Below are 44,816 nucleotides of genomic sequence, written 5' to 3'. Positions count from 1 at the left end.
GCCTGCAGGTCGGGGGCGAACACCTTGTCGGTGCCGAGCAGCCCCTCCACACTCATCGCCGCTGTCACGTCGGCCAACCGCAGGAGCCCGTGCAGGTCCTCGCAGGCCAGCAGCAGCATGCCGAGCATGCCGTCGGTGCCGTTGATGAGGGCGAGTCCCTCCTTTTCCTCGAGCACGACGGGTTCGATGCCGGCGGCGGACAGCGCCGTCCCGGCCGGCATCAGTGCGCCCTCGGCGTCGCGGACCGTGCCCTCGCCGATGACGGCGAGCGCGACGTGCGCCAGCGGCGCGAGATCACCGGAACACCCGAGGCTGCCGTATTCGTGCACCACCGGCGTGATCCCCGACGACAGCAACGAGGCATAGACCTGCGCCACCTCCGGGCGCGCGCCGGTGCGCCCGGTGGCCAGGGTCGACAACCGCAGCAGCATCAGGGCGCGCACCACCTCTTGCTCGACCTCGGGGCCGTTGCCGGCCGCGTGCGAGCGGACCAGACTGCGCTGCAGCTGTGTCCGCCGTGCGAAGGGGATGTGCCGGGTGGCGAGTGCCCCGAATCCCGTCGAGATCCCGTACACGGGCTTCGGGTCCTCGGCCAGTGCTTCGATGCGCTTGCGGGACTCCGCCATGGCCGAGATCGCGTCCCCCGCAATCCGCACCGGGGCACCGAGACGCGCCACCCGGATCACGTCCTCTGCGGAGACCGCTCCGGTTCCGACGACGACACACTCTTCGGTTCCCACATCACCCAGTCTCCCCCGAGGCCGGAGGGAGGGTGACGAGATTGCGGGAGCGACAACGGCGCCTACCGACGGCCGCGGAGGGCTTCCTCGATTTCGCGTGGCGTCATGAGACGTTCGAGTTTTTCACTCGGCCACGAGGACGGGCGTCCTTGCAATCGGGCTGATTCGAGTAGAGGGAGAGGGCTGCGGTCCCACCGCAGGATCGAATGAACATTCACGACCGATCACTTCCGAACACCGACTCGACAACTTTCCATTGCGCCATTGCACCCGCGACTTTTCGTCGCGCTATTGACTCATCGCCCATCGTGCCCCTTTGGTTACAGGGTTTCGATGAGGCGCGCGGAAGCGCTGGAAAACCGCGGTCGGACGAAGATTCAGTGACCTACCGCACACCGCCCTGTCCTGAACGCCTACGATGACACAAAAGTAATTGTTACCGTTCGTATCACCTTCCCTGACTGGAGACAGCCGATGGCAAACACCCTCGAAGCAAGCATCGACATCGCCGCGACCCCGCAAGACGTGTGGGCCGTCGTGTCGGATCTGAAGCGGATGGGCGAATGGAGCCCCCAGTGCCGCACGATGCGCATCCTCGGTGGCGTCGTCGAAGAGGGCACCAAGACCGTCAACATCAACCGCAAGGGCTTCCTCGTGTGGCCGACCACGTCGAAGGTCGTGAAGTTCCAGCCCAACAAGGCCCTCGCGTTCCGCATCCTCGAGAACCGCACCATCTGGTCGTACGAACTCGAGCCCACGGCGGGCGGAACCAAGGTCACCGAACGTCGCGAGGCGCCGACCGGAACGTCCAAGGTGTCGCAGTTCCTGGTCAAGACCGTCCTCGGCGGCAACGAGGACTTCGAGGTCGACCTCGTGAATGGGATGAACACCACGCTCGCCCGCATCAAGTCGGAGGCCGAGCGCAAGGCTTGACCCTCGACCTGGTCGAGGCCTCAGCGTTGCCGGTATGGACACACCGGACGCCGTCATGGCGAGGATCGCGCAGGGGCAGGAACTAACAATGGCAGGTGACCGGGAGGGCGCCCGGCACATCTTCGAGGAGGTGTGGGACGCCCTCCCGTCCGGCGTCGACCGTGACCCCTTGCACGTCGTCACGCTCGCCCACTACCTGGCGGACGTGCAGACGGACCCCGCGGAGGAACTGCGCTGGGATCTGCTCGCCCTCGACGCCGCCGACTCGCTGACCGACGATCGCGCCCGGGAGCACCACTCCTCACTGCGGGTGGCGGGCTTCTACCCGTCGCTGCACCTCAACGTGGCGGCGGCTCATCACGCACTCGGCCATTCGGCGGAGGCACGGCACCATCTCGACCGGGCGGCGGAGAACTGCGGGTCCCTCGCCGAGGACGGGTACGGCCGGCTGATCCGCGGGGCCATCTCGCGACTCCGCGCAGACCTCGATGCGTGCGAGTGTCGGACGACCCGGGCAGAGTGAGCGGCGTGCTCAGCATCGGCGAACTCGCGCAGGCGTCCGGTCTGTCGGTCAGCGCCCTGCGGTTCTACGACAAGGCGGGCGTCCTCACCCCGCACGTGGTGGACCCCCGCACGGGTTACCGCTGGTACACCGACCGGCACGTGGAGGCGGCCGTCCTCGTCGCCGCGATGCGCCGGGTGGGAATGCCCGTCAAGGAGATGTCGGCCGTGCTGAACGGCGCGGACGCCCACGGACTGCTCGACCGGCATCTCGGCCGGCTCGAGAAAGGGCTCGACGACGCCCGACGCGAACTCACGAGAATTCACCACCTGCTCGACGCTCGACCGAAGACGGAGAGCGCGTTCGTCCTCGGCACCACCGACCTGCTCGCCGCGTTCGGTTCGGTGCGGTTCGCCGCCGACCCCGAGTCGGAGTACCCGGTGCTGCGCGGGTGCCTGTTCGAGACGGACCACGACGTGCTGCGGCTCGTCACCACCGACCGCTACCGGCTGGCGGTCGGCACGGCGGCCGTACTCGCGCCGCCGGACGCGCCGGTCTCCGCCGTCGTGCCGTGCACCTTCCTCGACGACGCCGCCGGGCTCCTGCGCCGCCACGCGGAAGTGTCCGTACTCGTCGACTCCGATGCCGTCACCCTCCGCTGCGGCACCGAAGAGCTCACCACCCGCCTCGTCGACGGTGCGTTCCCCGACCATCGCAGCCTGTCGCCCACACACCCCGGGATCGAGCACACCTTGTCCTCGGCAGAGCTGCGGACACTCCTGGCCGAAGCCGGCGACCGCGTGGATCTCGGCGTCCTGGAGTCCGGCGAGATCGTCGTCGGCAGCCTCGGCGCGGGGCAGGGCCTGCGCTTCCACGTGCAGGTGAACGCGGGTTTTCTCCTCGAGGCCGTCGACGCACTGCCGGGCGAGCAGCTGACGTTCGACGTGTCCGGTCCCCTCACTCCCCTCGCCATCCGGCCACGATCCGTTCACACATCGGAGCCCGCGAGTGCGTACTCTCTCCTGATGCCGTTGCAGCCGGTAGCGCTCACGTAATCTGTGAGTGCGCCGCGATGGCGCGCGCAGCACGTCCGTCCGACACAGTTAGAGGAGCCCGTGGCACGCAAGCCCACACCCCCCGGAACCCCGCAACCCACGAGCGTCGGGCACATCGTCGACCTCGTCCGCGGAGCAGTTCCGCCCCTCCACCCGGCCGGGCTGCCCTTCGTCCTTGCACCCCTCGGTGTGGCGCTCGTCGGGCGCAAGCGCAAGTGGGTCCGGCGTGGGGCGCTGACCTCGGCCGCGGCCTGCGCCGCGTTCTTCCGGCACCCGCACCGCGTGCCGCCGAACCGCGTCGGTGTCGCCGTGGCGCCCGCCGACGGTGAGGTCGCGCTCGTCGACTCCGCGGTCCCGCCGTCCGAGCTGGACATGGGCAGCGAGCCACTCCCCCGGGTCAGCATCTTCCTGTCCGTGCTCGACGTGCACGTCCAGCGCAGCCCCGTCGGCGGAGAGGTGAAGAAGGTCGTCCACCGCGCCGGCCGGTTCCTCTCCGCCGATCTCGCCGACGCCAGCGAGGTCAACGAGCGCAACAGCATGCTGCTGCACACCGCCGACGGACACGACGTCGCCGTCGTGCAGATCGCCGGTCTGCTCGCCCGCAGGATCGTCTGCGACGCCAAGGTCGGCGACACCCTCCCGATCGGCGACACGTACGGTCTGATCCGGTTCGGCTCCCGCGTCGACACCTACTTCCCGGCGGGCACCACGTTGCTCGCCGAGCGAGGCCAGCGGACGATCGGCGCCGAGACCGTCATCGCTCAACTGCCGTGATCGCGAACGCGAAGCAACAGCGGCGGGGACGACCACAGCAGGCGGTTCGGCTGCTGCCGAGTGTGGTCACGATCCTCGCCCTGTGCGCGGGACTGTCCGCCGTCAAGTTCGCGCTCGACGGCGACCTGGGAACGTCGCTGGCGATGATCGGCGCCGCCGCGGTGCTCGATTCGCTCGACGGGCGCATCGCGCGCCTTCTCGACGCCACCAGCAAGATGGGCGCCGAACTGGATTCGCTGGCCGATTCCATCTCCTTCGGCGTCGCCCCGGCCCTCGTCCTCTACGTGACACTGCTGGACGGGCAGAGCTTCGGCTGGATCATCGCGCTGATCTACGCGGTGAGCATCGTGCTGCGGCTGGCGCGGTTCAACACGCTCCTCGACGAAGACGACGCGCCGGGCTACACCAACGAGTACTTCACCGGGGTGCCTGCGCCGGCCGGCGCGCTGGTCGCGCTGGCCCCGCTGGCGGCCGCGGCGCAGTGGGGCGACGGCTGGTGGTCGTCGTATCCCGTCGTAGTGGCGTGGACCGTGATCTCCGCCGCGCTGATCGTCAGCCGCATCCCCACGCTCGCGCTGAAGACGGTGTCCGTGCCCCCGCACATGGCGGCCGGTCTCCTCGTCCTGGTGGCGCTCGCGGCGGCGGCCCTGGTCACCTACCCGTACATCCTGCTGCTCGTCCTCGTGGCGGTGTACCTCGCGCACATTCCGTTCGCGGTCCACTCGAAGCGGTGGGTGGCGGCGCGGCCCGAGACGTGGGACATCAAGCCCGCCGAGCGGCGTGCCATCCGGCGTCAGCCCGACGCCCGCGGCAGGCGATCGGCGGCACGGCTCGGACTGCGCCGTCCCCGGGCCCGGTAGGACGCTCCCGCACGTAGGCTCGACGGCGTGACCTCACCGGAACTCGCGCTCACAGTCCGACTGAACACCTCGGCCGCCGACGCCCGGCGCGGCGTGGTGCGGCTGCATCCGGAAGCCCTCGCCGCGCTCGGCCTCCGCGAATGGGACGCCATCGCCCTGGTCGGCGCCCGCCGCACCGCCGCGGTGGCCGGCCGTGCTCCGGCCGGAACCCCCACCGGGACTGCACTCCTCGACGACGTGACACTGTCCAATGCCGGGCTGTCCGAGAACAGCACCGTCGTCGTGACACCCGTGACGGTGTACGGCGGGAAGACGGTGACGGTCAGCGGATCCGCTCTGGCCGTCAACTCCATCTCCGACGTCACCCTCCGTCACGCCCTGCTCGGCAAGGTCCTCACCGTCGGCGACACCGTGTCGCTCCTCCCCCGCGACCTGGGCCCCGGCACCAGCACCGCACCGGCGACGCAGGCGCTGTCCCGGACGTTCGGCGTCGCCTGGACGTCCGAGTTGCTCACCGTGACCGGGGTCGACCCCGCCGGTGGTCCGGTGAGCGTGCAGCCCAACACCGCGGTCGGGTGGGGCGAGGGGGTGCGCCCGTCGGTGTCTGTGGCGCCCTCCCGGCTGTCCGCGCCCCCCGTCCCGGCCGCCGCGGACGATCCCCCGGTTCCGGTCGAGGACCTCGTCGGCGCGCAGACTCAGGCCGCCAAGCTCACCGAGTGGCTGGGGCTGGCACTCGACGAACCCGAACTGCTCCGGAAACTCGGCGCCTCACCCCATCTGGGGGTTCTGGTGACCGGGCCCGCCGGCGTCGGGAAGGCGACGCTCGCCCGTTCGGTCCTCGCGTCCCGGCGGGTCGTCGAACTCGACGGTCCGAGTGCCGGAGCGCTGGAAGCCGATTCGCGGTTGAAACGGGTCACGGCCGCGGTGGAAGGGATCCGCGGCGGTGGCGTCCTGCTGATCACCGACATCGACGCCCTGCTGCCGGCCACCCCCGAACCGGTGTCGGCGCTGATCGTCGAACAACTCCGCCGCGCGGTGGAGACCGTCGGGGTCGCGTTCGTCGCGACGTCGGCGCACCCGGAATCGATCGACAGCCGGCTCCGCGGGCAGGACCTCTGCGACCGCGAACTCGCGCTGACACTGCCCGACGGCTCCACCCGCAGAGCGCTCCTGGAACTGCTCCTGCGGAAGGTCCCCACCGACGGCGTCACCCTCGACGCGATCGCGGCGCGCACACCCGGGTTCGTCGTCGCCGACCTCGCCGCACTGTGCCGGGAAGCCGCCCTCCGCGCCGCGTCGCGCGCCACCCGGAAGCCGATCGACCCGGCGCTCACCCAGGACGATCTGCTCGGCGCCCTCGACGTCATCCGTCCGCTGTCGAGGTCGGGCAGCGAGGAACTCGCGATCGGCAGCCTCACCCTCGACGACGTCGGCGACATGGTGGAGACCAAGCAGGCGCTGACGGAGGCGGTCCTGTGGCCGCTGCAGCATCCGGATTCGTTCGCCCGTCTGGGTGTCGACCCACCACGCGGCGTGCTGCTCTACGGCCCGCCCGGCTGCGGCAAGACCTATCTCGTTCGGGCGCTGGCCAGTTCGGGACATCTGAGCGTGCACGCCGTGAAGGGCGCCGAGCTGATGGACAAGTGGGTGGGCGCGTCGGAAAAGGCCGTCCGCGAGTTGTTCCAGCGTGCGCGCGATTCGGCGCCGTCGCTGATCTTCCTCGACGAGGTGGACGCGCTGGCTCCGCGACGCGGTCAGAGTTCCGATTCCGGGGTGTCCGATCGGGTGGTGGCATCGCTGCTCACCGAACTCGACGGCGTCGAACCGCTCCGCGACGTCGTGGTCGTCGCCGCCACCAACCGCCCCGACCTCATAGACCCGGCGTTGCTGCGACCCGGCCGCCTGGAGCGACTTGTGTTCGTGCCGCCACCGGACGGCGACGCCCGCCGCGCCATCCTCCGGACGTCCGGCAAGGCGGTCCCCCTCGCGGGCGACGTCGACCTCGACGCCCTGGCCCACGACCTCGACGGCTACTCGGCCGCCGACTGCTCGGCACTGCTGCGGGAGGCCGCGCTGGCCGCCATGCGGCGGAACATCGACGCCGCCGACGTCACGGCGGCCGACGTGGCCGAGGCACGCGAAAAGGTGCGCCCCTCACTCGATCCCGAGCAAGTGGCGCACCTGAAGGCCTATGCGCTGACGCGCCCGTGAGTACTTGTTAACCGCGGGCGGTTAACAAGTACTCACGGGTCAGGACCAGCGGCCGAGCAGCGTAGCCGCGTGCGCTGAGAGGGCGGCCTGGAAGAACGGCCCGAAGCTCACGCGCGCGACCCCGAGCGGGCCGAAGCTCGCCGGGTCGTCCTGATCGGGCAGCCCGATGGCGTTGACGGGCAGCGGCAGCTCCGACGTGAGCCTCTTCTGGGTGGCGTCGTCGTGGCGGCCCACCGGGTACAGGACGTCCGCTCCGGCCTCGGCGGCGAGCTTCAGCCGCGCGATCGCACGGTCGACCCGGTCTGTCTCGTCGCCCACCTGCTTCACGAACAGGTCGGTGCGCGCGTTCACGACCACGTGGACCCCGGCGGCGTCGGCGGCCTGCCGCAATCCGCCGACGAAGTCGGCGTGCTCCTGCGGCTCGCGGAGACGCCCGCCCTCGCTGTGGACCGTGTCCTCGATGTTCAGGCCCACCGCTCCCGCACCGATCAGCCCCTCGATCAGTCGCGCGGGTTCGAGCCCGTATCCCGACTCGATGTCGACGGAGAGCGGCAGATCCACGGCCGCGGTAATCTGCGAGATGCGGTGCAGCAGCTCATCGAACGTGATCCCCTCGTTGTCCGGTTTGCCGATCGAGTCGGACACCGGGTGGCTTCCGACCGTCAGTGCCTGAAACCCGGCGGACACAGCCAGATTCGCAGACCAGGCATCCCACACTGTGGGCAGGATGACGGGGTTGCCGGGCTGGTGCAGCGCCAGCAGGGTGGTGGCCTTCTCGTTGATCGACGTCATAGTTGGGCTCCTCGCCTCGGGTGTATTCGATCGGAGTGGTTCTCGGGCACGCCTTCGGTGCCAACGCCGGGTTCGCCGGTTCCATTCCTACCCGCTCGAGTACCGTGAGCGAATGGACTTCCGCGAACCTCTGTCGGCCGCGGCTGCTCTCGCGTCCGGCGCACTGGCCGGTTTCGTCCTCACCAATCCCCGCAACCGGGCCTGGACGATCAACGCCTCCGATCGTGAGATCGACCGCTGGCTCAGCAGCCAGCCGACGGGTGTGGTGGTGGCCCTCGTCCTCGCCGTCGTCGCCGTGGCCGGTCTGCAACGCTCCGGCTCTCGGCGGCTGTCGTGGCTTCTGGCAGCAGTGTGCGCACTGGTCCTGATCGGTGCCCGGTGGGTGGTGCCCCACGCGGGCGGTGTCGACACGCTGATCGCCCTGCACTTCGCCAAGACCGCGACTGCCGGGTTCCTGCTGGGTGCGGCGGTCGCGGCGGTGTGGGGTCGCTGGGCTCCGCAACTGGCTCTGACACTCGGAGTCGCGGGTGCGTTCCTCCTCGCGAGTGTGCAGCGACTGCCGCGCGGCGACGCCGCCTATGTGGAACCCGCCAGCATGAGCACCTCCGCGATCGGTGAACCCCCGCAGTGGCTGCTCGTCGGGGTGCTCGTGCTCGCCGTCGCGTCGGCGGTCGTGGCGCGGTCGCAGTTCCGGGTACAACGACCCGACCGGAAGACGCTGCTGACGGCGCTGGTCGGCGCCCTGGCCCTCGCCCTGCTCAACCGGTTGCTCGGGGCGTGGATCGACGACCAGGAATTCGGTGAGCCGATGACGGTGTGGCTGATCGTCGCGTTCTCCCTCGCCGTGATCGTGGCGGGCACGGCCCTGATCGCACGCCGATTCCCCGGGCTCGACGGACGCTTTCTCCTCGCCGCCACCGGTGTCACCGCCGCGGCCGTGCTCGTCCTCGACGACCTCCGGACCCCGCGGGTGACGATTCCGGCGGCGGCCCTGCTCGCGGTCGGCGTGTTCACCCTGGCCGCGGGAATCGCGGTGGCGGTCAGGGTTCCGCCGAAGTGGCGCCGGCCCGGGTGGGGCCTGTGTCTCGCCGCCCTCGTTCCACTGGTCGCGACCGTCTGGCCCGACTTCGGCAACGACGGCGTCGCACTCCTGTTCCGGCTGGCCGTTCTGGGCGGCGGGACGGGTTTCGCGCTCGCCTCCGCGCTGCCGGGTTCGGCGCCCGTCGCGGTGCTCGGTCTGGCGCTGCCGTTCGCGTCGCTGGTGTTCGTTGCGGCGACCACCGTTCCCCGCAGCCGGGTGGTCTACTCGGATGCGACCACCAGCAACCGCCTGCCGTCGTCGCCGGCCTCGACGGCCGCGTCCGACCATCTCGCCGGTGTCGCGATGCTGCTCGTCGTCGCGTTCTGCGTCTACGCGGTACACGAGCGGCGCAATACCCCGGACGGCAGCTAGTCGAGGAGGCCGAGCGACTGCAGTCGGCGGAACACGAGCATCGAGCCGGGCGCGACCTCCGGCATCGCCGCGTACTCGTCGACGGTGAAGTACCGCAGTTCGGCGATCTCGCTCGTCGGCCGGGGTTCGGCGCCGAGTTCGGCGAGGAAGCAGGTCATGTGCAGATCCGTGCCCTCGGGATGTCCGTACGCGGGTGCCTCGAACACCCCCAGGTGCTCGAGTGTCCCGTCGACGATCCCGGCGTCGAGTTCTTCCCGGATCTCTCGGTGCAGAGCCTGTTCGGCGTTCTCGCCCGGATCGATCTTGCCGCCGGCCATGTAGAACGCGGTCTTCCCCACCGATCGGGTCTGGAGGAGTTTCCGGTCGCGGATGTGGGCGAGCGCGGCGGTTCGGATCTCGGCAGGCACACTCACAAGATAGATCAGTCCGGGAAGTCGCTCATAACACATTCCGCCCCTTTAGTCCGATTTGCCGCGATTGTGAGTCCGAATAACCGACCCAGTAGGATGTACGTGTAGCCCAACTCGCTAGCTAAGCGAACGGTCTACACGACTCGGTTCGTTTCGTTCCGACACCCCGCCGCCCGCTGACCCCCGACGGAGTGCCTTTTGCTTGCTGTTCTGCTCGCCCATGCCGTTGCCGCCGTTCTGGCTCCGCTAGTGGTGCGCAAGTTCGGCCGCAACGGTTTCTACCCCCTCTCCCTCGTCCCGCTGGCGTCGCTTGGATGGGTGATCGCGAACTGGGGCACAGTCCAGACGGTCTCCATCGAGTGGGTTCCGGGGCTGTCGATGGACCTCGACTTCTGGTTCGATCCGCTCGCCGCGATCATGTCGGTGCTGGTGCTGGGCATCGGCACGCTGATCCTGATCTATTGCGCGCGCTACTTCACCGACGACGAACCGCGCCTCGGCATCTTCGCCGCCGAGATGGTGGCGTTCGCCGGCGCCATGTTCGGCCTCGTCGCCAGCGACAACATGTTGCTGCTGTACATCTTCTGGGAACTGACGACCGTCCTGTCGTTCCTGCTGGTCGGTCACTACGCCGAACGCGCGTCGAGCCGCCGGGCCGCGACGCAGGCGCTGCTGGTCACCACCGCGGGTGGTCTGGCGATGCTGGTCGGCATCATTATCCTCGGCCAGGTCGGCGGCACCTACAACCTGTCCGAACTCATCGAGATCGCACCGCGAGGCTGGCTCGCCGGCGTCGCCGTCGTGTTGATCCTCATCGGCGCACTGTCGAAATCCGCGATCGTGCCCCTGCACTTCTGGCTGCCCGGCGCGATGGCCGCCCCGACCCCGGTCAGCGGTTATCTGCACGCCGCGGCCATGGTGAAGGCCGGCATCTATCTGGTGGCGCGGCTGTCGCCCGGCTTCGCGGACTCGGCGCCCTGGCGGTTCACGATCATCACGCTCGGCCTGCTGACGATGGTCCTCGCGGGATGGCGGGCGATGCGCGCCTTCGACCTCAAACTGGTGCTGGCGTTCGGCACCGTCAGTCAGCTCGGGTTCATGATGGTGCTCGTCGGCCTCGGCACCCGGGACGCCGCGCTCGCCGGGATGACCATGGTCGTCGCCCACGCGATGTTCAAGGCCGCCCTGTTCATGGTGGTCGGCATCATCGACCACTCGACGGGCACCCGGGACATCCGCAAACTCGCGCACCTCGGCGACCGTGCGCCGGCGCTCACCGTCTTCGCCGCGATGGCGGCGGCAAGCATGGCCGGACTTCCGCCGTTCCTCGGGTTCGTCGGCAAGGAAGCCGCATTCGACTCCCTGCTGAGCACGTCCGTCCTCGCCGACCCGGCACGGATCGTCACCGTCGGCGTGGTCGTGTTCGGGTCGATCCTGACGCTCGCCTACAGCGTGCGCTTCATGTGGGGTGCGTTCGGCCGCAAGCGTCTCGCGCGGCCGAGTCCGGCCGTGCAGAACATGCACGCCCCCGGACCCCTGTTCCTCGCCGCGCCCGCCGTTCTCTCGGTTCTGAGTCTGGCCGCGGGACTCGTGTCGCCGCAGCTGGAGAAGCTGCTGACGCCGTACTCGCGCACGCTGCCCGCCACGGCCGCCTCCGACTACCACCTCGCGCTGTGGCACGGCGTCAATACCGCGCTGTTGCTCACCCTGCTGGTGTTCGCGGTCGGTACCGCGCTCTTCGTGGCCCAGCGCTGGGTCAACCGGTTGCGGTTCGAGCATCCGCCGCTCGGCAACGCAGACCGGATCTACGACGCGACACTGCGCGGCATGGACGCCCTGTCGATGCGGCTGACGGGCGCGACCCAGCGCGGTTCGCTCCCGCTGACACAGGCCACCATCCTCGGCACCCTGGTGGTGGTGCCGCTGGTACTGCTCGTCGCCGGCACCAACACCCGCGCCGACGTCCGGCTGTGGGATTCGCCGGTGCAGTTCGTCATCGGGTTGATGATGGTCGCGGCCGCGCTCGCCGCGACCGTCATGCGGAACCGCCTGGCCAGCGTGATCCTCGTCGGTCTCAGCGGTTACGGCTGCGGTGTGCTGTTCGCCCTGCACGGCGCCCCCGACCTGGCGCTGACCCAGTTCCTGGTGGAGACGCTGACCCTCGTCATCTTCGTCCTCGTGTTCCGCAAGCTCCCCGCCGAGGTGGACGAGCGGCGGGCGATCGGGTTCAAGATTCCGCGGGCCCTTCTGGCCGTCGCGGTCGGTGCCACCATCACGACGATCGGCGCGTACGCCATCAACGCCCGCAACTCGGTGCCGATCTACGAACGGCTTCCCGACGCCGCGTACTACCTCGGCAACGGCAAGAACGTCGTCAACGTGCTGCTCGTCGACATCCGCGCCTGGGACACCCTCGGCGAGATCTCGGTGCTGCTCGTGGCCGCCACGGGTGTCGCGAGCCTGGTGTTCCGGAACCGTCGCTTCGGCAGCGCCCCCCGCGTGTCCGACGCACCGGCGGTCTCCGCCGAGTCGTCGGCCTCGCATTCGGAGACCACGTGGCTGCTCGGCGGCGACCTCATCGATCCGAAACACCGCTCGCTGGTGCTCGAGGTGACGACCCGGCTGATCTTCCCGACCATCATGGTGTTGTCGGTGTACTTCTTCTTCGCCGGACACAACGCACCCGGCGGCGGATTCGCCGGCGGCCTCACCGCCGGACTCGCGCTCGTCCTGCGGTACCTCGCGGGAGGACGCTACGAGCTCGGCGAGACCGTCCCGATCGACGCGGGCAAGATCCTCGGCCTCGGCCTCACGCTCGCCGCGGGCACCGCGCTGGCATCGCTGTTCCTCGGCGCACCCGCCCTGTCCTCCGCGGTCTTCGAGGTGACGCTGCCGGTGTTCGGCCACGTCAAGATGGTCACCGCCCTGTTCTTCGACCTGGGCGTGTATCTCATCGTGGTCGGTCTCGTACTCGACGTTCTCCGCAGTCTCGGAGCGCGTCTCGACGCACAGATCGAGGTGAACCAGCGATGAGCGCGAACATCGGATTTCTCGTCATCATCGGCGTCCTGGTGTCGGCCGGCGTCTACCTGCTCATCGAGCGCAGCATCACCCGCATGCTGCTCGGGTTGCTGCTGTTCGGCAACGGCATCAACCTGCTGATCCTCACGTCCGGCGGTACGGACGGCAATCCGCCCATCGTCGGCCGGGAGTCCATTCACGAGTCGATGGCGGACCCGCTCGCACAGGCGATGATCCTGACGGCGATCGTCATCACGATGGGCATCGCCGGCTTCGTGCTCGCCCTCGCGTACCGGTCGTTCAAGATCACCACCCAGGACGCCGTCGAGAACGACCCCGAGGACACCAAGGTCCTGCGGCGCCGGTCTCCCGCCGAGGCCCCCGACCGCGACCGCTCCGACGACCCGGTCACCGGCGAACCGAGCTTCAGCGGCGACGCATTCGACAAGGACGGAAACCCCATTCCTCTGGAAGAGCTGAAGAACCTCGAGGACCTCGAGTGCTACGAAGACCTGCACGAGGGTGACTTCGACGACGAGGGTGACTTCGACGACGACGAGGATTCGGACAAGGCGAGCATCGGAGAGAAGTCGTGATCATCTCTCCGCACATCATCACGGCACTCGCGCCGCTGCCCGTCCTCGTCCCGATGCTCGCCGCCGCCGCCACGCTGGTGCTGGGCCGGCGTCCGCGCGCCCAGCGGATCATCACGCTCGTCGCGCTGATCGCCGTCCTCGTCGTGTCGGGACTGCTGCTGTTCCTCGCCGACCGCGACGGGACCACGGCCATTCAGGTGGGTGGCTGGGATTCCCCGATCGGCATCACACTGGTGGTCGACCGGCTGTCCGCGATGATGCTGGTGGTCTCGTCGATCGTGCTGCTCGCCGTCATGGCGTACGCCGTCGGTCAGGGTATCCGCGACGGCAGTGAAGACCAGCCCGTCTCGATCTTCCTGCCGACGTATCTGGCGCTGACGGCGGGCATCTCCAACGCGTTCCTCGCGGGCGACCTGTTCAATCTGTACGTCGGCTTCGAGGTGCTCCTCGCCGCCAGCTTCGTGCTGCTGACGCTCGGGGCGAGCGCCGACCGCGTCCGCGCGGGTGTGTCGTACGTGATGGTGTCGATGGTGTCGTCGCTGATCTTCCTGGCGGGCATCGCGTTCGCGTACGCGGCGACCGGCACCCTCAACCTCGCCGACATGGCCACCCGCCTCGACGGCATCCCGTCCGGCACCCGCACCGCCATCTTCGGGGTGCTGCTCGTGGCGTTCGGCATCAAGGCCGCGGTGTTCCCGCTGTCGACGTGGCTGCCCGACTCCTACCCCACCGCACCGGCACCGGTCACCGCCGTGTTCGCCGGCCTGCTCACCAAGGTCGGTGTGTACGCGATCATCCGGGCGCACACGCTGCTCTTCCCGGAGGGCGAACTCGACAACGTGCTGATGGTGTGCGGCCTTCTGACGATGCTCGTCGGCATCCTCGGTGCGATCGCGCAGAGCGACATCAAACGTCTGCTGTCCTTCACCCTGGTCAGCCACATCGGGTACATGGTGTTCGGGGTCGCGCTGTCGACGCAGTCGGGACTGTCGGGTGCCATCTACTACGTGGCCCACCACATTCTGGTGCAGACCACACTGTTCCTGGTGGTCGGTCTGATCGAACGCCAGGCCGGGTCGTCGTCGCTGCGTCGCCTCGGCGGGCTCGCCGCCGCGAGCCCCGTCCTCGCCATCGTGTTCCTCGTCCCGGCCCTCAATCTCGGCGGCATTCCCCCGTTCTCCGGGTTCATCGGCAAGGTCGCGCTGTTGCAGGCCGGTTCGGCCGACGCGAGCGTGCTGGCGTGGATCCTCGTCGCCGGCGGAACCCTCACCAGCCTCCTCACGCTGTACGTCGTCGCACGTGTGTGGACCAAGGCGTTCTGGCGGGCCCGCGCCGACGCCCCCGAGGGTGACCTCGCGGACGTCAGCCCGTCGGCGCTGCTCGACGAGTCCGAGGCCGACATCGCGTTCGACGAACGCGCCGACGTGGGCCGCATCCCCGCGATGATGCTGATTCCGACGGTCGCGCTCGTCGCGGTGGGGCTGGCGATGACGGTGTTCGCCGGCCAGATCATCCAGATCAGTGATCGTGCGGCGAGCGATCTGCAGAACCGGTCGATCTACATCGACGCCGTCCTCGGCGGTCACCCCGGCAGCGAAGCGCAGGAGGCGCCGCGATGAAACGCGAGAGACTTCTCCAGTTCGGCGCGTTGCTGTGGCTGATGGCCGTATGGATCCTGTTGTGGGGCAACGTCAGCTGGGGCAACATCGTCGGCGGTCTCGCCGTAGGCGCCGTCATCATGGTCCTGATGCCGCTGCCGCGGGTGCCCGTCGAAGGTCGAGTGCACGTACTTCCGCTGCTCCGGTTGGCCGTGATGTTCGTGTACTACTCGCTCCAGTCGAGCCTGCAGATCGCGTGGCTCGCGCTCCGGCCCGGACCGCCGCCCGTCACCGGTGTCCTGCGCTATCAGCTGGGTATCAAGTCGGACCTGGTGCTGACCCTGTGCATCGACGTCCTGAACCTCATTCCGGGCACCATGGTCCTCGAGATCGACCAGGTGCGGCGGATCGTCTACGTCCACGTGCTGGACATGGGCTCGCAGAAGGCGGTCAGCCAGTTCTACCGCACGGTCGCGCAGTTGGAGCAGTTGTTCATCGCGGCGTTCGAGCGCGACTCCGACTGGAAACCGAGCCCCTGGCACAACCGCGACCAGCAGTACGACGACCCCGCTCAGGAGGGCAGCTCATGACAGTCGTATCGGTCATATCCGGGATCATCCTCGTCGTCGCCGGAGTACTGACGACGTTCCGGCTGCTCGACGGCCCCAACTCGCTGGACCGTCTCGTCGCCCTCGACACCCTGATCGCACTCGCGATGTGCGGACTCGCCGTGTGGGCCGCCTATACCGGCGACACGACGATCGTGCCTGCCATCGTCGCGTTGTCGTTGGTCGGTTTCATCGGTTCGGTGTCGGTGGCCCGATTCCGGGTGAGTGACAAGTCGTGAGCACCGTATTGAACGTCATCGGGGCCACCCTCATGCTCTGCGGTTCGCTGCTGGCACTGACGGCCGCCATCGCCATCGTCCGGTTCCCGGACACCCTGCGCCGCATGCACGCAGCCACCAAACCGCAGGTGGTCGGGCTGATCATGGTGCTCGCGGGCGCCGTCCTCGAACTGCGCGGCAACGTCGACATCTGGATGCTGATCCTCGTCGGCATCTTCACGCTGTTCACCGCGCCGGTCATCGCCCACAGCGTCGGCCGGGTGGCCTACCGCGAGCAGCGGGATCAGGACGGGCTGCTGATGATCAACGAGTTGGAGCCGCCAGAGCGTCCGTGACGACGGCCTTGCCGGTTCCCCAGCGGGCGAGTGCGCTGTCGGGTCGGGCGAAGAACGTCGCGTAGAACCCGACACTCATCGCGGCGAGCGCCCCGAGCACGAGCGGTCCGGACAGTTCGGGGAATCGGCCCATCGGAACGGCGAGATAGCGGTAACTGAGCAGCAGGCCGGCGAGAATGAGGGCGCCGCCGCCGACCAGCCGGACACGGAACCAGCCCCACCCCCGCTCGGGATCTCGCAGCGCCGATTCGATGGTCAGGCACAGGACGGCGCCGGCAACCAGGTCGACGCCGTAGTGATAGCCGAATCCGAGCGTCGCCGTCAGCGTGCACACCAGCCAGAAGGTGCCGCCGAGACGCAGCCACCAGGCGCCCTGCCGGGAGTGGATGAACAGTGCCAGGGCCCACGCCGTGTGCAGGCTCGGCATGCAGTTGCGCGGCGTCGTCGAATCGAACGCGATCGGTTCGGGCGCGAAGTCGGGTGTCGGGACGAAGTTGGGCCAGTAATCGCTGACCTGGAACCCCTGCCCCTCGGTGCCGAACGCGAAGATCGGACCGACCACCGGGAAGAGCACGTAGAACACCGGACCGATGAGCCCGATCAGCAGGAAGGTACGCACCAGATAGTGCGACGGCCAGCCGTTCCGCAGTTGGTACACCGCCACCGCGATGGCCGCGACCGGCAGTTCGATGTAGACCCAGTGGAGGATGCCGTAGCCGACCGGTCCGAGCGCGTCGACGAACTGGCCCATGTGCCACGACGGGCTTCCCAGCGCGTGATCCGCCAGTTGGGCGAATTCGTCGAGAACCATCGGCCCGGCCATGATGGTGACCTGCAGCCAGGCGTCGCCGAACTTCGTGGCCAGGATCAGCAGCGCGCCGAGACCGACGCCCTTGAGGGCACTGCGCCGCTGGTCACCGGTCCAGCGGACCGCCGCGTAGACACCCACCCCAGTGAGTACCCAGGTCGCGCCGTTTCCGACGGTCAGCGGGCCACCCGACAGGTAGCGAACAGCGGCGACCGCCACGTCGATGCCCGCCGCAGCGGACAGTGCGACGACGCGTTGCCGGTTCGTGAGCCCGACCATCGCGAGCGCGAGGCCCGCCCACGGAACGGACGCCGATTTGGGGGTCAGGACATAGTCGCGGGACAGGCTTTCGAGGGGGCCCTGGAATCCCTGCGCGTACGCGACGCACTGGACCACCAGCAGCAGGATCGCCACACCGAACGCCCCGCCCGCGACGAACATGCGAGAGCGATCGACGGACCCACCCGGCCGTGCAACGGCAACATCGTCGATCGACACCCGCCAAGTGTAAACAACACGTGAACGGGAAGTGGACGAGTGCCCTGTCCGAGACCGTGATTCAGGTCCCGAGTTCCTTCACCAGTGCATCGACCACGGCCACCAGATCACCCCCGGTCGCTTCCGCGACCTGACGTTGCCGCTGGTAGGAGGCGCCGCGACGGGGAATCTCGGCGACCGACGCCAACTCGTCCGCACACCCGAGACGCGCCGCGGTCGGCGCCAGCTTCTCGAGCAGGTCGTTCAGGTCGTCGGTGACGAGACGCTCGTTACTGTCCTCGTCGAGAATGATCTCGGCGTCGAGCCCGTACCGCGCGGCCCGCCACTTGTTCTCCTTCACGTGCCACGGCTGCAGGTTCGGCAGGTTCTCGCCCGCCTCGAAACGGCGGTCCAGGTCGACGATCAGGCAGTGCACGAGCGCGACGAGGGAACTGAGCTCGGCGCGGGTGGAGATGCCGTCGAAGACACGGACCTCGATGGTGCCCCAGCGCGGCGCGGGCCGGATGTCCCAGTGCATCCCGCCGATCTTGGTGATCACGCCGGTCTTCATCTGGTCGCTGATGAAATCCTCGTACTGTCCCCAGTTCGCGAACTGGTACGGCAGCCCCGCGGTGGGAAGCTGCTGGAACATCAGTGCGCGATTACTCGCATACCCGGTGTTGACGCCCGCCCACATCGGCGACGACGCGGACAGCGCGAGCAGGTGCGGGTACCGTTGCAGCAGCGCGTTGAGGATCGGGAACACCTTCTGCGGCGAGGACACCCCGACGTGGACGTGCACACCCCAGATCAGCATCTGCCGGCCCCACCACTGCGTGCGCTCGATCAACTCGTCGTAATCAGGTGTACGCGTGACCAATTGGGTGGACCACTGCGCAAACGGGTGCGTTCCGGCACAGATGAGATCGACCCCGAGCGGATTCGCCGCACGACGCAACAGGTCGAGCGACTCGTCGAGGTCGTCCATGGCCTCACCGACGGTGGAGTGGATACCCGTGACGAGTTCGACGGTGTTGCGAAGCAACTCCTTGGTGATGCGCGGATCCTCGGGGCCCGCGAGATTCGCGACCGCGTCGAACACCTCCGCGGCCGTATTGGAGAGATCCCGCGTGACCCTGTCGACCAGCGCGATCTCCCACTCGACACCCAGCGTCGGCCGCGGCGAACCGGGAAAGGGAACTACCACGGTTTCGATCCAACCACAGGCCACGGCGTGCGGCAGCGCGCCGACATCCCGGCCGCAGCCGGGATGTCACGCGGCTCAGCTGGCGCCGATGACACCACAGGCCACGCGGGAGCCTGCGTCCCCGGTGTTCAGGGTTTCCTGATCGGGAGCGGGTGCGTATCGGGTGGGGATGTTGGCGAAGTTGTCGGCGCCCGAGTGGATCATGACCGCCGTACCGGTGTCGCCGTTCTTCAGGTCCTCGACCGTGAAGGCGTCGGTGGTGGTGACCAATTCGGCGGTACCGTCTTCCAGCACCTGCAGCGAGGTGAGGTCACCGCTCGCGGGGTGTCCCGAGTGTCCCGCGGCCTGGAAGTGCCCGCCCGCGGACAGGAAGTTTCCGGGCGCACCCCCGGTCGGCGCAACGGAGTTGGTCTCACACTTGCCGACGGAATGCACGTGGAAACCGTGGAATCCGGGTGTCTGATCCTTGACGGAGACGGTGATCTCGACGTGGCTGCCGGCCTGCTTGAACGTGGCGGTTCCCACGTCTTGGCCCTCTGCGTTCTTCAGCGTCGCGCTGACCGCGCCACTCTCGGCAGACTCACCCGAGCCGCTCTCGGCGTCGCCGGGAACACCTGCCGCACTGGGATCGGCGGCACCGGTCCAGACGGGAGGAGTGGTGCCGGGAACGTCGGTCGGCCCCTCGTTGTTACTGCAGGCGGTCAGTCCGAGTGCTGCAATGGCCACCACCGGGGTGACAATGCGCCAGGACATCCGACGGGTAGAACTCGAGGCCATCAAACCGCTCCTTTGAGGTGGCGAAGAAGTGCATCTGATCATAACCGCGGTGACGCTGCACCGACCGTCCGGTCTACTGCGGGGAGGTGACGATGACGATGACACCGGCGGACGAATTCGCGATACCCGGGAACCGCGGCTGCGCGGACACCCCGAGCTGGGCGGCGATCTCCGTGGCCGCCTCCTTCTCGGCGGCGGAAGTCCCGTAGTACACGGTGGTTTCGGAGATGGTGCCGTCGCTGTAGTTACCGGTTTCCGACACCGTCCACCCCGAGGACATCAGCTCGGTGGCCGTCTGACTGGCGAGACCGGTGACGTTGCTGTTGTTCAGCACGCGAACCGGGACCGACGCCGCATCGGCGGACTTCGTGGTGCTCGATGCGCCGGACGGGGCGCTCGTCGCGGACGCCGACGTGGCTCCCGCCGCCCCGGCCGCCGGCGTCGAGCGTGCAGCGGCGGTGGTTGTGGCCGCCGCCGAGGTGGTGACGGTCGCTGCGGTCTCCTCCGAGTCCGAGCCCCCCAGGGAGGCGAACCCGAGACCCGCGAAGAGAATCGCGAGAGCGATCAGCACCATCGCGAGGGCACGTAACGGCGGGCCGGACGATTCGGGTTTCGGAGTACTCACGGTGTCGACCTTAGCCACCGGGTGCTACGTGACGTCGAACCCGAGGCGACGGGCGGCGCGGGCCTTCTGCCTGCTCGCACGCAGCCGTCGCAGCCGCTTCACGAGCATCGGGTCGGCGGCCAGCGCCTCCGGCCGGTCCACCAGCGCGTTGAGCACCTGGTAATACCTGGTGGCGGACATGTCGAACAGTTCTTTGATCGCTTCTTCCTTCGCGCCGGCGTACTTCCACCATTGACGCTCGAAGGACAGGATGTCGTGCTCCCGACGCGAGAGGCCGTCGCCTCCGACGTCGTTGACCCCTACGGAGCTGTCGCTGTCGGTGCGCTCGGACTGGTTCCGACTACGCGCTGTTGCGCCGTCCATCTCACTCCTCGACTACTAGCTCTCGCTCGACCTCAGCGAAACCACGTTCCCCCGGCCCCTCGATCGCGTGGCCGACCGAGCAACGAATTACACAGCTGTACTTCAGCGCCTATTCAACCACGCCGAAGGCTGTGGGCAGTGCGAACGGCCCGGGCGCGCCGCACTATCCTTGACGACCATGGCCATCCTCCCCATCCGGATCGTGGGCGACCCGGTACTGCACGAACCGACCGAGACGGTGTCCCAGTCACCTGCGGAACTCGCTGAACTCATAGCAGACATGTACGACACGATGGACGCCGCCAACGGTGTCGGACTCGCCGCCAACCAGGTCGGAATACCGCTGCGGTTGTTCGTCTACGACTGCCCGGACGTCGACGAGAACGGCAAGGCGCTGCGCCGCCGCGGATGCGTCGTCAACCCGGTCCTCGAGACGTCGGAACGACCGGAGACCATGCCGGACCCCGAGGACGACGTCGAGGGCTGCCTGTCGGTGCCGGGCGAGCAGTTCCCCACCGGACGGGCCGAGTGGGCGAAGGTCACGGGCACCGACGCCGACGGCAATGCCGTCGAGATCGAAGGGCACGACTTCTTCGCCCGCATGCTGCAGCACGAGGTCGGTCACCTCGACGGTTTCCTCTACGTCGACATGCTGGTCGGCCGCAACGCCCGCGCCGCCAAGAAGACCATCAAGCGCGCCGGCTGGGGAGTTCCCGGTCTCAGCTGGGTGCCGGGCACGGTCGAAGACCCGTTCGGGCATGACGACTGACATTCCGCTCGGAAGCCGGGTGGTGCTGCGGTATCGGCTGCCACCCGGTTCCACCCACCCGATGACCGACGTCATCGGGACCCTGGAGAGCGTCGAACCGCTCGTCGCCGTCCGCGCGGCGGACGACTCCCTCGTCGAGGTCGAACCGGACCGGGTGGTCGCGCTCAAGGCCGTTCCCGCACGACCGGTGCGTGCGAGCGAGATCCGGTCCCTCGAACTGGCGTCCGCCGACGGCTGGCCGGGGATCGAGCACGCGTGGATCGACGGGTGGCTCGCCCGGTACGGTCACGGCTTCACCGGACGCGCCAACTCCGCGGCACCGCTCGGCGACCGCGGAAGCGTCGGGAGCCTGGACGACTCCTCCCCCGGCGGCACCCTCGACCGGCTCCGCGAGTGGTACGCCGAGCGCGACCGTCCCCTGCGGCTGCTGATTCCCGACCGCCTCGGTGAGGTGCCGCTCGGCTGGAAGGTCAGCGACGAGGTGGTCGTGATGGCGGCCGACGTCGACAACCTGGCGCTGCCCGAAGGCCCGCGGACCACCACCGTCACCGATCACCCGGATCCCGACTGGCTCGCGCTCTACCGCTACCGCGGGTCCGCGCTGCCCGACTTCGCGGTGGACGTGCTGGACTCCGTCCGCGGCGGGACCCTCGGGTTCGGCCGGATCGGCGCCGCCGATTCGACACTGCTCGCCGTCGCACGGGGATCCGTCACGTCGGCGCCCGACGACCGCCGGTGGGTCGGGCTCACCGCGGTCGAGGTGGCGGAGGCCCACCGCCGCCACGGGATCGGCAGCCTCATCTGCGGCGACATGATCAACTGGGGGCGCGAACACGGCGCGACCCACGCGTGCCTGCAGGTCGCTGTCGAGAACGAGGGCGCGCAGGCGATGTACCGCAACCTCGGCTTCGTCGCGCACCACCGGTACCGCTACGCCACGGAACCCGGCGGCTGAGGACCTGTCGGACACTGCCGCTAGGGTGGCTGCCGTGCGTATCGCAACCTGGAACGTGAACTCTGTTCGTGCCCGTACCGACCGGATCCTGGACTGGCTCCAGCGGACCGACGTCGACGTGCTCGCGATGCAGGAAACCAAGTGCAAGGACGAGCAGTTCCCGTACGAACGTTTCCGCCAACTCGGGTACGAGGTGGCGCACGTGGGCCTCAGCCAGTGGAACGGTGTCGCCATCGCGTCCCGCGTCGGCCTCGATGACGTGCAGGTCGGTTTCGAGGATCAGCCCGGCTTCCACAAGGACCCGGAGGTCGCACCCGCGCAGGAAGCCCGCGCCATCGGCGCCACCTGCAACGGCGTCCGCATCTGGAGCCTGTACGTCCCCAACGGCCGCGAGCTGACCGATCCGCACTACACATACAAGCTCGACTGGCTGGCGAAGCTGCACACCGACTCGGTCGGCTGGCTGGAGCAGAACCCGGACGCTCAGATCGCCCTGGTCGGCGACTGGAATGTGGCCCCCACCGACGAGGACGTCTGGGATCCCGCCCTCTTCGAGGGCAAGACCCACACGTCCGCCCCCGAACGTGAGGCCTTCCAGGCGTTCGTCGAGTCGGGATTCGCCGACGTCGTCCGGCCCCACACCCCGGGTCCCGGTGTCTACACCTACTGGGATTACACCCAGCTGCGGTTCCCGAAGAAGCAGGGAATGCGCATCGACTTCGTGCTGGGGTCGCCCGCGCTCGCCGGCCGGGTCGACAAGGCGGAGATCGACCGGAACGAACGCAAGGGCAAGGGCGCGAGCGATCACGCACCGGTCGTCGTCGACCTCGGCGACTGAGACCGCAGCACACCGAGAGCCACGACCGCGCAACCGCTCCCGATGAGCACGCCGTGCGCGATTCGCAGCGGGGCGTCGACGTAGAACTGCGGGATGAACAACGCGAACCCCAGTGCCATCGGGATTCCCGCCCATCGGGCGAATAGCCCAGATCGGGTGATCGCCACGGCGGCCGCGCACGCGCCGGCGGCGAGGAGCAGCAGCCCCGCGGCGAAGAGGGTCGCCTGGGCCGCGCCCATCCGCACGCTCTCCGCGAGGGTCGTGACGGCGTCCTCGTCCAGTCCGCTGCCGCCGAGGGCGTGCAGCGCGAACGTCTCCGCCCCGTAGTACGGCAGCGTCAGTCCGATCCCGATCCACGACGTGGCTACCGCGACCACAGCCGCCCGCTCGCCGCCGGTCCCCCTCAGCCGGCCGCTGAGTGCGACCAGCGCAAGTCCGAACGCGATGAAACCGCCGACGGCGGACAGGTGAGCGACGAGCCACCACGGGGAGGCGAACTCGGCCCCTCCATCCGGGGCCCCGCCCGCCGCGTACGGACGCGCCACGGGGTAGACGACGAACAGGGCACCGGCGAGCGCGAACAACGCCGCGGCGGAGATGCGCGCGACCCCCGTGCGATTGTCGATCCGATCCGACACGGTCATGACGACTCCTTCGAGTGTGAGCACCGCTCTTTATATAGAGCAGTATTCACAGCGGAGCCGAAGATGGCAAGAGCAGTGCTCTCGAAGAGAGCTATTCCGCGACCAGAATGTCGAGATGCGCCGGATTCGACGCCACGTAGCGCCGGACGTATGTGCAGATGGGACGCACTTTCCAGCCACGCTCGCGCGCCGAACCCAACGCCTCGCCCACCAGGATCGCAGCGAGCCCTCGGCCACCGAAATCTTCCTTGACGACGGTGTGCATGAACGCGACCACCTCACCCGGCCCAGCCGTGAAGCCGGGGATGTCGTCCTCGTCGCGGTAGCCGAGAATGCCGACCAACTCGTCCCCCAGCCACAGATCGAATCGTTCGTGGGCAGGGTTGTCGAGCACGCGAGCGTCGGCGGCCGTGACGCTTCCCGGCGACTCGGAACCGTTCGGAATGTGATCCATGCCACTCATGGAATCAGTAAGACGACGTCCCCGCTAGCGGAATCGCCGCTGCCGGAACCGTTTCGTTGCAGACGGGTGGTCGATTCGTGCCCCTGTGCGCGGTCAGCCCTCCACTGGTACGACGAGGTCGCAGTACTCGGGATGCGCCGCGACGAAGCGCTGCACGTACGTGCAGACGGGCCGGACCTTCCACCCGTACCCGCGGGCGAGGTCGAGCGAGCGGCCCACCATGAGGGCGGCGAGCCCGCGGTGACCGAAGTCCTCCACGATCACCGTGTGCATGAACGAGACCACCGGCGCCGGCCGGCCCCGCGCCTTCGAACCCGGCGGCCGGGCGGCGACCACGCCCACACCCGCACCCGCTCCGGGCGGCGTCTCCGCGAGGTCGAAATACCCGAGGATCCCGACCAGATCACCGCTCAGCCGTAGTTCGAAGCGGTTCTGATCGGAATTGTCGATCACGTCCACTACCTGCGAGTCCGTCAGCATTGCGACCTCCTGGGGGCATGCGTCGTAATCGAAATGTGATGTTCATCACCCTTTATACCGACGGTCGGAAGCGATGTCCAAGTTTCACCCGAATGTTTACCCACAGAGATCTCGGTTACAGTTTGTGCGACAACTACACATCCACGGGGGCTCGCACCAGCGGGCTGAGAGGACGGCTAGGGCCGTCGACCGTCGAACCTGTCCGGGTAATGCCGGCGTAGGGAGCATCAACGATGAGCAAAACTGTATCTACAGCCACGTCCGTCACCACGGGGCCGATCGAGGGCAGCACCAAGCAGTACCTGACGTCGGGCGACGACGTCCGGGTGCCGGTCCGCCGGGTGCACCTCACCAACGGCGAGCACCTCGACGTATACGACACGTCGGGTCCGTACACGGACTCGGACGCCGTCATCGACCTGGAAGCGGGACTGCCGCACCTGCGCGCACCGTGGATCGCCGACCGGGAGGGCACCCAGCTCGACGCCGCTCGAGCCGGCCACCTCACCCCCGAGATGCGGTATTGCGCTGCACGCGAGGGTGTTTCACCGGAGACGGTGCGCGACGAGGTGGCCGCGGGTCGGGCCGTGATCCCGGCCAACCGCATGCACCCCGAACTCGAGCCGATGATCATCGGCAAGGCGTTCGCGGTCAAGATCAACGCGAACATCGGCAACAGCGCCGTCACGTCGTCGATCGCGGAGGAGGTCGAGAAGATGGTGTGGGCCACACGGTGGGGCGCCGACACCATCATGGACCTGTCCACCGGCAAGAACATTCACGAGACCCGGGAGTGGATCCTCCGCAACTCGCCGGTGCCGGTGGGGACGGTGCCGATCTATCAGGCGCTCGAGAAGGTGAGCGGAGACCCGACGGCACTCACGTGGGAGATCTACCGCGACACCGTGATCGAGCAATGCGAGCAGGGCGTCGACTACATGACGGTCCACGCCGGGGTGTTGCTCCGCTACATCCCGCTGACCGCGAAACGCGTGACCGGCATCGTCTCACGCGGCGGTTCGATCATGGCGGCCTGGTGCCTGGCCCACCATCGGGAGTCGTTCCTGTACACCCATTTCGACGAGCTGTGCGAGATCCTGCACCGTTACGACGTCACGTTCTCGCTCGGCGACGGACTGCGCCCCGGTTCCATCGCCGACGCCAACGACGACGCCCAGTTCGCGGAACTCCGCACCCTCGGCGAGCTGACGAAGATCGCGAAATCGCATGGCGTGCAGGTGATGATCGAAGGTCCCGGGCACGTGCCGATGCACAAGATCGTCGAGAACGTGCGACTCGAGGAGGAACTGTGCGAGGAGGCGCCGTTCTACACGCTCGGACCGCTCGCCACCGACATCGCACCGGCCTACGACCACATCACGTCCGCGATCGGTGCGGCGATGATCGCGCAGGCCGGTACCGCAATGCTCTGCTACGTCACCCCCAAGGAGCATCTGGGACTGCCGAACCGCGACGACGTCAAGATCGGCGTCATCACGTACAAGATCGCGGCCCACGCCGCGGACCTCGCGAAACAGCATCCGCGGGCGCAGGAGCGTGACGACGCGCTGTCGAAGGCACGGTTCGAGTTCCGCTGGCACGACCAGTTCGCGCTGTCCCTCGATCCGGACACCGCCCGCGAGTTCCACGACGAAACCCTGCCCGCGGAGCCGGCGAAGACCGCGCACTTCTGCTCGATGTGCGGTCCGAAGTTCTGTTCGATGCGGATCTCCGCCGATGTGCGCGAATACGCGCAGCAGCACGGGCTTGATTCGATCGAGGCCATCGAGGCAGGCATGGCCGAGAAGTCGGGCGAGTTCGTCGACGCAGGTGGTCGCGTGTATCTGCCCGTCGAATCCGTCACCTCAGAGAATCGGTAAGGTCCCCTTCGTGAAGCTGCTGCCCCTGACCCCCGACGGCCAGACCCCCGTGCGGGTCCTCACCATCGCCGGCACCGATTCCGGCGGCGGCGCCGGAATCCAGGCGGACTCGCGGACGATGGCCCTGTGCGGCGTCCACGCGTGCGTCGCCGTTGCCGCGGTGACGGTGCAGAACTCGGTGGGCGTCAGCGGTTTCCACGAGATCCCACCGGAGACGGTGGCCGCCCAGGTGCGGTGCGTCGTCGACGACATCGGGGTCGGGGCAGCGAAGACGGGGATGCTCGCGTCGACGGCCATCATCGAAGCCGTCGCCGCCGTGTGCACCGAGGTCGGGATCGGCCGCGACCTACCGGTTCCGCTCGTCGTCGACCCGGTGTGCGCGTCGATGCACGGAGATCCGCTCCTGCACGCCGAGGCACTGGACGCCGTGCGGAACACGCTGATCCCGATCGCGACGGTGGTGACGCCGAACCTCGACGAGATCCGGTTGATCACCGGCATCGAGGTCGAGGACGACGCGACCGCACGGCGGGCGGCGGAGGCGCTGCACGCGCTGGGGGCGCAGTGGTCGATCGTCAAGGGCGGGCATCTCAGGACGTCGGCGTCGAGCACGGATCTGCTGTTCGACGGCGACACGTTCCTGGAGTTCAGCAGTCCCCGCATCGACACCGGCAACGATCACGGCGGCGGCGACACCCTCGCCGCCGCCATCGCGAGCGCCCTCGCCCATGGGTGGTCGGTGCCCGATGCGGTGGCGTTCGGCAAGGAATGGGTCACCAAGTGCCTGGAGGCGTCCTACGACCTGGGCGCCGGTCACGGCCCCGTGTCCCCCCTGTGGCGACTTCGTCGCTCGTGAGTACTTGTTAACGTCGCGCGGTTAATAAGTACTCACGGGCGGCGGAGCCGCAACCGCCAGATCCCGAGGTCGGACGGCACCCCGCTGGGCGCGGGGGCGAAGAACGCGCGGCGCCACGGCTTGACGCCGACACCGAGTTCCTCGAGGGTGCCCGGCTGCAGACTCGACAGCGTGGCGGACGACGCCATCACGTTGCCGTCGCCGCCCAGTTCCATCATGCGGGCCGCGACCGTCACGTCCACACCGAGCCAGTCGCTGCCGATCTGCCGGGGCACACCGGTGTGGATTCCGACGCGCATGCGGGGGTGGTAGCCGTCCACCTCCACCTCCGCGAGCGCCTCCTGCGCAGCGAAGACGGCGTCGATCGCGCGGTCCGGGCTGGGGAAGACGGCCATCACGCCGTCCCCCAGTCGTTTCACGACATGCCCGCCGCGGTCGACGATGGGCGTCTCGACGGCCCGTGCGACGTCCCGCAGCAGGGCGAGGGTGGCGCTGTCGCCGGCGGGCAGTGACCAACTGGAGAACCCGACCAGGTCGGTGAACACGATGGTCACCTCGCGCGTTCCGCGACCGCGGCCGGTGCGTTCGAGCAGGGCCTGCCACACCTGCAGCGCGCCCAGGCTCATCTCGCGTGACGCGCCGGGCTGATGGTCGAGGAAGCGGTCCGCGACGCGGGCGATGGCTCGTGCACTTCCCGGACCTGCCGTCGACAGCGGATCACCGAACGCGGGATCACCAGGGAGTGCCCGACGGACCTTCCGCAGTCCTTCGATCAGTTGCGGCTGCCGGTTCACCGACCCCACCCAGCCCAGAACCTTGTCGCCGCGTTTCGGTGTGGGCGCAGCGTCGAACTCGGCACTGTCCTCTTCGGCCGGGTCGTCGCTCACGAGAGTAAGGGTAACCCAGCGTCACATGCAGTAACCCGTGACGAATCGGACATCACTCCGCGGCCCGCGCCTTCTCCCGGTCGGCGCCCGCGGGGACACCGTTGGGGCCGGCGAGCGACTCCGCGTACACCCCGACCGCGTACGCGACCGCGGCGGCATTCTTGGCGAGCGCAGCCCGGTTCACGTTCTCGAGAGTGTCGGTCGGGCTGTGGTAGTTCTCGTCGTACGTCACACCCGCGGTGCCGCCCCACTTCTGCGCCTGCTCGGGTGTCTTCGTCTCGTCGGCGCCGCTGAACACGCCTCCCGACGGGATCTGGTGCTCGATGAACGGCCCGTAGTCGGATCGGCCGTCGAAGTCGGTGCCGTCCGCGGCGACACCGTTGCCCTCGAGGAACTCGACGAACGTGCGCTCGATGCCCGCGGAACCCTCGGGTCCGGGCCCCTCGCCGACGTTGTCGGAATTGTCGCCGTCGTAGGCCAGGTAGCCGGCGTTCTCGGAACCGAGCATGTCGAAGTTCAGGTACAGCGCGATGTCGTTCCGCTGCTCCTCGCTGAGGCTGTTCACGTAGGCCTCCGACCCGAGCAGACCCAATTCCTCGGCGCCCCAGAACGCGAAGCGCACCGCGTTGTCGACATCCGGCGATCCGCCGAGTTGCACCGCCGTCTCGAGGATCGAGGCGACGCCGGTGCCGTTGTCGTTGATGCCGGGGCCGTCCGGGACGCTGTCGAGGTGCGCGCCGACCATCACGACGTCGTCGGTCGAGCCGGTCTTGGTCTGGGCGATGACGTTGCGCGCCGTGCTCGATTCGGTGGCGGTGTCGAGTGTGAGGGTGACGTCACCGCCGGCCTGCTCGAGTGCGGCGCCGTCCGCCTTGCTCACCCCGCCGGTCGGGACCTTGCCCGCGTCGGGGTCGCCGAGGGTTCCGCCGCTCATCGGCCCATCCTCGTTGTTGACGACGATCACGCCCGCAGCACCGCGCTCGGAGGCGATCTGCTGTTTGGCCGCGAACGGGCACACCCCACGGTTCACGAGGACGATCGCCCCGGTCACGTCGAGACCGTCGTAATCGGTGACCTCGCACCCCGGGCTCTCGTCCTTCGGGGCCGGCACCAGTCGGGCGGTGATCCCCTCCGGACCGGTAGATGGCGAATACGACAGCGCCCGCACGTCGAAGTCACGGTCCCCGGACCTCAGCACCTCCGTCCGGACGTCGAACTTGTGGAACTCGAACTCCGGGGTCTGGACGTCGAAACCCTTGTCTTCCAGCACCTGTGCCACGTAGTCGACGCTGGCGTCGTAGCCGGACGTCCCGGCCGCGCGGTTGCCCGCGTTGTTCTCGGCGATCGTCTGCAGTTGCTCGAGGTGCCCCACCACTCCGGCCTCGGTGACCGACGACGCGAGAGCGCTCGCGTCGAGCGGCGGCGCATCGGGTTCGCTCGTCGACGAGCATCCGGCCAGCACCAGCGCACCGGCCACTCCGACCGTGAAGACTCCCCGTAGTCGCATGTCGGGAGCCTAACGTAGAAGCACCTGTGGGCCGGCGCGAATGGATTTCGCACCGGCCCACAAGCTCCCGCCCCGCCGTCACCCTCAGCCAGGCCTCCCGACGATCACCTGGCGGAGGAGCAGGGCGAAAGTACTCTATCGGGTGTCAGGCGTCGCGCTTGTTGACGACCACCAGACCGGCCCCGAAGATCACGAAGACGAATACCGCGAAGTACACGAGGCTGCCCCACGGACCCCAGTGGAATTCGACTCCCTGCGGCGCCCCCAGGAAGTTGTTGGCGTTGAGGAACGGCAGGAACGGCATGATCTTCTCGCCGAACGAGCCGAACAGGTTGAACAGGCTCTCGATCAGCAGCGGCCACAGCAGCAGCAGGGCGATCGCGCCCGCCGACTGCCGCAGGAGCGTACCGACGCCGACGGCCAGAACCACGCACAGGAATGCGTAGATCGGGACGCCGTAGATCGACCGCCAGGCATCGTCACCCGACAGTGTGAGGGCGGCTCCCGCCTCGTCACCGGCGGTCGCCTTCGCAATGGCGTACGCGCCGAACGTGAGCACGAACGTCAGTACGGCACCGAATGCGCCTATCAGACCGGCCTTCGCGATCAGGACGGACGCCCGGTTCGGGATGGCCTGGAACGTGGTGCGGATGACCCCGAACCGGTATTCGCTGGTCACGGCCAGTGCCGCGAGGATCATCAGGACCAGCACGCCGAACCCGGAGACCCCGCCGACGGCATCGGACATCTGCGGCAGGAATGGGTCGAAGTCGGGTTGCTTACCGTCCGAGATCTGGTTGTTGAAGGAGTTGATGCTGGCCTTCGCGCTCAGCCCGATGACCGCAGCGAGACCGAGGCCCAGCACGATGATGATGACGGTGCACCACCACGGCGACCTCGTCGACGTGATCTTGATCCGCTCGGCATTGAGAACAGCCATTACAGTGCACCCCTCATCACATCTTCGACGCCCTCTGCGTGGTACTGCACGTCGTCTCCGGTCAACTTCATGAACGCGTCCTCGAGGGATCCGCGCTGAGATGCCAACTCGTGCAGGATGATGCCCTGCGAACCGGCAATCCCGCCGACGGCGTCCGTGCTCGAATCCACCACGACGAGCGCCTGCTGCCCGTCGGACCCGTCCTCACGGACGGTGAGCCCCTTGGACGTGAGCGCACTGCGCAGCGCGTCCAACTGTGGGCTCCGCACGCGCACCGTCGATTCCGAGGACTTGCTGACGAACTCGGAGACGGTGGTGTCGGCGATCAGGCGGCCTCGGCCGATGACCACCAGATGTTCAGCGGTGAGCGCCATCTCGGACAGCAGGTGGCTCGACACCAGCACGGTGCGGCCCTCCGCGGCGAGGCGCTGCATGAACTTCCGGATCCAGACGATGCCCTCCGGGTCGAGTCCGTTGACCGGCTCGTCGAACAGCAGCACCTTCGGGTCGCCGAGGAGCGTGGCGGCCAGGCCCAGTCGCTGGGACATGCCGAGCGAGAACCCGCCGGCCTTCTTGCCTGCCACCTCGGTCAGCCCGACGAGGTGGAGCACCTCGTCGACCCGGCTCTTCGGCAGCGAGTTGGACGCGGCCATCCACTGCAGATGGGCGCGGGCGGAGCGGTTGGGGTGCACCCACTTCGCGTCGAGCAGAGCCCCCACCGTCCGCAGCGGCTGCACCAGGTCGCTGTACGGTTTGCCGTCGATCAGCGCGCTGCCCGCCGTGGGGCGGTCCAGCCCGAGGATCATGCGCATCGTCGTCGATTTGCCTGCACCGTTCGGGCCGAGGAAGCCGGTGACCATACCCGGCTTCACGTTGAACGTCAGGTTGTCCACCGCCTTCGTCGCACCGAAGGTCTTTGTCAGTCCCCTCACTTCAATCATGATGAGAAGGATGCCGGAACCTGCGGCCGGCGCGCATCGGCCGCAGGTCTACTCCCGACTCGTCCCCTGGTACCGGTCGGACCCTGAGCAGGACCCCGACGGAACCCCGAGGTCTACGACGACGCCTGCGCCCAGAACCGCTTGGGGATGCGCCCGGCGTGACGTGCCTCGTAACCCGCCACCACGGCTCCGCGCATCGCCGACGCCATGAGCGCCGGGTCCTTCGCCCTGGTCACGGCCGTGGCCAGGAGCACCGCGTCGCAGCCGAGTTCCATCGCGAGGGTCGCGTCGCTGGCGGTTCCGATGCCGGCGTCGAGGATGACGGGCACCCCCGCACCGTCCACGATCATCTCGATGTTGTGCGGATTCGCGATACCGAGCCCCGTGCCGATCGGCGAACCCAGCGGCATCACGGCGACGCACCCGACGTCTTCCAGCCTGCGGGCCAGCACCGGATCGTCGGTGGTGTACGGCAGGACGACGAACCCGTCGTCGACCAGTTGTTCTGCTGCGCTGACCAACTCGATGGCGTCGGGCATCAGAGTGCGTTCGTCGGCGATAACCTCGAGCTTGACCCAGTCGGTCTCGAGCGCCTCGCGGGCGAGTTGCGCCGTCAGCACCGCCTCGGCCGCACCGCGACACCCCGCGGTGTTGGGCAGCGGCGCGATGTCGAGCCGGCGCAGCAGGTCCAGCACGCCGGTGCCGCCTGCGGCGTCCACCCGGCGCATCGCGACCGTGGTCAGCTCGGTGCCGGACGCCACGAGCGCCTCTTCGAGCACGGTGAGGTTGGCGGCGCCACCGGTCCCCATGATCAACCGTGAACCGAACGTGCGGCCCGCGATGGTGAGGCCCTTCTGCACGCCCTGTGCCGCGTCAGCCACCCTGCACCGCCGTGAGGATCTCGATCTCCCAGCCCCGGACCACCAGTTCGTCCCACCGGGCGCGCGGGAACACCGCGCCGTTCACCGCCACTGCGATGCCCTTGGTCGGCAGGTTCAGCACCTCCAGCAGCCCGGTGACGGTCAGCGGTTCCGTGAACTCGTGGTCCTCGCCGTTGACGCTGATGCCGATCGGCACCACTACTTGCTGCTCACTCATCTCTTACCTCGCTACTTTCTCGAAACGTTCGGGGTCGGCGGCTTTCGCCTCGACCAGTGCCGAGCCCTCCAACAGTGCCACCGTCGCGTCGGCGGTCACCGGGGTGAGCAGGATGCCGTTGCGGCCGTGCCCCGTCGCCACCACGACACGATCGGACACCCGGCCGATCAAAGGCAAATTGTCCGGGGTCATCGGACGCAGACCCGCCGAGGCCTCGCGCAGTTCGTACTCGCCGATCGCCGGCATCAGCGCCTCGGCGTCCGCGATCAGGTCGCGCACACCGGCCACGGTGACCTGTGTGTCGTTGCCCGATTCGTACTGGGTGGCGCCGACGACGATGCCGTCGGCGCGCGGCACCAGGTAGGCGGGCCGGCCGTGGACGCTGCCGCGGATGGTGCGTCCCGGCGCGGGTGTCACCCCGGGGCGGGCACGCAACCGCAGGATCTCGCCCTTCACGGGCCGCACCGGAAGCCCCGGCCACAGGGCGGGCGACGCGATGCCCGCGGTGACGACGATCTGGTCCGTGTCCAGCTGGTCGAGGCTGCGCACCGCCTCGCCGATCAGCTCCACTCCCGCGGCTTCGGCGCAATGCCGCAACGCCTGCAGCAGCAGCCTGTTGTCCACAGCCAGTTCGTCGACGGCCAAGAGCCCCAACCGGACTCCGCGGCCCAGCATCGGCTCGAGTGCGCGAACCTCGGCGCGGTTCAGAATCTGCAGGTCCCGCCCCTGCGCACCCACCCATTCGGCGATAGTTCGCAGGTCCTCGGCGTCGGCGCCGTCCAGTGCGACGGTGAGCGAACTCTCCGACGTGAACAACTCGACTCCGGCGCCGGCCTCGAGTTCCTTCCCGAATTCGGGCCACCGGTCGAGCGACGCGCTGCCCAGTTCGAGGACGCTCTCCTCACCGGGCCAGCCCTCGGACAACGGGGCGAGCATTCCGCCCGCCACCCAGGACGCCCCCGAACCGATCGACGGGTCGTACAGCCGCACCGACCAGCCGTTGCGGGCTGCTCGCCACGCAATGGACAGGCCGATCACTCCGCCTCCGACGACGGATACCGATCTCGCCATTGAACTCCACCTCACTTCCTGCGCCGGCATGATCCGGGTCAGGTATGACGGTCGGGCTCGGCGTGAGCCCCTCTCAGCCCCACGTTCCCCGGGACTCCCGTGTTGCACTTTCACCGTAGAGGCTACCGTCATGCCGTGACCACCATGCATCACAGCAACCTCACGGACCGCCGGCGCCGCCTCGGGGCAGCGCGTTTGTACCTGTGCACCGACGCCAGGCGCGAGAAAGGCGACCTGGCGCAGTTCGCCGAAGCCGCGCTGTCCGGTGGCGTCGACATCATCCAGCTCCGGGACAAGGGCTCGGCCGGTGAGAAGAAGTTCGGCACGATGGACGCCAGGGACGAGCTCGCGGCACTGTCGGTGCTCGCGGCCGCGGCCAGGCGGCACGGCGCGCTGCTCGCGGTGAACGACCGCGCCGACATGGCGCTGGCGGCCGGGGCCGACGTGCTGCACCTGGGCCAGGGCGACCTGCCCGTCCCATACGCACGGACCGTCGTCGGTGCGGACGTGCTGATCGGCCGGTCCACCCACAGCCGCGCGCAGGCCAGCCTCGCGGCCATCGAGGACGGCGTCGACTACTTCTGCACCGGACCGGTGTGGGCCACGCCCACCAAGCCCGGCCGGACGGCGTCGGGCATCGACCTGGTGCGTTCGACCGCCGACTCGGAGCCGAACCGCCCCTGGTTCGCGATCGGCGGCATCGACGAGCCCCGTGTTCCGGAGATCCTCGCCGCGGGAGCCACCCGCATCGTGGTCGTGCGGGCCATCACCGAGGCCCGCGACCCGCAGGCGGCGGCACGCTCACTGTCCGCCCTGCTGCAGCAGAACGCCTAGTTACGGCTGATCCAGCCAGCCCAGCACCGTCGCCGGCGACAGGACCACAACGGTGGCCGGCAACTGTTCGACCAGGTCGGGGTCGGTGGTGACGACCGCGGTCACCGTGCCCAGCGTGGTGCCGTGACCGGCGGGTTCGGCGAGGCGACCGACCGCGTCCGACGACTCGAGCACCTCGACGCGCGGCAACCATCCGTACGTATCGTCGGGCAGGTGAACCGTGCGGGGCAGCGCCTTCGACAGGTGCGGCAGCGCGCCGCGCTCCCCCAGCACGTCGTGCCTGGCGAGCAGCAGTCGCACCTCGGTGGTGCGCAGTCGCGGCCATCCCGCTTCGAATCCGGGGTGCAGGGGCAGCCCGGCGACATCGGTCTCCCGGACCCAGCGCAGTTCGGTGCTCTCACCGTTCGGGATCGTGGGCAGCGGGCGTTCGGCGTCGGCGATCACCGTGGTGTAGCTCCACCCGCTCGCCGCCTTCATGGTGACGATCTCGGTGCGGACCCGGATGGCCGCGCTGTCGATGCCGGCTTCCTCGTGCGCCTCGCGGACCGCGGCGTGGGTGGTGGTCTCGTGACTGTCCCGGGCACCGCCGGGCAACGCCCACGTCCCGCCCTGGTGACTCCACGCCGCCCGGTGCTGCAGCAGCACGGCCGGCGTCTCGTCCGGGAGCGGCGCACGCAACAACAACCCGGCCGCACCGTGCTTGCCCCAATGACGACTGCCGTCCGGCCCGGTTGCCCAGCCGTCACCGTCACCACGCATCGACTACCCCTGTCCGACCTGATGGGTCACCCTGCAGTTCCCTCACACTAACGGTTTCTCCCGGAACTGCCCGTCGGCAGTCGAGAACCGACCGCTGCTTATATGCTCCCCACCAAGGTGCGGCCATGACACGGGAGGGGTGCGAGGTGGTTCTGCGTGAGGCACCGTCGATCGAACCCCACGGCAGCCGCGCCCTGTCTGCCGCCGCGGACGACGACGTCGACCCCGCGGTGGCGCGGCGCAAGGAACTGCGCGCGTTCCTCGCGTCGACTCCCGCCAAGCTCACCGCGCTCGGGGCCCTCCTGGTGCTGCTCACCCTCACCGCCGGGTTCGTGGCCGCGTCCACCGTGAACGGCCGGGAAGCCACGCTCGACAGCGTGCTCGCCGAGACGGAACCGTTGTCGTTCTCGGCGCAGAATCTGTACAGCGCCCTGTCGGTGGCGGATGCCGCGGCCACGACGGCGTTCATCTCCGGCGGGCTCGAGCCGCCGGAACTCCGGGACACGTACTCGCAGGCGATCGGCACGGCGTCCGCCGACCTGGTGTACGCGTCGGGCGGACTCGCCGCGAGCGACGTGGACAGCCGGCGTCTGCTCGCGTCCATCTCCACCGAACTCAGCGTCTACTCGGGTCTCGTCGAAACCGCGCGGGCGAACAATCGCACCGGCCATCCCGTCGGCGCCGCCTACCTCAGCGAGGCCTCCACGCTGATGCAGACGAGCATGCTGCCGATGGCGCAGGAGTTGCACGCCCTCCAGGAATCGGACGTCGCGGACACCCAGCGGAACTATTCGCGTCCGCCCTGGTTCGCGCTGATCCTGATCCTCGTCGCTCTCGTCGCGCTGCTCGTCGTCCAGATCGTGATCGCGAGGCTCAGCAGGCGCACGTTCAATCTCGGGTTGATGCTGGCGTCGGCGTGCACCGCGATCCTCCTGGTCTGGATGCTGGTGGCCGGGCTCGTCTCCTCCCTCGAGACCAATCGCGCACTCACCCAGGGTGCCCGCCCGATGCACGAGTTGACCGCGGCGCGCATCCTCGCCCAGCAGGCACGCACCGAGGAGACGCTCAAACTGGTCCGCCGTGATTCGAACGGTGACTACGACGCGATCTTCGAGGACAAGTCCAGTCGGCTCGACGATCTGCTGTCGCAATACCCCAGGGAAGACCGTGCGGTCGGCCGCGACGAGGTGGCGCGGGCCCAGGAGGCGTGGACCGGCTGGTCTTCGGCGCACGACCGCATGAACGAGATCCTCGCCCGGGGCGACTTCGTCACGGCGGCAACGGTCGCCATCGGACCGGGCCCCTCCGACTCCGCAGCCCAGTTCACCGCCGTCGACGACGCGTTGACCGACGGAATCGCGTCCGCCCGCGATCATCTGCGATCGAACGTCGCGTCCGCGGCCCGGGTGCTGACCGCGCTCGGTTCCGGCGCACTCGTGCTGACACTGATCGCGTTCGCCGGAATTATCATCGGGTTGTGGCCTCGGTTGAGGGAATACCAGTGAGGCGCCGGCGGATCGTGCTGCTGCTTCTGGCGGTCACGATGCTGATCGGCGGGTGCGCCCAGTCGAGTCCGGAGCACGTCGGATCGCCGAGCGTCTCGTACACCGAACCTCCGCTGCCCGCCGCCGCAACGCCGGCCCCCGAGAACGGCACCACACCCGCGCCGGCTCCGGAGAAGGACTGTGGTGATCCCACGGCGAGCCTGCGGCCGTTCCCCGACACCGACTCCGCCCCGCCGATGCCGACGGTCGACGCGATCCGCGCGCGGGGACGTCTCGTCGTCGGCCTCGACACCGGCAGCAACCTGATGAGTTTCCGCGACCCCGCCACAGGCGCCATCCAGGGCTTCGACGTCGACGTCGCCCGGGAGATCTCGCGGGATCTGTTCGGCGATCCCGACCGGCTCGACTACCGCATCCTCACGTCGGCGAACCGCGAGAAGGCACTGCAGGAGTCGATGGTCGACATCGTCGCGAAGACGATGACCATCACCTGCGACCGCAAGGAACGGGTGGCGTTCTCCTCCGAGTACTTCGAGGCGCAGCAGCGGGTTCTCGTCGTGAAGGGCTCACCGATCCGCGACGCCGCCGACCTGAACGGTAAACGGGTCTGCGTGGTCCGCGGCACGACGTCGCTGACCCGGTTGCAGCAGGTGGCACCGAACGCCGACATCCTCACGGTCCCCATGTGGTCGGATTGCCTCGTGGTCCTGCAGCAGCGACAGGTCGATGCGGTGAGCACCGACGACACCATCCTCGCCGGTCTGGCGTCCCAGGACCCGTATCTCGAGATCGTCGGCGACAGCATGGGCGCGGAGCCGTACGGCATCGGCATCACCAAGACGAACGAGGACCTCGTGCGGTTCGTCAACGGCACCCTCGAACGCATCCGCCGCGACGGAACCTGGACCGAGATGTACGACCGGTGGCTGTCGATGCTGGGACCCTCGCCCGGCCCGCCGTCCGCCGTGTACCAGGACTGAGGGGACGCATGCCACAGCATTCGAAGAATCCGGAGTCCACCGACCCGGACATCGCCACTCAGGCCGCGGCCCGGGAACCCGACGAGGGCCCGGCCACGCAGGCGGCAGTTCGGGAACCCGACGAGGGCCCCGCCACGCAGGCTGCGCCCACGTCCCGACCGTCCGGCGCGTCCGGCACCGGGCGCTCGACGCGATCGCCGCGGACCCGTTCCGGGCAGCGCCTGCGCCTCGGCGGCGGACTCGTCGAGGTCCCCGTGGTGACGACCCTCGACCCGGCCTCGGCCGTGATGACCGACCCGAAGGTCCCCGAGGGCAAACGATTCTGCTGGAAGTGCAACAAGCCGGTCGGTCGCACCGGCGCCACGTCCGAAAGCTCCGAGTTCGGCCTGTGCCCCTCCTGCGGAGCCACGTTCGACTTCCGGCCGCTACTCCGTCCGAACGAACTGATCGGCGGACAGTACGAGGTACAGGGCTGCATCGCGCACGGCGGCCTCGGCTGGATCTATCTGGCCATCGATCGCAACGTCAGCGACCGGTGGGTGGTCCTCAAGGGCCTGTTGCACTTCGGCGACGCCGAGGCTCAGGCCGTCGCGGTGGCGGAACGCCAGTTCCTCGCCGAGGTGGCACACCCGAGCATCGTGAAAATCTTCAACTTCGTGGAGCATCCCCGTGCAGACGGGACCCCGATGGGCTACATCGTCATGGAGTACGTCGGCGGCCATTCGCTGCGGGACGTCCTGTCGACACACGCGCGACCGGAGCGGATGCCGATCGAGCAGGCCATCGCCTACGTGCTCGAAATCCTTCCCGCACTGGCGTATCTGCACTCCACCGGCCTGGTGTACAACGACCTCAAACCCGACAACGTGATGGTCACCGAGGACGCCCTCAAGTTGATCGACCTCGGTGCCGTCGCCGGTATCGAGGACTACGGCTACCTGTACGGCACGCCCGGATATCAGGCTCCGGAGATCGTCAAGACCGGCCCCACCGTGGCCTCCGACATCTACACGGTGGGACGCACACTCGCGGTGCTGACGCTCGACCTGCCGTCCGACAAGGGCCGCTACCTCGACGGAATCCCGTCACCCGAGGAGGCGCCACTGCTCGTGGAGTACGAGTTCTTCCACCGACTCCTGTTGCGCGCCACCAACCCCGATCCGAGCCGGCGTTTCGCGTCGGCCGAGGAGATGGCCGGTCAGCTCACGGCTGTGTTGCGGGAGGTGCTCGCGCAGCAGACCGATGAGGAGCATCCCGGTCTGTCCACCGTGTTCAGCAAGCAGCGAACGACTTTCGGCACCGACGACGCCGTCGAGCAGACCGACGTGTACGTCGACGGCGTCGAACGGGACCGGAACCTCGACCCGCAGTCGGTCGCGCAGGCGCTGGCGGTGCCCCTGATCGACCCGGCCGATCCGAACGCTCAACTCCTCGCGGCCGCCGTGCACAGCGAACCCCAGCAGACGCTGGATTCCATTCGGCACGCCCGGGAGAACGGGATCGAGCGGGTCGTCGGCAACGCGGACGTGTCGTTCTCCCGGGAACTCACGCTCGCCGAGATCAAGGCGCACCTCGATCTCGGCGATGCCGCCACCGCCGTCGAACTCCTCGCCGACGTGGAGGGAGAGTTGGGAGGGAACTGGCGCGTCGACTGGTACGCCGGACTCGCGACGCTGATCGACGGCGAATACGAGGCGGCGTTCACCCGTTTCGAATCCGTCCTGCAGGCGATGCCCGGCGAGACGGCACCCAAGCTTGCGCTGGCGGCCACCGCCGAACTGATTTTGCAGCACTGGGAGAGCTCCGATCACCACCAGTGGCGGACGTTCGCCGAGAAGTACTACCGCACGGTGTGGCGCACCGACCACAGCATGGTGAGCGCAGCGTTCGGGCTGGCCCGGCAACTCACCGAACGAGGCGATCTGCCCGGCGCCATCAGCGCCCTCGACCAGGTACCCGTCACTTCCCGGCACTTCACGATGGCCCGGATGACCAGTGTCCTGATGTTGTTGTCGGGAAGGCCGATCGAGGAGATCGACGAGACCGCCCTCCGGGAGGCCGCGCTCCGGGTCACCGCGCTCGCGCCCGAGGAGAGCCGGGCGCTGCAGATACGGACACTCGTACTCGGCACGGCGTTGGACTGGGTGCAGACCGGCCACACATCGGCGACGGAGGCCGAACCGATCCTGGGTGTGCCGTTCACCGAACGAGGGTTGCGCACGGGCGCCGAGGCCGGACTGCGGGCGCTGGCCCGCAACGCCCCCGAGCGCACCCACCGGTACACCCTTGTCGATCTGGCCAACGCGATCAGACCCAAGAGCCTGCTGTAACCCTCAATCGCCGATCAGCTCCGCCGCCGCACGCGCGATCGCGAGTTCCTCGTTGGTGGGCACGACCAGCACCTCGACACCGGACCCGGCCGCCGAGATGCGGCGGGCGTCGCGGGAACCCGCCCGGTTGCGGTCGTCGTCGACGACGATCCCGAGACGTCCCAACCCGGCCAGACTGTCCCGGCGGACGTCCACGTTGTTCTCGCCGACGCCCCCGGTGAACGTGATGACGTCGACGCCCCCCAATTCCACGAGGTAGGCGCCGATGTACTTGCGGAGCCGGTGCACGTACACGTCGTACGCCAGCGCCGCATCTCCGTCGCCCTCGCCGACGAGCTTCAGGAGCGCCCTGAAATCGTTGACCCCCGACAGTCCCTTCAGACCGGAATGCCGGTTCAGGAGGTCGTCGATCCGGTCGACCCCCATCCCGCCGCTCCGGTGCAGATGCAGAATCACGCCGGGGTCGATGTCCCCGGACCGCGTGCCCATCACCAGTCCCTCGAGCGGTGTCAGACCCATGCTCGTGTCGATCGCCCGTCCCCCGCGGATCGCGGAGGCCGAGGCACCGTTTCCCAGGTGCAGGACGATCTGGTTCAGCTCCGACAGGTCCCTGCCGAGGAATTCCGCTGCCTGCGCCGACACGTACTGATGCGAGGTGCCGTGGAAGCCGTACCGCCGGATGGCGTGGTCCTTCGCGACCTCGCGGTCGATCGCATACGTGGACGCCTCCGCGGGGAGGGTATGAAAGAACGCGGTATCGAACACTGCGACGTGCGGGATGTCCGGCAACTCCTCCCGCGCCACCTCGATCCCGATTACGTTCGCCGGATTGTGCAACGGAGCGAGGGACGAGAGGTCCGAAATGGACTGCACCACAGCATCGTCGATCAGCGTGGGCTCGAAGAACACGTCGCCCCCGTGGACGATGCGGTGTCCGACCGCGACGATCCCGGCGTCCCTCAGCGGACGACCGACCTCGGCGACGATGTCCGACACCATCTTCAGCCCGGCGCGGTGGTCGGCGATGTGAACGTGGCGCTCCGCCAATCCGGTGCGGTGGTGATAGACGATGCGCCCCTCGGGTTCCCCGATCCTCTCGATGAGTCCGGACGCCGAGGACTTACCGGTGTCCGGATGGATCAGCTGGAACTTGATCGACGACGAACCGGAATTGACTACCAGGACGGAACCCTCGGTGCCTTCGCTCACTGCTGTGCTCCCTGCGCCTGGATCGCGGTGATGGCCACGGTGTTCACGATGTCCTCGACGAGCGCGCCCCGAGACAGGTCGTTGACGGGTTTGTTGAGCCCCTGCAGCACCGGCCCGACCGCGATGGCACCGGCACTGCGCTGCACGGCCTTGTACGTGTTGTTGCCGGTATTGAGATCCGGGAAGATGAACACCGTCGCCTTGCCGGCCACCTCCGAATCCGGCATCTTCGTGTCGGCCACGCTCTGCTCGATGGCGGCGTCGTACTGAATAGGGCCCTCCACCAACAGGTCCGGGCGACGCTCGCGGACGAGCTTCGTCGCAGCACGCACCTTGTCGACGTCTGCGCCGCTGCCGGAGTCCCCCGTCGAATACGACAGCATCGCGATGCGGGGATCGATGCCGAACTGGGACGACGTCTGCGCCGAGGAGATCGCGATGTCGGCCAACTGTTCCGACGTCGGGTCGGGCACCACCGCGCAGTCGCCGTAGGCGAGCACCCGGTCGGACAGGCACATCAGGAACACACTCGACACCGTGGACACACCCGGTTGCGTCTTGATGATCTCGAACGACGGGCGGATGGTGTGCGCCGTGGTGTGCGCGGCACCCGACACCATGCCGTCCGCGATCCCCAAGTGCACCATCATGGTTCCGAAGTACGAGATGTCCGACATCACCTCGCGGGCACGGTCGACCGACATTCCCTTGTGCGCGCGGAGCCGCGCGTACTCCTCCGCGAACGGTCCGACGTGTTCGGACGTCCGGGGGTCGAGAACCTGGGTGTCACCGAGGTCGACGCCGAGCTCCGCCGCGCGACGACGCACCGCCGCCTCGTCACCGAGAATGGTCAGTTCCGCCACCTGCCGTTGCAGCAACCGGCCCGCCGCTCGGAGGATGCGGTCGTCGCCGCCCTCCGGCAGGACGATGTGCTTGCGGTCCCTGCGGGCGCGGTCGACCAGCTGGTATTCGAACATCTGCGGGGTCACCACCGACGGGATGGGCAGCTTCAACCGTTCCAGCAGCGTGGGTGCGTCCACCCGCAGTTCCATGACGCTGAGCGCGGTGTCGATCTTGCGCTGCGAACCGACCGCCACCCGGCCCCTCGTCTGAGCGGCAGCGCTCGCCGAGTCGAACGTGCCCAAGCCGGTGGTGAGGATGGGCAACCGGGGCTTGAGCCCGGCCATCAGTTTCGCGATCGACGGGTGCGGTGTGAGCCCGCCGTTCATGATGATCCCCGCCAGCGACGGAAACCCCTCGGCCTCATGTGCATTCACCATCGCCAGCAGTACGTCGGACCGGTCAGCCGGAGCGATCACCACCGTGCCCTCGGTCAACCGTTCGAGGATGTGCTCGGCGGTCATTCCGCCCACCATCACACGCAGCGCCTCGCGGTGCAGCAACTCGGGATCACCACTGAACAGGCTGCCGTCGATCGATTCGAGGAGTTCCGCCATAGTCGGGGCGATGAGCAGCGGGATCTCGGGCAAGCTCCACGCGGGCACGCCCGTGGACCCCAGCGCCTCGGTGACGGCGCCGAGTTCGTCCGGGTCGCAGCGATTGGCGATCACCGCCAGCAGGTGCGCATGGTGAGCGGTCAATTCCCCGATGCAGAGGTGGGCGAGCTGAGCGACCTCCTCCGGGGTGCGCCGGGCACCCCGCACGGCGAGCAGCACCGGCGCACCGAGGTTCACGGCGATCCTCGCGTTGTAGCCCAGCTCGCTCGGGCTGGCGACGTCGGTGTAGTCGCTGCCGATCACCACGACCGCGTCGCACTGCGCCGCCACCTGGTGATACCGGGCGACGATCTCACTGAGCGCACCCTCCGGATCCGCGTGGACATGCTCGTACGTGACACCCAGGGACTCCTCGTAGCCGAGGTCGGCCGTCGTGTGTTCCAGCAGCAACTCGAGAATGTAGTCGGTTTCCTCTGTCGACCGCGCGATCGGCCGGAAGACCCCCACGCGGGCCGCCGACGCGCACAGCATCTGCAGGACACCCAACGCGATGGTGGACTTTCCGGTGTCCCCCTCCGGGGAAGCGATGTAGATGCTCGACGGCTGGGGACGTGCGGGCGGATTCACAGACGAAGGTGTCGCGGGCGCAGCCATGGCCATAGCGTATCCGGCGACCGGCGCGGCGCGATTGACACCGCTCCCGCCCGGCGGTCAGATGACCTATGGCCGAATCACCCTTCCCCGACGTCCGATGGGGCAGCGAGAACAGCTTCCTCCGCGAACCCGCCGCCAAATTTGCCGCCACCCGACCCGGATCGTGGGTGATCCGGAAACTCGCCGGAGTCGACCGCCGGCTCCTCCAGAAGACCAGCGGACGCTTCACGATCCTCGGTCCGATCGCCGCTCCGGTAGTCCTGCTGACCACGACAGGCCGCAAGTCGGGCGTACCGCGGACGAGCCCGCTCCTGTGCTACCGCGAGGGTGAGCAGATCTTCGTCGTAGGCAGCAACTTCGGGCAGGAACACCACCCGGCGTGGTCGGGTAACCTCCTCGCCCAGCCGAACGCGAAGGTCACGATCGGCGGGAAGGACATCCCCGTCACAGCGACCCTCCTCGCCGAACCGGAGCGGACGCGCATTTACCCCGAATTCGACGACATGGTCCGCGTCTACGGCGTCTACGAACACCGCACCAACCGCAACATGCGGGTGTTCGCGCTCACCGCCGTGTGAGGAACTCCGGGCGGCAGCAACTCGGTGCGCGTTCACGACGCGCGGAGGAATGCGATCAGGACCGCCTCGGCCGCCGAATGTCGTGCCGGAGTCGGTAACGGCGGCGCGGTGGACCGGTAGTGATGCCCGGTCGGGGTGCCGAGATCGATCACATGCCGTCGGCCGGGACGGGTGACCGGGCGGGCGACCCACCCCGGCGCCTCCTTCGCGTAATTGCAGGCCTCGCACAACCCGGACCCGTTGCGCACCGACGTCCGGCCAAATTTGCCGTGTGAGCGGATGTGATCGTGATGCCGAATCGGCGCATCGCACCACGGCGTCCGGCACGTCCGGTCCCGGAGATCGATCAACTTCGCCAGACCCTTCGGGAACGTCCGGGACTGCGATTCCATCGCCGTCAACGCCCCCGACTGCGGGCACGAATAGACCCGCTGCAGCGACACCTCGGTATCCGCACCCACCGCGTCGGCCACCAACTGCCGGGCGATCCCCGCCGGCACCGGCCCGTACCCCTGCAACTGCGCCGCCTCGTTCCCACCAGCGAGCAGCGTCTCGTCCGACAACACCAGATTCACCGCCACCGGCACACCGGACGCCACCGCCTGTCCGGTGCCGCGTGCGAACAGCAGATCCACCATCAGCTGATTCCGAGTGCGATCACCACTGCTTCCCGTGGCGATGAGACTGTCCGCATCCCGCCCCAATGTTGCCTGCAGACACACGGCCTGCTCCACCGGCATCAACACACTCAGGTACGCCATCGAATCCGGGGCGGGTCGCGTCGTGACCCGCCGTTC

Annotated in this window: 43 protein-coding genes, 2 pseudogenes and 2 riboswitches; of the genes and pseudogenes, 23 read left to right on the top strand and 22 right to left on the bottom strand. The window is 68.4% G+C overall.

The genetic code is table 11. The annotated features are described in order from the left end of the window. The coding region (locus RJ1_RS34115; protein ID WP_170008925.1) for an aromatic amino acid lyase at window positions 1-740 on the bottom strand (740 nt) is incomplete at its 3' end. A 474-nt stretch (window positions 741-1,214) separates the two neighbouring features. Here RJ1_RS34115 and RJ1_RS34110 point away from each other — a divergent pair. The 6 genes and pseudogenes from RJ1_RS34110 to RJ1_RS34085 all read left to right on the top strand — a co-directional run bounded on the left by RJ1_RS34110 (window position 1,215) and on the right by RJ1_RS34085 (window position 7,075). Further along, entirely contained in the window at window positions 1,215-1,673 is a 459-nt protein-coding gene (locus RJ1_RS34110; protein ID WP_073366872.1) for an SRPBCC family protein, read from the top strand. Window positions 1,674-1,707: 34 nt separating this feature from the next. Continuing rightward, window positions 1,708-2,215, top strand: a pseudogene (locus RJ1_RS34105) (hypothetical protein); the annotation flags it as partial. Continuing rightward, the gene (locus RJ1_RS34100; protein ID WP_073366876.1) at window positions 2,193-3,230 is read left to right on the top strand and encodes a DNA polymerase III subunit beta family protein; all 1,038 of its coding nucleotides are present in this window, start codon (window positions 2,193-2,195) and stop codon (window positions 3,228-3,230) included. The pseudogene RJ1_RS34105 and the gene RJ1_RS34100, both read left to right, overlap by 23 nt. Before the next feature lie 60 nt (window positions 3,231-3,290). Then, a complete protein-coding gene (locus tag RJ1_RS34095) occupies window positions 3,291-4,004 on the top strand; it encodes a phosphatidylserine decarboxylase (RefSeq protein ID WP_073366870.1) in 714 nt (237 codons plus the stop codon). After that, the gene (gene pssA / locus RJ1_RS34090; RefSeq protein ID WP_073366869.1) at window positions 4,001-4,864 is read left to right on the top strand and encodes a CDP-diacylglycerol--serine O-phosphatidyltransferase; all 864 of its coding nucleotides are present in this window, start codon (window positions 4,001-4,003) and stop codon (window positions 4,862-4,864) included. The genes RJ1_RS34095 and pssA overlap by 4 nt, the downstream gene beginning before the upstream one ends. 27 nt (window positions 4,865-4,891) lie before the next feature. Further along, window positions 4,892-7,075 (top strand): AAA family ATPase, encoded by a 2,184-nt coding sequence (locus RJ1_RS34085; protein WP_073366868.1) that lies wholly within the window; start codon window positions 4,892-4,894, stop codon window positions 7,073-7,075. A gap of 39 nt (window positions 7,076-7,114) precedes the next feature. Here the strand turns inward: RJ1_RS34085 and RJ1_RS34080 are convergent, their stop codons facing one another. After that, window positions 7,115-7,867, bottom strand: coding sequence for an isocitrate lyase/PEP mutase family protein (locus RJ1_RS34080; protein ID WP_073366867.1), 753 nt, complete (start codon window positions 7,865-7,867; stop codon window positions 7,115-7,117). Between the two features lie 112 nt (window positions 7,868-7,979). On the opposite strand from RJ1_RS34080, the gene RJ1_RS34075 reads away from it, so the two are divergent. Next, a complete protein-coding gene (locus tag RJ1_RS34075) occupies window positions 7,980-9,320 on the top strand; it encodes a hypothetical protein (protein WP_073366866.1) in 1,341 nt (446 codons plus the stop codon). On the opposite strand, the gene RJ1_RS34070 is transcribed toward RJ1_RS34075, so the two are convergent. After that, window positions 9,317-9,769 (bottom strand): NUDIX hydrolase, encoded by a 453-nt coding sequence (locus tag RJ1_RS34070; RefSeq protein WP_073366865.1) that lies wholly within the window; start codon window positions 9,767-9,769, stop codon window positions 9,317-9,319. The two genes, RJ1_RS34075 and RJ1_RS34070, sit on opposite strands and share 4 nt — an antisense overlap. Window positions 9,770-9,928: 159 nt before the next feature. Between RJ1_RS34070 and RJ1_RS34065 the strand changes: the two genes are divergently transcribed. The 6 genes from RJ1_RS34065 to mnhG are packed head-to-tail and all read left to right on the top strand — an operon-like array spanning window position 9,929 to window position 16,127. After that, window positions 9,929-12,763: a Na+/H+ antiporter subunit A gene (locus RJ1_RS34065; RefSeq protein ID WP_073366864.1), complete on the top strand. Its 2,835-nt coding sequence runs from the start codon at window positions 9,929-9,931 to the stop codon at window positions 12,761-12,763. Then, entirely contained in the window at window positions 12,760-13,347 is a 588-nt protein-coding gene (locus RJ1_RS34060) for a Na(+)/H(+) antiporter subunit C (protein ID WP_073366863.1), read from the top strand. Before RJ1_RS34065 ends, RJ1_RS34060 begins: the two co-directional genes overlap by 4 nt. Further along, window positions 13,344-14,966, top strand: a complete 1,623-nt coding sequence (locus RJ1_RS34055; protein ID WP_073366862.1) for a Na+/H+ antiporter subunit D — start codon at window positions 13,344-13,346, stop codon at window positions 14,964-14,966. The genes RJ1_RS34060 and RJ1_RS34055 overlap by 4 nt, the downstream gene beginning before the upstream one ends. Beyond that, a complete protein-coding gene (locus RJ1_RS34050) occupies window positions 14,963-15,535 on the top strand; it encodes a Na+/H+ antiporter subunit E (protein ID WP_073366861.1) in 573 nt (190 codons plus the stop codon). The genes RJ1_RS34055 and RJ1_RS34050 overlap by 4 nt, the downstream gene beginning before the upstream one ends. Beyond that, complete coding sequence (locus RJ1_RS34045) at window positions 15,532-15,792, top strand: monovalent cation/H+ antiporter complex subunit F (RefSeq protein ID WP_005251754.1); 261 nt, start codon at window positions 15,532-15,534, stop codon at window positions 15,790-15,792. The genes RJ1_RS34050 and RJ1_RS34045 overlap by 4 nt, the downstream gene beginning before the upstream one ends. Beyond that, entirely contained in the window at window positions 15,789-16,127 is a 339-nt protein-coding gene (mnhG, locus tag RJ1_RS34040) for a monovalent cation/H(+) antiporter subunit G (RefSeq protein WP_073366860.1), read from the top strand. The genes RJ1_RS34045 and mnhG overlap by 4 nt, the downstream gene beginning before the upstream one ends. On the opposite strand, the gene RJ1_RS34035 is transcribed toward mnhG, so the two are convergent. The 5 genes from RJ1_RS34035 to napA all read right to left on the bottom strand — a co-directional run bounded on the left by RJ1_RS34035 (window position 16,096) and on the right by napA (window position 20,384). After that, window positions 16,096-17,376, bottom strand: coding sequence for a phosphatase PAP2 family protein (locus tag RJ1_RS34035; RefSeq protein WP_073366859.1), 1,281 nt, complete (start codon window positions 17,374-17,376; stop codon window positions 16,096-16,098). The genes mnhG and RJ1_RS34035 overlap by 32 nt on opposite strands. Window positions 17,377-17,494: 118 nt before the next feature. Next, window positions 17,495-18,619 (bottom strand): glutamate--cysteine ligase, encoded by a 1,125-nt coding sequence (locus tag RJ1_RS34030; RefSeq protein WP_073366858.1) that lies wholly within the window; start codon window positions 18,617-18,619, stop codon window positions 17,495-17,497. Window positions 18,620-18,694: 75 nt separating this feature from the next. Next, window positions 18,695-19,396 (bottom strand): superoxide dismutase[Cu-Zn], encoded by a 702-nt coding sequence (gene sodC / locus RJ1_RS34025; protein WP_073366857.1) that lies wholly within the window; start codon window positions 19,394-19,396, stop codon window positions 18,695-18,697. 73 nt (window positions 19,397-19,469) lie between these two features. Further along, window positions 19,470-20,021 carry a LytR C-terminal domain-containing protein gene (locus RJ1_RS34020; protein ID WP_073366875.1) on the bottom strand — a complete coding sequence of 184 codons (552 nt, stop codon included), beginning with the start codon at window positions 20,019-20,021 and terminating at the stop codon, window positions 19,470-19,472. 24 nt (window positions 20,022-20,045) lie between these two features. Then, window positions 20,046-20,384, bottom strand: coding sequence for a nucleoid-associated protein NapA (gene napA, locus RJ1_RS34015; protein ID WP_073366856.1), 339 nt, complete (start codon window positions 20,382-20,384; stop codon window positions 20,046-20,048). A 178-nt stretch (window positions 20,385-20,562) separates the two neighbouring features. Here napA and RJ1_RS34010 point away from each other — a divergent pair, with 178 nt between their 5' ends. Genes RJ1_RS34010 through RJ1_RS34000 form a run of 3 tightly spaced genes read left to right on the top strand, consistent with a single transcriptional unit; the run spans window position 20,563 to window position 22,946 of the window. Continuing rightward, window positions 20,563-21,153: a peptide deformylase gene (locus tag RJ1_RS34010; protein WP_073366855.1), complete on the top strand. Its 591-nt coding sequence runs from the start codon at window positions 20,563-20,565 to the stop codon at window positions 21,151-21,153. Beyond that, on the top strand, window positions 21,143-22,108 hold the full coding sequence (locus RJ1_RS34005; RefSeq protein WP_073366854.1) for an N-acetylglutamate synthase, CG3035 family: 966 nt from the start codon (window positions 21,143-21,145) through the stop codon (window positions 22,106-22,108). Before RJ1_RS34010 ends, RJ1_RS34005 begins: the two co-directional genes overlap by 11 nt. 34 nt (window positions 22,109-22,142) lie before the next feature. Continuing rightward, window positions 22,143-22,946, top strand: coding sequence for an exodeoxyribonuclease III (locus RJ1_RS34000; RefSeq protein ID WP_073366874.1), 804 nt, complete (start codon window positions 22,143-22,145; stop codon window positions 22,944-22,946). On the opposite strand, the gene RJ1_RS33995 is transcribed toward RJ1_RS34000, so the two are convergent. The 3 genes from RJ1_RS33995 to RJ1_RS33985 all read right to left on the bottom strand — a co-directional run bounded on the left by RJ1_RS33995 (window position 22,913) and on the right by RJ1_RS33985 (window position 24,533). Further along, window positions 22,913-23,590, bottom strand: a complete 678-nt coding sequence (locus RJ1_RS33995; RefSeq protein ID WP_073366853.1) for a hypothetical protein — start codon at window positions 23,588-23,590, stop codon at window positions 22,913-22,915. The genes RJ1_RS34000 and RJ1_RS33995 overlap by 34 nt on opposite strands. Before the next feature lie 91 nt (window positions 23,591-23,681). Further along, a complete protein-coding gene (locus RJ1_RS33990) occupies window positions 23,682-24,044 on the bottom strand; it encodes a GNAT family N-acetyltransferase (RefSeq protein ID WP_073366852.1) in 363 nt (120 codons plus the stop codon). Between the two features lie 102 nt (window positions 24,045-24,146). Then, a complete protein-coding gene (locus RJ1_RS33985) occupies window positions 24,147-24,533 on the bottom strand; it encodes a GNAT family N-acetyltransferase (RefSeq protein ID WP_073366851.1) in 387 nt (128 codons plus the stop codon). 133 nt (window positions 24,534-24,666) lie between these two features. Continuing rightward, window positions 24,667-24,774: riboswitch (TPP riboswitch) on the top strand. Between RJ1_RS33985 and thiC the strand changes: the two genes are divergently transcribed. Then, window positions 24,767-26,413, top strand: coding sequence for a phosphomethylpyrimidine synthase ThiC (gene thiC / locus RJ1_RS33980; RefSeq protein ID WP_073366850.1), 1,647 nt, complete (start codon window positions 24,767-24,769; stop codon window positions 26,411-26,413). Its footprint overlaps the riboswitch before it by 8 nt. 10 nt (window positions 26,414-26,423) lie before the next feature. Then, the gene (gene thiD / locus RJ1_RS33975) at window positions 26,424-27,269 is read left to right on the top strand and encodes a bifunctional hydroxymethylpyrimidine kinase/phosphomethylpyrimidine kinase (RefSeq protein ID WP_073366849.1); all 846 of its coding nucleotides are present in this window, start codon (window positions 26,424-26,426) and stop codon (window positions 27,267-27,269) included. Window positions 27,270-27,301: 32 nt separating this feature from the next. Here thiD and RJ1_RS33970 read toward each other — a convergent pair whose 3' ends face one another. The 7 genes from RJ1_RS33970 to thiO form a co-directional block, all read right to left on the bottom strand. Then, on the bottom strand, window positions 27,302-28,156 hold the full coding sequence (locus tag RJ1_RS33970; RefSeq protein ID WP_073366848.1) for an adenylate/guanylate cyclase domain-containing protein: 855 nt from the start codon (window positions 28,154-28,156) through the stop codon (window positions 27,302-27,304). A 52-nt stretch (window positions 28,157-28,208) separates the two neighbouring features. Further along, window positions 28,209-29,663 carry a M20/M25/M40 family metallo-hydrolase gene (locus RJ1_RS33965; protein WP_174695055.1) on the bottom strand — a complete coding sequence of 485 codons (1,455 nt, stop codon included), beginning with the start codon at window positions 29,661-29,663 and terminating at the stop codon, window positions 28,209-28,211. Between the two features lie 145 nt (window positions 29,664-29,808). Continuing rightward, complete coding sequence (locus tag RJ1_RS33960) at window positions 29,809-30,603, bottom strand: ABC transporter permease (RefSeq protein WP_073366846.1); 795 nt, start codon at window positions 30,601-30,603, stop codon at window positions 29,809-29,811. After that, window positions 30,603-31,544, bottom strand: coding sequence for an ABC transporter ATP-binding protein (locus RJ1_RS33955; protein ID WP_073366845.1), 942 nt, complete (start codon window positions 31,542-31,544; stop codon window positions 30,603-30,605). The genes RJ1_RS33960 and RJ1_RS33955 overlap by 1 nt, the downstream gene beginning before the upstream one ends. Window positions 31,545-31,657: 113 nt before the next feature. Beyond that, window positions 31,658-32,425 (bottom strand): thiazole synthase, encoded by a 768-nt coding sequence (locus RJ1_RS33950; RefSeq protein ID WP_073366844.1) that lies wholly within the window; start codon window positions 32,423-32,425, stop codon window positions 31,658-31,660. Beyond that, entirely contained in the window at window positions 32,418-32,642 is a 225-nt protein-coding gene (gene thiS, locus RJ1_RS33945; protein WP_005251712.1) for a sulfur carrier protein ThiS, read from the bottom strand. The genes RJ1_RS33950 and thiS overlap by 8 nt, the downstream gene beginning before the upstream one ends. A gap of 3 nt (window positions 32,643-32,645) precedes the next feature. Then, window positions 32,646-33,713 carry a glycine oxidase ThiO gene (gene thiO / locus RJ1_RS33940; RefSeq protein ID WP_073366843.1) on the bottom strand — a complete coding sequence of 356 codons (1,068 nt, stop codon included), beginning with the start codon at window positions 33,711-33,713 and terminating at the stop codon, window positions 32,646-32,648. After that, window positions 33,712-33,824: riboswitch (TPP riboswitch) on the bottom strand. It overlaps the preceding gene by 2 nt. A gap of 33 nt (window positions 33,825-33,857) precedes the next feature. On the opposite strand from thiO, the gene thiE reads away from it, so the two are divergent. After that, window positions 33,858-34,547 (top strand): thiamine phosphate synthase, encoded by a 690-nt coding sequence (gene thiE, locus RJ1_RS33935; RefSeq protein WP_073366873.1) that lies wholly within the window; start codon window positions 33,858-33,860, stop codon window positions 34,545-34,547. Here thiE and RJ1_RS33930 read toward each other — a convergent pair whose 3' ends face one another. After that, the gene (locus RJ1_RS33930) at window positions 34,548-35,306 is read right to left on the bottom strand and encodes an NUDIX hydrolase (protein ID WP_073366842.1); all 759 of its coding nucleotides are present in this window, start codon (window positions 35,304-35,306) and stop codon (window positions 34,548-34,550) included. It lies immediately after the preceding gene. 146 nt (window positions 35,307-35,452) lie between these two features. Here RJ1_RS33930 and RJ1_RS33925 point away from each other — a divergent pair, with 146 nt between their 5' ends. Genes RJ1_RS33925 through RJ1_RS33915 form a run of 3 tightly spaced genes read left to right on the top strand, consistent with a single transcriptional unit; the run spans window position 35,453 to window position 40,121 of the window. Next, entirely contained in the window at window positions 35,453-36,811 is a 1,359-nt protein-coding gene (locus RJ1_RS33925) for a GlnX family signal transduction membrane protein (RefSeq protein WP_501193857.1), read from the top strand. Then, window positions 36,808-37,791: a glutamate ABC transporter substrate-binding protein gene (locus tag RJ1_RS33920; RefSeq protein ID WP_073366840.1), complete on the top strand. Its 984-nt coding sequence runs from the start codon at window positions 36,808-36,810 to the stop codon at window positions 37,789-37,791. Before RJ1_RS33925 ends, RJ1_RS33920 begins: the two co-directional genes overlap by 4 nt. A gap of 8 nt (window positions 37,792-37,799) precedes the next feature. Continuing rightward, window positions 37,800-40,121 (top strand): serine/threonine-protein kinase, encoded by a 2,322-nt coding sequence (locus tag RJ1_RS33915; RefSeq protein WP_073366839.1) that lies wholly within the window; start codon window positions 37,800-37,802, stop codon window positions 40,119-40,121. 3 nt (window positions 40,122-40,124) lie between these two features. Here the strand turns inward: RJ1_RS33915 and RJ1_RS33910 are convergent, their stop codons facing one another. Then, window positions 40,125-41,330: an acetate kinase gene (locus RJ1_RS33910; RefSeq protein ID WP_073366838.1), complete on the bottom strand. Its 1,206-nt coding sequence runs from the start codon at window positions 41,328-41,330 to the stop codon at window positions 40,125-40,127. After that, on the bottom strand, window positions 41,327-43,447 hold the full coding sequence (pta, locus tag RJ1_RS33905) for a phosphate acetyltransferase (protein WP_073366837.1): 2,121 nt from the start codon (window positions 43,445-43,447) through the stop codon (window positions 41,327-41,329). Before pta ends, RJ1_RS33910 begins: the two co-directional genes overlap by 4 nt. Before the next feature lie 62 nt (window positions 43,448-43,509). Here pta and RJ1_RS33900 point away from each other — a divergent pair, with 62 nt between their 5' ends. Beyond that, entirely contained in the window at window positions 43,510-44,019 is a 510-nt protein-coding gene (locus tag RJ1_RS33900) for a nitroreductase/quinone reductase family protein (RefSeq protein ID WP_073366836.1), read from the top strand. Between the two features lie 32 nt (window positions 44,020-44,051). On the opposite strand, the pseudogene RJ1_RS33895 reads toward RJ1_RS33900, so the two are convergent. Continuing rightward, window positions 44,052-44,816, bottom strand: a pseudogene (locus RJ1_RS33895) (HNH endonuclease); the annotation flags it as partial.

The organism is Rhodococcus jostii NBRC 16295 (genome assembly GCF_001894825.1).
In the GTDB taxonomy this organism is placed as follows: Bacteria; Actinomycetota; Actinomycetes; order Mycobacteriales; family Mycobacteriaceae; genus Rhodococcus_F; species Rhodococcus_F jostii.
This window is presented reverse-complemented; position numbering and strand designations above follow the sequence as displayed.

Coding starts and splice junctions, on each gene's coding strand:
- RJ1_RS34070 (WP_073366865.1), bottom strand. CDS start 9,769: ATGTGTTATGAGCGACTTCCCGGACTGATCTATCTTGTGAGTGTGCCT.
- RJ1_RS34045 (WP_005251754.1), top strand. CDS start 15,532: ATGACAGTCGTATCGGTCATATCCGGGATCATCCTCGTCGTCGCCGGA.
- RJ1_RS34050 (WP_073366861.1), top strand. CDS start 14,963: ATGAAACGCGAGAGACTTCTCCAGTTCGGCGCGTTGCTGTGGCTGATG.
- RJ1_RS33955 (WP_073366845.1), bottom strand. CDS start 31,544: ATGATTGAAGTGAGGGGACTGACAAAGACCTTCGGTGCGACGAAGGCG.
- RJ1_RS33915 (WP_073366839.1), top strand. CDS start 37,800: ATGCCACAGCATTCGAAGAATCCGGAGTCCACCGACCCGGACATCGCC.
- RJ1_RS34035 (WP_073366859.1), bottom strand. CDS start 17,376: ATGTTCGTCGCGGGCGGGGCGTTCGGTGTGGCGATCCTGCTGCTGGTG.
- RJ1_RS34080 (WP_073366867.1), bottom strand. CDS start 7,867: ATGACGTCGATCAACGAGAAGGCCACCACCCTGCTGGCGCTGCACCAG.
- RJ1_RS33995 (WP_073366853.1), bottom strand. CDS start 23,590: ATGACCGTGTCGGATCGGATCGACAATCGCACGGGGGTCGCGCGCATC.
- RJ1_RS33960 (WP_073366846.1), bottom strand. CDS start 30,603: ATGGCTGTTCTCAATGCCGAGCGGATCAAGATCACGTCGACGAGGTCG.
- thiC (WP_073366850.1), top strand. CDS start 24,767: ATGAGCAAAACTGTATCTACAGCCACGTCCGTCACCACGGGGCCGATC.
- thiO (WP_073366843.1), bottom strand. CDS start 33,713: ATGGCGAGATCGGTATCCGTCGTCGGAGGCGGAGTGATCGGCCTGTCC.
- RJ1_RS33990 (WP_073366852.1), bottom strand. CDS start 24,044: ATGGATCACATTCCGAACGGTTCCGAGTCGCCGGGAAGCGTCACGGCC.
- napA (WP_073366856.1), bottom strand. CDS start 20,384: ATGGACGGCGCAACAGCGCGTAGTCGGAACCAGTCCGAGCGCACCGAC.
- RJ1_RS33965 (WP_174695055.1), bottom strand. CDS start 29,663: ATGCGACTACGGGGAGTCTTCACGGTCGGAGTGGCCGGTGCGCTGGTG.
- RJ1_RS34005 (WP_073366854.1), top strand. CDS start 21,143: ATGACGACTGACATTCCGCTCGGAAGCCGGGTGGTGCTGCGGTATCGG.
- RJ1_RS34010 (WP_073366855.1), top strand. CDS start 20,563: ATGGCCATCCTCCCCATCCGGATCGTGGGCGACCCGGTACTGCACGAA.
- RJ1_RS34075 (WP_073366866.1), top strand. CDS start 7,980: ATGGACTTCCGCGAACCTCTGTCGGCCGCGGCTGCTCTCGCGTCCGGC.
- RJ1_RS33900 (WP_073366836.1), top strand. CDS start 43,510: ATGGCCGAATCACCCTTCCCCGACGTCCGATGGGGCAGCGAGAACAGC.
- sodC (WP_073366857.1), bottom strand. CDS start 19,396: ATGGCCTCGAGTTCTACCCGTCGGATGTCCTGGCGCATTGTCACCCCG.
- thiS (WP_005251712.1), bottom strand. CDS start 32,642: ATGAGTGAGCAGCAAGTAGTGGTGCCGATCGGCATCAGCGTCAACGGC.
- RJ1_RS34110 (WP_073366872.1), top strand. CDS start 1,215: ATGGCAAACACCCTCGAAGCAAGCATCGACATCGCCGCGACCCCGCAA.
- pta (WP_073366837.1), bottom strand. CDS start 43,447: ATGGCCATGGCTGCGCCCGCGACACCTTCGTCTGTGAATCCGCCCGCA.
- RJ1_RS34060 (WP_073366863.1), top strand. CDS start 12,760: ATGAGCGCGAACATCGGATTTCTCGTCATCATCGGCGTCCTGGTGTCG.
- thiE (WP_073366873.1), top strand. CDS start 33,858: ATGCATCACAGCAACCTCACGGACCGCCGGCGCCGCCTCGGGGCAGCG.
- RJ1_RS33985 (WP_073366851.1), bottom strand. CDS start 24,533: ATGCTGACGGACTCGCAGGTAGTGGACGTGATCGACAATTCCGATCAG.
- RJ1_RS33930 (WP_073366842.1), bottom strand. CDS start 35,306: ATGCGTGGTGACGGTGACGGCTGGGCAACCGGGCCGGACGGCAGTCGT.